Annotated in this window: 53 protein-coding genes, 1 tRNA gene and 1 pseudogene (1 of these 55 only partly in view); 31 read left to right on the forward strand and 24 right to left on the reverse strand. The window is 62.1% G+C overall.

Going from position 1 to position 56,697, the window contains the following annotated elements:
• The 4 genes and pseudogenes from CWS72_RS27780 to CWS72_RS11710 form a co-directional block, all read left to right on the forward strand.
• Positions 1–183, forward strand: a pseudogene (locus CWS72_RS27780) (methyl-accepting chemotaxis protein); the annotation flags it as partial.
• Positions 184–624: 441 nt separating this feature from the next.
• On the forward strand, positions 625–1,251 hold the full coding sequence (locus CWS72_RS11700; protein WP_101250798.1) for a hypothetical protein: 627 nt from the start codon (positions 625–627) through the stop codon (positions 1,249–1,251).
• Between the two features lie 87 nt (positions 1,252–1,338).
• Positions 1,339–1,563 carry an antitoxin MazE family protein gene (locus tag CWS72_RS11705; RefSeq protein WP_101250917.1) on the forward strand — a complete coding sequence of 75 codons (225 nt, stop codon included), beginning with the start codon at positions 1,339–1,341 and terminating at the stop codon, positions 1,561–1,563.
• On the forward strand, positions 1,560–1,931 hold the full coding sequence (locus CWS72_RS11710) for a type II toxin-antitoxin system PemK/MazF family toxin (protein ID WP_101250799.1): 372 nt from the start codon (positions 1,560–1,562) through the stop codon (positions 1,929–1,931). Before CWS72_RS11705 ends, CWS72_RS11710 begins: the two co-directional genes overlap by 4 nt.
• Positions 1,932–1,950: 19 nt before the next feature.
• Here the strand turns inward: CWS72_RS11710 and CWS72_RS11715 are convergent, their stop codons facing one another.
• The 7 genes from CWS72_RS11715 to CWS72_RS11745 all read right to left on the reverse strand — a co-directional run bounded on the left by CWS72_RS11715 (position 1,951) and on the right by CWS72_RS11745 (position 9,815).
• Positions 1,951–2,481 carry a DHCW motif cupin fold protein gene (locus CWS72_RS11715; RefSeq protein ID WP_241911695.1) on the reverse strand — a complete coding sequence of 177 codons (531 nt, stop codon included), beginning with the start codon at positions 2,479–2,481 and terminating at the stop codon, positions 1,951–1,953.
• 29 nt (positions 2,482–2,510) lie between these two features.
• Complete coding sequence (locus CWS72_RS11720) at positions 2,511–2,750, reverse strand: hypothetical protein (RefSeq protein WP_101250801.1); 240 nt, start codon at positions 2,748–2,750, stop codon at positions 2,511–2,513.
• A gap of 105 nt (positions 2,751–2,855) precedes the next feature.
• Positions 2,856–4,055, reverse strand: coding sequence for a helix-turn-helix domain-containing protein (locus tag CWS72_RS11725; protein WP_158240612.1), 1,200 nt, complete (start codon positions 4,053–4,055; stop codon positions 2,856–2,858).
• A gap of 61 nt (positions 4,056–4,116) precedes the next feature.
• Positions 4,117–4,485 carry a hypothetical protein gene (locus CWS72_RS11730; RefSeq protein WP_101250803.1) on the reverse strand — a complete coding sequence of 123 codons (369 nt, stop codon included), beginning with the start codon at positions 4,483–4,485 and terminating at the stop codon, positions 4,117–4,119.
• Positions 4,486–4,802: 317 nt separating this feature from the next.
• Positions 4,803–5,336 (reverse strand): TIGR00645 family protein, encoded by a 534-nt coding sequence (locus CWS72_RS11735; protein ID WP_241911696.1) that lies wholly within the window; start codon positions 5,334–5,336, stop codon positions 4,803–4,805.
• Complete coding sequence (locus CWS72_RS11740) at positions 5,333–9,043, reverse strand: HAD-IC family P-type ATPase (RefSeq protein WP_158240613.1); 3,711 nt, start codon at positions 9,041–9,043, stop codon at positions 5,333–5,335. Before CWS72_RS11740 ends, CWS72_RS11735 begins: the two co-directional genes overlap by 4 nt.
• Before the next feature lie 295 nt (positions 9,044–9,338).
• Positions 9,339–9,815, reverse strand: coding sequence for an Lrp/AsnC family transcriptional regulator (locus CWS72_RS11745; protein ID WP_101250804.1), 477 nt, complete (start codon positions 9,813–9,815; stop codon positions 9,339–9,341).
• 148 nt (positions 9,816–9,963) lie between these two features.
• Between CWS72_RS11745 and CWS72_RS11750 the strand changes: the two genes are divergently transcribed.
• Positions 9,964–11,337, forward strand: coding sequence for a pyridoxal-phosphate dependent enzyme (locus CWS72_RS11750; protein WP_101250805.1), 1,374 nt, complete (start codon positions 9,964–9,966; stop codon positions 11,335–11,337).
• Positions 11,338–11,339: 2 nt separating this feature from the next.
• Complete coding sequence (locus tag CWS72_RS11755; RefSeq protein ID WP_101250806.1) at positions 11,340–12,512, forward strand: trans-sulfuration enzyme family protein; 1,173 nt, start codon at positions 11,340–11,342, stop codon at positions 12,510–12,512.
• Between the two features lie 54 nt (positions 12,513–12,566).
• Here the strand turns inward: CWS72_RS11755 and CWS72_RS11760 are convergent, their stop codons facing one another.
• From CWS72_RS11760 to CWS72_RS11770, 3 genes are all read right to left on the reverse strand, one after another.
• Complete coding sequence (locus CWS72_RS11760) at positions 12,567–13,106, reverse strand: carboxymuconolactone decarboxylase family protein (RefSeq protein ID WP_101250807.1); 540 nt, start codon at positions 13,104–13,106, stop codon at positions 12,567–12,569.
• A gap of 70 nt (positions 13,107–13,176) precedes the next feature.
• On the reverse strand, positions 13,177–14,481 hold the full coding sequence (locus CWS72_RS11765) for an O-acetylhomoserine aminocarboxypropyltransferase/cysteine synthase family protein (protein ID WP_101250808.1): 1,305 nt from the start codon (positions 14,479–14,481) through the stop codon (positions 13,177–13,179).
• A gap of 157 nt (positions 14,482–14,638) precedes the next feature.
• Positions 14,639–15,973, reverse strand: coding sequence for an aminotransferase family protein (locus CWS72_RS11770; RefSeq protein ID WP_199175653.1), 1,335 nt, complete (start codon positions 15,971–15,973; stop codon positions 14,639–14,641).
• Positions 15,974–16,868: 895 nt separating this feature from the next.
• On the opposite strand from CWS72_RS11770, the gene CWS72_RS11780 reads away from it, so the two are divergent.
• The 6 genes from CWS72_RS11780 (at position 16,869) to CWS72_RS11805 (ending at position 26,199) form a co-directional block, all read left to right on the forward strand.
• Positions 16,869–19,100 (forward strand): TonB-dependent receptor, encoded by a 2,232-nt coding sequence (locus CWS72_RS11780; RefSeq protein ID WP_158240614.1) that lies wholly within the window; start codon positions 16,869–16,871, stop codon positions 19,098–19,100.
• Between the two features lie 68 nt (positions 19,101–19,168).
• Positions 19,169–21,826 (forward strand): ABC transporter substrate-binding protein, encoded by a 2,658-nt coding sequence (locus tag CWS72_RS11785; RefSeq protein WP_101250812.1) that lies wholly within the window; start codon positions 19,169–19,171, stop codon positions 21,824–21,826.
• On the forward strand, positions 21,823–22,638 hold the full coding sequence (locus CWS72_RS11790; RefSeq protein WP_101250813.1) for an ABC transporter permease: 816 nt from the start codon (positions 21,823–21,825) through the stop codon (positions 22,636–22,638). The genes CWS72_RS11785 and CWS72_RS11790 overlap by 4 nt, the downstream gene beginning before the upstream one ends.
• Positions 22,639–22,642: 4 nt before the next feature.
• On the forward strand, positions 22,643–24,283 hold the full coding sequence (locus tag CWS72_RS11795) for a dipeptide ABC transporter ATP-binding protein (RefSeq protein ID WP_101250814.1): 1,641 nt from the start codon (positions 22,643–22,645) through the stop codon (positions 24,281–24,283).
• Entirely contained in the window at positions 24,280–25,167 is an 888-nt protein-coding gene (locus tag CWS72_RS11800) for an alpha/beta fold hydrolase (RefSeq protein ID WP_158240615.1), read from the forward strand. Before CWS72_RS11795 ends, CWS72_RS11800 begins: the two co-directional genes overlap by 4 nt.
• A 21-nt stretch (positions 25,168–25,188) precedes the next feature.
• Positions 25,189–26,199, forward strand: a complete 1,011-nt coding sequence (locus tag CWS72_RS11805; RefSeq protein ID WP_101250816.1) for a P1 family peptidase — start codon at positions 25,189–25,191, stop codon at positions 26,197–26,199.
• A gap of 185 nt (positions 26,200–26,384) precedes the next feature.
• On the opposite strand, the gene CWS72_RS11810 is transcribed toward CWS72_RS11805, so the two are convergent.
• Both CWS72_RS11810 and CWS72_RS11815 read right to left on the reverse strand, forming a co-directional pair.
• The gene (locus tag CWS72_RS11810) at positions 26,385–27,491 is read right to left on the reverse strand and encodes a catalase family protein (protein ID WP_241911697.1); all 1,107 of its coding nucleotides are present in this window, start codon (positions 27,489–27,491) and stop codon (positions 26,385–26,387) included.
• A gap of 337 nt (positions 27,492–27,828) precedes the next feature.
• Positions 27,829–28,308 (reverse strand): cupin domain-containing protein, encoded by a 480-nt coding sequence (locus tag CWS72_RS11815; RefSeq protein WP_101250818.1) that lies wholly within the window; start codon positions 28,306–28,308, stop codon positions 27,829–27,831.
• Between the two features lie 199 nt (positions 28,309–28,507).
• Here CWS72_RS11815 and CWS72_RS11820 point away from each other — a divergent pair, with 199 nt between their 5' ends.
• Complete coding sequence (locus CWS72_RS11820) at positions 28,508–28,744, forward strand: hypothetical protein (protein WP_146002722.1); 237 nt, start codon at positions 28,508–28,510, stop codon at positions 28,742–28,744.
• A gap of 580 nt (positions 28,745–29,324) precedes the next feature.
• On the opposite strand, the gene CWS72_RS11830 is transcribed toward CWS72_RS11820, so the two are convergent.
• A tRNA-Ser gene (locus tag CWS72_RS11830) sits at positions 29,325–29,414 on the reverse strand.
• Between the two features lie 195 nt (positions 29,415–29,609).
• Here CWS72_RS11830 and rplU point away from each other — a divergent pair.
• From rplU to CWS72_RS28610, 11 genes are all read left to right on the forward strand, one after another.
• Positions 29,610–29,912 (forward strand): 50S ribosomal protein L21, encoded by a 303-nt coding sequence (gene rplU / locus CWS72_RS11835; protein WP_101250821.1) that lies wholly within the window; start codon positions 29,610–29,612, stop codon positions 29,910–29,912.
• Between the two features lie 31 nt (positions 29,913–29,943).
• Positions 29,944–30,201 carry a 50S ribosomal protein L27 gene (gene rpmA, locus CWS72_RS11840; RefSeq protein ID WP_101250822.1) on the forward strand — a complete coding sequence of 86 codons (258 nt, stop codon included), beginning with the start codon at positions 29,944–29,946 and terminating at the stop codon, positions 30,199–30,201.
• 159 nt (positions 30,202–30,360) lie between these two features.
• The gene (gene obgE / locus CWS72_RS11845; protein ID WP_101250823.1) at positions 30,361–31,503 is read left to right on the forward strand and encodes a GTPase ObgE; all 1,143 of its coding nucleotides are present in this window, start codon (positions 30,361–30,363) and stop codon (positions 31,501–31,503) included.
• Complete coding sequence (gene proB / locus CWS72_RS11850) at positions 31,500–32,639, forward strand: glutamate 5-kinase (protein ID WP_101250824.1); 1,140 nt, start codon at positions 31,500–31,502, stop codon at positions 32,637–32,639. Before obgE ends, proB begins: the two co-directional genes overlap by 4 nt.
• A complete protein-coding gene (locus tag CWS72_RS11855) occupies positions 32,608–33,885 on the forward strand; it encodes a glutamate-5-semialdehyde dehydrogenase (RefSeq protein ID WP_101250825.1) in 1,278 nt (425 codons plus the stop codon). Before proB ends, CWS72_RS11855 begins: the two co-directional genes overlap by 32 nt.
• A gap of 20 nt (positions 33,886–33,905) precedes the next feature.
• Positions 33,906–34,535, forward strand: coding sequence for a nicotinate-nucleotide adenylyltransferase (locus CWS72_RS11860; RefSeq protein WP_101250826.1), 630 nt, complete (start codon positions 33,906–33,908; stop codon positions 34,533–34,535).
• Positions 34,536–34,572: 37 nt separating this feature from the next.
• Positions 34,573–34,968, forward strand: coding sequence for a ribosome silencing factor (gene rsfS / locus CWS72_RS11865; protein ID WP_101250827.1), 396 nt, complete (start codon positions 34,573–34,575; stop codon positions 34,966–34,968).
• 20 nt (positions 34,969–34,988) lie between these two features.
• Complete coding sequence (rlmH, locus tag CWS72_RS11870) at positions 34,989–35,456, forward strand: 23S rRNA (pseudouridine(1915)-N(3))-methyltransferase RlmH (protein WP_101250828.1); 468 nt, start codon at positions 34,989–34,991, stop codon at positions 35,454–35,456.
• Between the two features lie 64 nt (positions 35,457–35,520).
• Complete coding sequence (locus CWS72_RS11875) at positions 35,521–36,039, forward strand: hypothetical protein (protein WP_241911698.1); 519 nt, start codon at positions 35,521–35,523, stop codon at positions 36,037–36,039.
• Between the two features lie 190 nt (positions 36,040–36,229).
• Entirely contained in the window at positions 36,230–36,415 is a 186-nt protein-coding gene (locus CWS72_RS28205) for a hypothetical protein (protein ID WP_146002723.1), read from the forward strand.
• 114 nt (positions 36,416–36,529) lie between these two features.
• Complete coding sequence (locus CWS72_RS28610; RefSeq protein WP_101250830.1) at positions 36,530–37,165, forward strand: cold-shock protein; 636 nt, start codon at positions 36,530–36,532, stop codon at positions 37,163–37,165.
• 224 nt (positions 37,166–37,389) lie between these two features.
• Here CWS72_RS28610 and CWS72_RS11890 read toward each other — a convergent pair whose 3' ends face one another.
• Positions 37,390–38,292: a LysR family transcriptional regulator gene (locus CWS72_RS11890; RefSeq protein ID WP_158240616.1), complete on the reverse strand. Its 903-nt coding sequence runs from the start codon at positions 38,290–38,292 to the stop codon at positions 37,390–37,392.
• 279 nt (positions 38,293–38,571) lie between these two features.
• Here CWS72_RS11890 and CWS72_RS11895 point away from each other — a divergent pair, with 279 nt between their 5' ends.
• The 5 genes from CWS72_RS11895 (at position 38,572) to CWS72_RS11915 (ending at position 43,604) form a co-directional block, all read left to right on the forward strand.
• Positions 38,572–39,750 carry an MFS transporter gene (locus CWS72_RS11895; protein ID WP_158240617.1) on the forward strand — a complete coding sequence of 393 codons (1,179 nt, stop codon included), beginning with the start codon at positions 38,572–38,574 and terminating at the stop codon, positions 39,748–39,750.
• Positions 39,751–40,091: 341 nt separating this feature from the next.
• Positions 40,092–41,018, forward strand: coding sequence for a cytochrome c3 family protein (locus tag CWS72_RS11900; RefSeq protein WP_158240618.1), 927 nt, complete (start codon positions 40,092–40,094; stop codon positions 41,016–41,018).
• Positions 41,018–41,632, forward strand: coding sequence for a cytochrome b/b6 domain-containing protein (locus tag CWS72_RS11905; protein WP_101250834.1), 615 nt, complete (start codon positions 41,018–41,020; stop codon positions 41,630–41,632). The genes CWS72_RS11900 and CWS72_RS11905 overlap by 1 nt, the downstream gene beginning before the upstream one ends.
• 309 nt (positions 41,633–41,941) lie before the next feature.
• Entirely contained in the window at positions 41,942–42,862 is a 921-nt protein-coding gene (locus tag CWS72_RS11910; RefSeq protein ID WP_101250835.1) for a hydrogen peroxide-inducible genes activator, read from the forward strand.
• A 130-nt stretch (positions 42,863–42,992) separates the two neighbouring features.
• Positions 42,993–43,604, forward strand: coding sequence for a c-type cytochrome (locus tag CWS72_RS11915; protein WP_158240619.1), 612 nt, complete (start codon positions 42,993–42,995; stop codon positions 43,602–43,604).
• 188 nt (positions 43,605–43,792) lie between these two features.
• On the opposite strand, the gene CWS72_RS11920 is transcribed toward CWS72_RS11915, so the two are convergent.
• Genes CWS72_RS11920 through CWS72_RS11950 form a run of 7 tightly spaced genes read right to left on the reverse strand, consistent with a single transcriptional unit; the run spans position 43,793 to position 50,239 of the window.
• Complete coding sequence (locus CWS72_RS11920) at positions 43,793–45,307, reverse strand: class I adenylate-forming enzyme family protein (RefSeq protein WP_101250837.1); 1,515 nt, start codon at positions 45,305–45,307, stop codon at positions 43,793–43,795.
• Positions 45,304–46,098: a VOC family protein gene (locus tag CWS72_RS11925; protein ID WP_101250838.1), complete on the reverse strand. Its 795-nt coding sequence runs from the start codon at positions 46,096–46,098 to the stop codon at positions 45,304–45,306. Before CWS72_RS11925 ends, CWS72_RS11920 begins: the two co-directional genes overlap by 4 nt.
• A gap of 5 nt (positions 46,099–46,103) precedes the next feature.
• The gene (locus CWS72_RS11930; RefSeq protein WP_101250839.1) at positions 46,104–46,547 is read right to left on the reverse strand and encodes a PaaI family thioesterase; all 444 of its coding nucleotides are present in this window, start codon (positions 46,545–46,547) and stop codon (positions 46,104–46,106) included.
• Between the two features lie 17 nt (positions 46,548–46,564).
• Positions 46,565–47,587, reverse strand: coding sequence for a zinc-binding dehydrogenase (locus CWS72_RS11935; RefSeq protein ID WP_241911699.1), 1,023 nt, complete (start codon positions 47,585–47,587; stop codon positions 46,565–46,567).
• Between the two features lie 38 nt (positions 47,588–47,625).
• Positions 47,626–48,609, reverse strand: a complete 984-nt coding sequence (locus tag CWS72_RS11940) for an ABC transporter substrate-binding protein (protein WP_199175654.1) — start codon at positions 48,607–48,609, stop codon at positions 47,626–47,628.
• Between the two features lie 11 nt (positions 48,610–48,620).
• Positions 48,621–49,415 carry an ABC transporter permease gene (locus CWS72_RS11945; RefSeq protein ID WP_101250841.1) on the reverse strand — a complete coding sequence of 265 codons (795 nt, stop codon included), beginning with the start codon at positions 49,413–49,415 and terminating at the stop codon, positions 48,621–48,623.
• 11 nt (positions 49,416–49,426) lie between these two features.
• Complete coding sequence (locus CWS72_RS11950) at positions 49,427–50,239, reverse strand: ABC transporter ATP-binding protein (RefSeq protein WP_199175655.1); 813 nt, start codon at positions 50,237–50,239, stop codon at positions 49,427–49,429.
• A 1,055-nt stretch (positions 50,240–51,294) separates the two neighbouring features.
• On the opposite strand from CWS72_RS11950, the gene CWS72_RS11960 reads away from it, so the two are divergent.
• Positions 51,295–52,248, forward strand: a complete 954-nt coding sequence (locus CWS72_RS11960; RefSeq protein WP_101250843.1) for a DmsE family decaheme c-type cytochrome — start codon at positions 51,295–51,297, stop codon at positions 52,246–52,248.
• Positions 52,249–52,277: 29 nt separating this feature from the next.
• Positions 52,278–54,512, forward strand: coding sequence for an MtrB/PioB family decaheme-associated outer membrane protein (locus CWS72_RS11965; RefSeq protein ID WP_158240620.1), 2,235 nt, complete (start codon positions 52,278–52,280; stop codon positions 54,510–54,512).
• A gap of 89 nt (positions 54,513–54,601) precedes the next feature.
• Here the strand turns inward: CWS72_RS11965 and CWS72_RS11970 are convergent, their stop codons facing one another.
• The 3 genes in view from CWS72_RS11970 to CWS72_RS11980 are tightly spaced (each overlapping or abutting the next) and all read right to left on the reverse strand, a layout consistent with a single transcriptional unit that may run on beyond the window.
• Positions 54,602–55,294 (reverse strand): class I SAM-dependent methyltransferase, encoded by a 693-nt coding sequence (locus tag CWS72_RS11970; protein WP_101250845.1) that lies wholly within the window; start codon positions 55,292–55,294, stop codon positions 54,602–54,604.
• The gene (locus CWS72_RS11975) at positions 55,291–55,737 is read right to left on the reverse strand and encodes a GtrA family protein (protein ID WP_158240621.1); all 447 of its coding nucleotides are present in this window, start codon (positions 55,735–55,737) and stop codon (positions 55,291–55,293) included. The genes CWS72_RS11970 and CWS72_RS11975 overlap by 4 nt, the downstream gene beginning before the upstream one ends.
• Positions 55,734–56,697 carry the 3' portion of a glycosyltransferase family protein gene (locus tag CWS72_RS11980; protein ID WP_101250847.1) on the reverse strand. The gene runs 140 nt beyond the window's last position, so only the last 964 of its 1,104 coding nucleotides appear in the window; its start codon lies beyond the right edge, outside the window — the gene reads right to left on this strand; it ends in the stop codon at positions 55,734–55,736. The genes CWS72_RS11975 and CWS72_RS11980 overlap by 4 nt, the downstream gene beginning before the upstream one ends.

Consider the following 56,697-nt stretch of genomic DNA (forward strand, 5'->3'; position numbering starts at 1 on the left):
GTGCAGCAGGCTGCGGAGGGCACGCAGCAGGTGACGCAGAACATCGGCGGTGTCTCGGACGCGGCGACCGAGACCGGCCATTCGGCGCATGGCGTGCTGACCGCGGCGACCGGCCTGGCCCGCGAATCCGATTCGCTTCGTCGGGTCGTCGATGACTTTTTGAAATCCGTCCGGGCCGCCTGATAATACTTTCGGGTGAAGCTGAGCGGCCGTTCATCGCGCAAAAACATATGCGCTTAAGTCATATCTGTCATGCGCATGCGTTTGTGATGGGCGTCACTGCTCGGAAAGGCTGAATTTGCGTCTCTGCCGAGAGGATCCCCAACAGAGGATCCTCCATCGGTCGTATTTCGAAGGCCAAGGGGCGTCGCGGGTGGTTCCTACTACTATAGTATGTAAGGCTTTGCTCCGCCGGCCATAAAGGGTTCCTCTCTCCCGCCAACGTCAATAAGACACCCTTTATTTTTTTATAAAAAATGTAAAATACGATATATTTTTTTTAATAAATATATCAAAAACGGTATCAGGGAGTAGCCCACGCTAAGCATCCACAGCAAAACTGCCGTTGACTCTCAAAGATCGTGTCAGCATGTTCTTTATATCGTTTGTGTGGGGGTTGGCGCGATGGTTGGTAAGGCCATGATCGATCGAGCGACGTTCGATAGACTGTTCGGCAATACCCTGAACGCTGTTCGCAGTAACGAGTTCGGACGCATCTTCAAGGATGTGGTGGGGTCGCAGCGGGGGGCTCGTGCCGTTTCCGTGTTTGCCACAGGGATGGGCCCGGGGCTCAACGAGATGAGCATCGATACCGGCTATACCGTCGAAAGAGGTGGCGAGTTGCGCTTCTCGCAAGGCGAGGGCTGCCTGGAATTGTCCATTTATTTCAGTCCGGAGAACGAGCAGGTCGGCATCATCGAACTGGCGACCCGGGGGGGCGTCGACGTGCCGCTCAAGGATGTCGACAAGCATGTGGCGATCGTCGCCCAGGCCTTCGATATGGTGCTGCGCGACGAATTGCCGCCGGCCCGTCTGGTGCCGCCGCCCACGGTAGCCTTCCCGGTCTGGGCGATAGCCTCCGATCGCACCTTGCCGCCGCTGTCCTGGCCGTTGGAACTCGCCGCGTCCCAGTCATCCTCGACCTGCAACAGATCCAGTTCGGTCCCGATGGGCGACCATGCGCAGAACGCCGAGGTGAACGAACTCTGGTTGCAACTGAGCGCGCTTGCCGATCAGCAGAATCCCGGCTGAGGCGCCTTCCTTAATTTTTAAGAAAATATCCGGTCGCACCGACGTGTTCCTGATAGGTTGCTTCCAACCAATGAGGAGAAAATCGTCGTGGCCTCGGTATCCCAATCCAAGACATCCCGCCTGAAGGTTCGCGAGCATCGCGACCGTTTGCGGGCAGAGGGGTGGCCTCCCATCCGGACCTGGATGGCGGATGTGCGCGCACCCTCTTTCCGCGCGGCGGCGCATCGGCAATCGCTCGCCGTTGCCGCCAGCGCCCGGGCAAGCGAGGATCAGGCGTTTATCGACGCCGTCTCCGATGGGGGCGACGAATGAGGCGGGGCGATGTCTGGACCGTCGAGGGGGCCGGGGACCGTGCCGGCGATCCGCCGCGCCCCGTGGTTATCGTGCAGGATAGCTGCTTCGATGGCGCCGCTTCCATGACCGTCTGCGCCTTCACCACCGACGAGACGGAGGCTCCGCTGTTCCGTCCATCCGTGGAGCCGAACGAGCGCAATGGATTACGCGCGACCAGCCGTCTGATGGCGGACAAGATCACCACTGTTTCCAGAGCCAGGTTCGGCGAGCAGATCGGCCATCTGGACGACGAGGACATTCAACGGCTCAATCAGGCCATGCTCTCTTTTTTCGGTCTGGCGGTGTCGCCGAGAGCGAAGCGGGAAACAGAACCGATGGGTCTGTGAGGCGGGCAGGACGGGTCGATCAGGCCGCCGGCGGGCGGCCTTCGACGACGAAGAACTTCGCTCCATTGCGAGAGGAGCATCGGTGGGCGGCATCGCCGAAATCCGAGACCGAGAAACTAGAACCCGGGGTCATCTCGAAGCGACGACCATCCTTGAGCTCCACCGTGATATCGCCTTCGATCAGGTAAAGGACATGGCCGACATCGCAAAATCCGTCGGCCAGATATCCGGGCGAATATTCCGAGACCCGGACACGGGTGTCGCCGAAATCCAGGGCACGCCATTCGGTATAGCCATTCTCCCCCTGAAACCGGGTGGCGGGAAGGTTTTTCCAGTCGGTGAGCGTGAAAGGCGTGGCGGGAATGGTCATTTCTTTGTCTGCGATCCTGTTGGGGGAGCCAGTGACGAGGTTTTGACAATATGCCCCGGTGTCCGGCCGGTTTCGAACTAATTTTCCATAGCCTGGGCATCCTTCGGCAGCCACCCCCGAGGTTTCATCCAATATCAGCGGCGTCCAGCAAGCCGCGGCAGAAACCTGCCGGTCGTCCACGGATTTTCTCACCGTGGCGGCAATCCGCCTCACTCCCTCCCTTCCGTCTTCACCCAGCCCAGTTTCTGGTATTTTTCGACGCAGACGTCGCGATCGTGCCATCGCCGGACGATGTCACCGGGCGCGTAGCACTGGGCAATCTCGTTCGTCTGCGGGTTCTTCATCAGGATTGGCGGAGCGCAGGAGGTCAACAGTGCGGATATCGTCGCAAGCAGCGAGGCCGCGATGAGGAAGCGTGCCGCCGGCACCGTCCGAGGGGGCAATGGCATGGGAAAGTCCTTTCGTCTTCGCTCGGCCACGATGCGCGGCCCGATGCCGCGCCTGATGGCATGCCGACGGAGAATGGGCGAAAGGGCGGAGAGGATCGTCCGATCCTATAGGCTCGGACGGTCCTCGCCGGGGACAGCGCCTCGGACTTTTTTGCGGAAGTCGCTCGGGGTAAGACCGGAATGCTTTTTGAAGGCGGCGTTGAATGTCGATTTGGAGTTAAATCCGACGGAAAAGGCGATATCGAGAAGGCCATCGGTGTCCTTATCGGCAGCCGAGAGCAACTTCTTCGCCTCTTCGACGCGATAGCGATTAACGAAATCGAAGTAGCTGAGGCCAAGATATTGATTGATGGCCTGACTGACCGCGTTGGGGCGTGCGCCGATCGACTGGGCAAGACTGGCCAAAGATAAGCTGCTATCGCGAAAGAGCCGGTTTCTGGCGAATACCGCTTCGATCTTGACGATGATCCGTTCGGCGTCTTCCGCCGTTTGGGCGGATTTCCGGTATTTCCTGAGAGGGGCGACAATATCGGTGACCATCATCTCCGGCGTGCGCTGGAAAAACCATCCGTGATGGAGACTGATCCAAGCCATGCCATAGAGGATCAGGACGTAGCCGATGGCGAAGGCGGCATTCATCAGCGGGAGCCGCCCGACGATGAGCTGGATGCCGTCATCCAGCACATAGAGCAGCCAAAGCCCGGACAGTACCCGTAGCAACAGGCGTACCCAGGACAAACGAATCCGATCCTCCGCCCTGCCTTGTCGGGTCAAACGAACCGCCCAATAAAGATAAAGCCCCCCTTGCGCCGCGGTGATGAGATAGGCTCCCAAAGTGGACGCGACCGCGAACAGCAGTCTCGGCAGGGCGGCGGAAGTCATATTTGCGGACGACAGTTCGTGGGGGAATGGAAAGGCCAGCGCCAGAAGCAGAAAGCTCGCCAGCACCGCAAAGCAGATGCCGTGGCGCCAATGGCGGCGCGTGAGACGCCATTCCCCGGGAGCGACCTGCGCTTCCACATGCAGATAGACGAGCGGTCCGATCAGGCACGGAAAAACGTTGCCGATGTATTCGAAGCCCGGAGCGGACGACGGATAGAATCGCTCTGCGCCAAGGAAATCGTCGATCAGGCAAAGCTCAAGAACCAATGTCGCGGCGGCGATCATCATATTGGCGGGAGATCGACCGGCTGGCCGGCTGAGCAGAAAAAGAAGAAGGAAAAGGCATTGCGCTCCGCCGGCAAGATCGCCGGCCGCCGACAGAGTGTTCAAGAAATCGGTGTGCAAAACGATCCCTTCCGCCATCTCCATCCACCCGCTGGGGTCGCCATTGACGCCTCCATTTCGTAACAAGGGTGTCGATGCTTTACCCCACGATCTGGCAGGGAATGTCCTGATCCTCGGACAGCGTGTAGACCGCGCACATCCGATGATAGCCGTCGGCGATGTGGACCTTCAGCGCGGTGTAATCGCTCACCAGGAGGATCGGGGAGAGGGATTTCCCAGCCTGTATCTTGCTGAGGTTTTTGGCGACGTGACTGTTGTCCTTTCCCAGCAGAGGCAACTGCGAGGCCCGAAAAATGTCCTTGGCTTTGAAGGTGGTCATCGGCGCCGCCCGAAGCCGGTCGACAAAGTCGAGCACTTTGGCGTGGGGCAGGATCAGGTCGAGGTAGGACGTGGTGGCATCGTAATCGTGCGCTTCGGGGCGAGGCAGCCAGAGGATTTGAGAGGTCATGGTTGTGGCGGCTCCTTATCCCTGTGGACGAGGAAATGAGCTTAAACGATACATTTTCAATGTACCGCACAATTCACGCAATCTTGAGATTGTCAAATTTTATTTGATTGAATCAATATTTTATCAAATAATTCGGCGAGTGTCGGAACGCTTCGGCCAAGCGTCGGCTGCCGCCTTGGGTGGCATCCAGACGGTCATGGCGGCCTGACCGACCTCGGGGCCGGGGTGATCCGCCGCTGCAGCTGCAACCGCCTAGTCGATGTCGCGTTCCCCTTGTCACGCGGGCGGCCGAGATCTTCAGCAGGCCCCATGCGTCTCTAACCACGAGGTTTGGCCGTCAGCCGATCCATGACCGCCAAAAGCAGGCCCGAGAAGACAAAAGTTATGTGCAGACCGATGCCCCAGCCCAGGTCACGGTCAGACGTGACCGCCAGGTTCATGAAATTTTCCAGCAGGCGGATCGCGGAGATCGCGATGATCGATGCCATTAATTTCAACTTCAACTCGGAAAAATTGACCTCTCCCATCCAACTGGGTTTGTCATCGATCCCTTCCGCATCGAGCTTCGAGACGAAATTCTCGTAGCCCGCGAACATCACGATGACAAGAAGCCCGCCCATCAAAGCAAGATCGATCAGACCCAGAATGCCGACAATGATGTTGTCGCCGGTCGTGCCAAGCGCGTGACTTACCAACTCGAATGTCCGCTGGCCAAACTTAACGAGCAATACGAGCAGCCCCACGGACATGCCCGCATAAATCGGCGCCAGAAGCCACCGACTGGCGAACACGATGTGCTGAATAACCCGTTCCGCCAAATTATGGGTCATGGGTTTCTGCAAACTTGTCATAAGGGCATCCCGCGAGGCTTCACCGATTGCGGCGCAACTCTTCTTGCGGCCAGATGCCGCCAGATGATCCCGATCACGTCGTTCACCACGATGCAGACCAGAGCCGCACCGGCAGCCTCCGCCAATCGGGGCAGCCCGAGAGACGCGAAGCCGAACAGTCCCCGCAACCAGGGCACCGATACCGAGAGAACCAGTGCGGCGATGGTCGTGATGACGACGCAGATCAGTGCACGATTCGGTCGTGTCAGTACGCGGAACGCGCTGGCTTTCATCGACCGGTTGGTCAGCACCAAGCCCAAATTGCCGATGACGAGCGTCACGAAAGCCATGCACCTTGCGACCTCCTCGCCGTGCGCATCACCAATCCCGAGCTGGAAAATCCCGAGCGCCGCGACCATGACGACCGCGCCTTGCAGCAAGCCATGCAGCATGAGGGCTGTATCGAACAACGGCGCGTCGGGCTTGCGCGGCGGACGAGCCATGATGCCCTCTTCCTCCGGCTCGGCTTCGAACACGATCGAGGAGACGGGATCGATCACGAGTTCCAGGAACACCACATGGATCGGCCCGAGCACCATCGGCCATCCGAACAGGACAGGGAGCAGCGACATGCCGGCGATCGGCACATGCACCGCCAGGATGTAGCCGATGGCCTTGCGCAGATTGTCGGCGATGCGGCGGCCGAGTCTCACGGCAGTCACGAGACTCGCGAAATTGTCGTCGAGCAGCACCAGCGATGCCGCTTCCCGCGCGACATCGGTGCCGCGTCCCCCCATGGCGACGCCGATATGCGCGGCCTTGAGCGACGGCGCGTCATTCACGCCATCTCCGGTCATGGCGACGACCTCCCCCGACGTGGCGAATGCCTGAACCAGGCGCAGCTTCTGTTCCGGCATGATGCGGGCAAACACGTTGGTGTGTGCGAGCCGGGCCTGAAACTGGGCTTCGTCCAGGCCGGCCATTTCCGTGCCGGTCAGCGCTTCATCGCCGACGATGCCGGCCTGTCTGGCGATAGCCAGCGCCGTCGCCGGGTGATCGCCCGTGATCATGACGACCCGAATGCCGCCACTGGTGCAGGCTTCGACGGCGGCGGGCACCTCCGGACGCAGCGGATCGGCGAGACCGACCAAACCCAGGAAACGGAAGTCGAAATCATGCTGCGTTTGGGGCCAGGTGTCGGTCGCGCACGCGGCCTGCGCAACCGCCAGAACCCGCAGGCCTTGTGCCGCCAGGGTGGCCACGTCGCGGCGAACGGCCTCTATCCGTTCGGCTGGAAGATGGCATAGATCCGCTACCGATTCGGGCGCCCCCTTGGTGGCCACCACGAAACCGGCCCCGTTTTTGGCTTGCCAGACCTGCGACATCGCGAGCAGGGGCGGCTGCAGCGGGTAGCCGTGCGCCAGCGTCCAATCCGAATGGATATGATCGGTCTGTTTCAGAAACCGTTCGCCAAGATCGGAAAACGCCCGCTCCATCGGATCGAACGGGTCCGGGCGGCTCGCCAGGATCGAATACTCGACCAGAGAGTGAAAGCGTTCCGGCAGTTCCGAACCAATCTCCGGGGCAACCGCCCACCGCTCCCCGTCGGACATGAGCGCCGCGACGGTCATCCGGTTCAAAGTCAGGGTCCCGGTCTTGTCGGTGCACAGCACCGTCACCGCGCCAAGCGCCTCAATCGCGGCGGAGCGCCGGGTCAGGACCTTGTTCTGCGACATCCGCCAGGCGCCGAGCACCAGGAAGACCGTTAGAACGAGTGGAAACTCCTCCGGCAGCGTCGCCATCGCCAAGGTGATGCCGGCAAGGATGCCTTTGACCCACTCGCCGTGCAGGAGGCCGTAAACCAGGGCGAGCGCGACTGACGATCCGATTCCGATAACGGCAAATATCTTCACCAGCTTGCGGGTCTGGATCTGCAACGGCGTTGCTGTGCTCTCGACCGCGCCGAGTGACTTGCCGATGCGGCCGATCTCGGTGCGCGCGCCGGTGGCGAACACCCGTGCGAGACCGGTGCCGCGCACGATCAGACTGCCGGACCAAACGTTGGCGCTACCATCTCCCCCCGGTCGCGCGTCCCCGGTATCGCTTTCACCAAGTGCCTTTCGAACCGGGACGGACTCGCCGGTCAACAGCGACTCATCGGCATCGAGGTTCGTAACCTCCAGCAGCCGCGCATCGGCAGGAACCCGGTCGCCCTCCACGAGGGCCACGATGTCGCCGTCGACGACGTCACCTCCCGGAATACGCTGGCGCGTGCCGTCGCGGATGACGAATGCGCTGGGGCTGGTCAGATCCTTCAGGGCCGCCAGCGCCCGCTCCGTCCGACTTTCCTGAACGACGACAAGGACGACGTTCAGAACCGCGAAGGCGAGCAGAATCAGGGCTTCGGCAAGGTCGCCCACGAACAGATAGAGGACGCCGGCACCCAACAGCAGTTGCAGCATTGGCTCGCGCACGGCTTCCAGAACAATACGGAACGGACTGCGCTGACGTTCCTGGGGAAGCTCGTTACGGCCATCCTGCTGAAGCCTTGCCGTTGCTTCGGCAGCGGTCAGGCCCAGGTCCTGAGCGGCTTCCGTTCGATGAAGCCCGGCTTCTATGGAAGCTGGTGCGGGGCTCCCGGACAGGGCGGTGTCCGCGGCGACCTCTGGTGCCTCACCAAGCCCCTGCTGCACATACAAAACCTCAACCGCGGCCATAAGGAAAAGGGTGAGCGGGGCGGCAAGCAGGATCCCTAACGGCCCGAACAACACGCCGAACGCGACCATCGAAAGAATGGCGAGAACCGGCGGAAACGAGGTCGCCTCCGCCTGCACCATCGGCGTGATGAAATTGCCTTCGACGAAGTGGACGCCGATATACAGGCAGATAACCGAGGCGGCGTAGATCGATCCCTGCGTGAGGGCCACCAAAGTCGCGGGCACGGCGGCCAAAATAGCGCCAACAAATGGGATGAAACAGAGCAGCCCGCCCATGAGCCCGAGAGCAAAGGCTCCTTCGATACCAATCATCCACAGGCCGATGCCGGTCAGCACACCGATCGTGATCATGACCACAAGCTGACCGACCAGCCAGCGCTGCAGCACCAGTCCGGTCACGCTGAACAAGTTCTCGGCGATCGGCCGTTGTGGGGGCGGTACGAGGCGCAGGCACAGGTGACGGTAGCGGTCAGGCTGGACGGCAAGATAGATTGCCACGAACAACGCGACGACGGCGTATCCGAAAGCGCGGGTGATCAGGCCGCCCGCGGCGGTGATCATCGACGTCGCCCAGCCGGTCGCACCAACCACGTTTGCTCCACGTACCTGGTCGAGCATTTGTCGTCCGTAAGGACGCTCGGTCATCCAGGCCATGAACAGCTTGAACCCGGTGGGCGTGGCCTCGATCACGGCGTCCAGTTGGACAGTGATCGTCGAACCGAAGACCCACAGAGCGGACGCGAAGAGGCAAAGCCCAAGAAGGAAAACGCCGGCCAGCGCAAAGCTCCTGCGGATGCCCGTGTGCCGCGCCACCAGCTTCGCCGCCGCGCACAGCCCGATGGCGAGAAGAATCGCTCCGAACAGCAAAATCAGAATATCGCTCAACTGCCACACAGCGCCGGCAAGCGCGGCGATGAGGAGGATGACGATCAGTCGTCCCGCAAATGTGCCGAGTGTCATAATGCCGGTGCTGGGTTGGCCGGACGTCTGGCGCGGTTTGATTATCTGCATGGAAAATGCTCCAGCCAGCGAAAGGCAACCCGAAGCGGGCTCCAACCGCCTGACATGCTGCCGCCTCTAAGCGATGGATATTAGTCGACATGCAATGGAGGTCTCAGTATCGGAAAATACTTAAGGGCCAGGGACTTTGTCCCAGGCGCTTATACCAAGTCTCGATGAGGATGACTCATCGAGACTTGGTTTGGCCCATTGAGGGCTCGGTGATCGGTTCCGATCATCGAAAATTGGTATTAGCCGTCTGCGAGCGTGGCGTTTCGGGCGGCTTTCGGTGGCTAACCCCGCGCCTCTATTTTTCAAGATGGTCCAGGGGAAACGGGGCGCGGTCTTTCACCGTGCGGATGACGAAGCTGCTGCGCACATCCTTGATTTCGGGGAATTTCAGCAGCTTTCCCACCAGGAAACGCTCGTAAGCCTGAAGGTCCGGCACCACCACTTCCAGCAGATAGTCGGTCTCGCCCGAGACGAGGTGACCGGCAATGACCTCGGGAAGAGCCTTGAAAGCCTCCTGAATCGCCGAAGTCTGCTCCTCGCGGTGCACCGCGATCCTTACCCCGACCATTACCGTCAGCCCGAGACCGATGTTCGAGGGCGCCAATTCAGCCCTGTATCCCTGAATATATCCCGCCTTCTCCAGAGCCTTGACCCGTCGCAGGCAAGGAGTCGGGGAGAGCCCGATGCGGTCGGCCAGATCGGCATTGCTGATTCGGCCGTCCTTTTGCAGTTCGGCCAGAATTCGGCGGTCGAAGTCGTCCAGATGGCTCATGAGCACGATATCCTCATTTCCAGTAGCTTTATAGATTATCATGTCAATTTCACATGAAATCGTCAATGAGTTCGCAATGACATGCTACGCATGCTCGTGCGACTGTATAAATGTGCTTAATTTTACAATATTTGGAGCAGAATCGGCCATGATCCGGAATACTCGCCCCGCCGTGCTCGGATTGATCGGCAACACGCCGCTGATCGAGATCACCCGCCTCGACACCGGCCCCTGCCGGCTGTTCTTGAAGCTGGAATCCCAGAACCCCGGTGGTTCCATCAAAGACCGCGTCGGATTGTGGATGATCGAGGCCGCCGAACGGCAGGGCAAGCTGGCGCCAGGCGCCACCATCGTCGAGGCCACCGCCGGCAACACCGGCCTGGGCCTGGCCCTGGTGGCTCGCGCCAAGGGATATCGATTGGTGCTGGTGGTGCCCGACAAGATGGCCGCCGAGAAGGTGCTGCAGTTAAAGGCCCTGGGGGCCACGGTGCATGTCACCCGCTCGGACGTCGGCAAGGGGCATCCGGAATATTACCAGGATTACGCGGCCCGCATCGCGGCGGGAACGCCGGGCGCCTATTTCGTCGACCAGTTCAACAATCCTTCCAATCCCGCCGCCCATGAAGAATCGACGGGGCCGGAAATCTGGGCGCAGACGGCTCACGCGGTGGACGCCATCGTCTGCGGCGTCGGCTCGGGTGGAACCCTGACCGGCTTGACCCACTTCTTCCGCCGAGCCAGTCCCTCCACCGAATTCGTGCTGGCCGATCCCAAGGGATCGATCCTGGCCGACTACATCCGCACCGGCACTTACGGCGAGGCAGGCTCCTGGGCGGTGGAAGGCATCGGCGAGGATTTCGTGCCGCCGATCGCCGATCTGACCGGCGTCAAACACGCATACGAGATTCCCGACGCCGAGAGTTTCGCCGCCGCCCGTGAACTGCTGCGCTCGGAGGGGATCCACGGCGGCTCCTCCACCGGCACCCTGCTGGCCGCCGCCTTGCGCTATTGCCGCGAACAGACCGAGCCGAAGCGGGTGGTGACCTTCGTCTGCGACACCGGCACCCGCTATCTGTCCAAGGTCTACAACGACAATTGGATGCGCGACCAGGGACTGCTCCCCCGTGAGAGCTTCGGCGACCTGCGCGATCTCATCGGCCGGCGTTTCGAGGACGGATCGGTGGTCAGCGCCGCCTCCACCGATCCTTTGCAGACGGTGTTCGTGCGTATGCGCTATGCCGAGGTATCCCAGCTGCCGGTCATCGATAACGGTCGCGTCGTCGGTCTGATCGACGAGACGGACCTGTTGAATCGCGTGCGCGAAAATCCGGCCAGCTTTGCCGAGCCCGCCGCCGACGCCATGAGCCGCACCCTGGAAATCCTGTCGCCCAAGGCCGGGATCAATCGCCTTCAGGACGTATTGGACCGCGGACTGGTGGCCATCATCGCCGAGGGTGACGCCTTCTACGGCCTGATCACCCGCTTCGACCTGCTCAATCATCTGCGTAAGAAGGTTGCCTGATCATGACCATCGAAGACAAACCGGACCAGCTGGGGTTCGGCACCCGGACCATCCATGGCGGGCAGCATCCCGATCCATCCACCGGCGCCATCATGCCGCCGATTTACGCCAACTCCACCTATGCCCAGGAAAGCCCCGGTGTGCATAAGGGGCTGGATTACGGCCGCTCTCACAACCCCACCCGCTGGGCGCTGGAGCGGTGCCTGGCCGATTTGGAGGGCGGCAGCAAAGCCTTCGCCTTCGCGTCCGGCCTGGCCGCGATCGCCACCGTTCTCGAACTGCTGGAGCCGGGTGCCCACGTTATCGCCGGCGACGACCTCTACGGCGGCACCTACCGCCTGCTGGAGAAGGTGCGCCGCCAGACCGCCGGGTTGAGCATCAGCTATGTGGATGCCACCGATCCCGACGCGCTGACCGCGGCGATTCGGCCGGAAACCCGTATGCTTCTGGTGGAGACCCCCTCCAATCCGCTGCTGAGGCTCGCGGATTTACGGAGGTTGGCCGCCATCTGCCGGGGGCGGGGCATCATCGCCGTGGCCGACAACACCTTCGCCACCCCCTGGGTGCAGCGGCCGCTGGAGTTGGGCTTCGACATCGTCGCCCACTCCACCACCAAATATCTGAATGGCCATTCCGACGTGATCGGCGGTGCCGCCATCGTCGGCGAGCGTGCCGATCTGGCCGAACGGCTGGGGTTTCTGCAGAACGCCGTCGGCGCCATCGCCGGTCCGTTCGATGCCTTCCTGACCCTGCGCGGCATCAAGACGCTGGACGTGCGCATGCTCCGTCATTGCGACAATGCCGGTCAGTTGGCCGTCTGGCTGGAACACCATCCCAAGGTTCGCCGCGTGATCTATCCCGGCCTGGCGTCCCATCCCCAGCATGAACTGGCGCGGCGCCAGATGCGAGGCTTCGGCGGCATGATTTCCGTCGAACTCGACACCGATCTCGCCGGCACGCGGCGGTTCCTGGAGGCGTGCCGCATCTTCACTTTGGCGGAAAGTCTGGGCGGAGTGGAGAGCCTGATCGAGCATCCGGCCCTGATGACCCATGCCACCATCCCGCCTGAACAGCGGGCGCGTATCGGGATCGGCGATTCCCTGGTGCGGCTTTCGGTCGGCATCGAGGAATTGAAGGACCTGCAAGCCGATCTGGAACAGGCGCTGTCAGCCTGAGGCGTCGGGGGGCCGGCCGGCCATCGCCGGCCGGCCCACGGCCCGGAGCCGGATTCAGACGAAATAGTTCTCCGGCTGGATGCGGAATGAATCGAGCTCCTGGTCGACATCGATCCTTAGAGCGCTATTGAAGACGTTGTTGACGATCATCAGTGCCCCGAACACCGTCAAATCGACAATCTGCTCGGCGGTGAAGGCTTTCTCGAGACGGGCGTACAGCGTGTCGGGAATACGGTTCGCATCCTTGGCGAGCTGGAAGCCGAAGTCCCATAGAAGTTGCTCCTGATCGTTCAAGGTCAGGTGCTCGGGGTCATCGCCCCAGCCGACGATCTCGCGGCGCATGAAGGTGGTGCAGAGTTCGCAGGCATTGGCGCGGGAAATGGCGAAGGAGAATAGCACCGCCCCGCGTTTGCCGATGACCGGCACGACCTTGTCGAACAACGCATACCATTCCAGGACCGCCTTCAAGGCGACGGGAGAATGCAATAGCACCGCTTTCATGTTGGTCAAGGGATGCGTCTTCACCAAATCGTCGTGAAACGCGCGGATTTCAGGTGTTGCCGTGGCGAGGTCGAAAAAAGGAATGCGTGACATGAGGAACTCTCCTTGTTTCAGGAAAAACGAAGGGGGCCGCGATGATCGGTTCCGATCACCGCGATTGGTATTAGCCCGCGCTGCGAGAAAAGGCCTGGTCGAGATCCCAAAGAAGATCGTCGATATTCTCCGTGCCGATGGAAAGGCGAATTTGCTCTGGACGAACACCCGCTAAAATTTGCTCTTCCTTGGTCAATTGACTGTGCGTGATGGTGGCCGGATGGACGACCAGGGACCGCGAATCACCCACGTTGGCAAGGAACGAAAACAGTTCCAGCGACTCGATGAATTTCTTCGCTCGCTCCAGGCCGCCCCTGATGCCGAACGACAGAATCGCCCCCGGTCCCCTCGGCAGGTATTTGCGGGCCAATGCATGGGAGGGATTGTCGGCGAGGCCGGGATAACTGACCCATTCGACCTCGGCATGGCTTGCCAGATGTTCGGCGATGCGTTGGGTGGACGCGACCTCGCGCTCCAGGCGCAACGACAGCGTCTCCAGGCCCTGAAGTAAGAGGAAGGCGTTGAACGGGCTAAGACAAGCGCCAAGATCCCGCAGGTAGTGCAACCGCGCCTTCATGACGAAGACAATGTTTCCCGCCCCCGGTACGTCCCTCCATTTGTCCCAATGGATGAACCCGCCATAGGCCGGGTCCGGGGTGGTGAAATCGGGGAACTTACCGTTCGACCAATCGAAATTCCCGCCGTCGACGATCAGGCCGCCGATGCTCGTGCCGTGTCCCCCGATGTATTTGGTCGCCGAATGCACCACGACATTGGCGCCATAGTCGAAGGGGCGGAACAGATATGGCGTCGCAAAGGTGTTATCGATGATCAGCGGAATGCCGTTTTGTTCGGCGACGCGGGCCACGGCCTCGAAATCGACGATGTTGATGTCGGGGTTGCCGATCGTTTCGACAAAGATCGCGCGGGTGCGCTCGGTGATGGCGGCGGCGAAATTTTCCGGGTTGGCCGAATCGACCAAAGTGGTGCGGACGCCATGCCTGGGCAGGGTATTCGCGAACAAGCTGAAGGATCCGCCGTAAAGCGTCTTCGCCGCGACAACCTCTTCGCCGGCGTGGGTGATGTTCAGGATGGCATAGGCGGTCGCGGCCGATCCCGATCCTAACGCCAAAGCCCCGGTGCCACCCTCAAGCGCGGCGATGCGGCGTTCAAGAACGTCGTTGGTCGGATTGCCCACCCGGGAATATTCGAACCCGAAATCCTCGACCGCGGCGATCGCCTCGGCCGAAGCGAAATCTTTAAAGACAAATGATGCCGTCTGATAGATGGGCACGGCCTGGGCGCCAGTGGTGGGGTCGGGTGTTTGCCCGGCGTGCAATTGCAGTGTGTCGAATCCAAACGGTCTGGCGCTCATGACAAGGTCTCGCGGTTCGGGGAGGGGCGGCGAACGAACGGTTTTTCGATGCCGATGCGGTTGGAATGACGGCCGTCGTCCGCAGCGGCATCGGACTCAATGGGCGGAGCATGCGACATTGGAAACTCCTTGTCGTTTCACGGTGATTTCAAGCCGATCAGCGTGGCAGAACCGCTTCAATCGACGTGACGACGATGTCGGCGATCTGATCGATGACCTGCTCAGGGGTGACAAGCGGTGGTGCCAGGCAAATGATGTCCGGCAATACACGCGTATAAAGCCCTCGCTTCAGCAGTTCCCGACGGACCCGCTCGCCGATGGCGTCGCTGGCGGCGAATCGTTCCTTGGATGGGCGGTCCGCCACCAGTTCCAGGCCGACCAGAAGCCCCTGGCCACGGATGTCGCCCACATTGGGGTGGTCGGCCAAAGCGTTTCGAAGATGCTGTAACAATCGGGCGCCCTGCCGGGCGGCCCGTTCAACCAACCCCTCCTCGTCAAGGACGCGGATGGTTTCAAGGGCGACGGCGCAAGCCACCGGATGGGCGGAATTGGTGTAGCCGTGCCACCAGCGACGTTCGGGCGGGGCTCCATCCAGGACGGACTTGATACGCTCCGAGACCCCCATGCCACCCAGAGGAATGTAGCCGCTGGTGATTCCCTTGGCGAACTGCATGATATCCGGACGCACTCCCCAATGATCGAGACCAAACCAGCGTCCGGTCCGGCCGAACCCGGTGATCACTTCATCGGCGATCAACAGGACGTCGTAGCGGTCGCAAATGGCCCGGATGCGAGGGAAATAGTCGTCCGTTGGCACGATGATGCCGCCGCCTCCCCCCTGGATCGGCTCGGCGATAAACGCAGCCACATTGTGCGGGCCGATTCGCACAATCGCTTCTTCCAGCAAATCCGCGGCGGCTTCCCCGATGCTGCGCCGGTCGCCAGGCGCGCTTGTGAAGCGATAGGGGTAAGGGGACGCGATGTGGTGAAATCCAGGAAGACGCGGGCCGAAGACTTCGCTGAATTCGGCAACTCCCGTCGCGCTGGCGGCTCCGAGAGTCGAACCGTGATAGGACAGTTCTCGGGCAATGACGGTGGTTTTGGCGGATTTTCCCAGGGCCCGCCAATAATAGCGGGCGGTCCGAATCGAGCTGTCGGTGGCTTCGCCGCCGCCGCTGGTGAAATAAAAGGCGTGGATCGACGGCGGCACCAGACCCGCGAGGCGATCGGCCAAAGCGATGGCGGGTGGGTGGGTGGCCCCGGCGTAGGCCGTTGAGAAGGCTAGACGGGACAACTGCCGTGTGGCGGCGTCGACCAGTTCGCGCCGGCCGTGCCCCAGGCTGACGTTCCACATTCCGCTCAATCCGTCGATCACGCGCCGACCGTCGATGTCCGTCAGAAAGACGCCATCTCCGTGCACCCAGACGAATGGATCGGCGCTGTCGCTCGGGTGGTGCTGCGGGTGCAATAGATGGCGCCGGTCGGACGTCACGAGGTCCGCCTTGTCGAGAGAGGAAAGAGCGTGGGAAAAGCATTCTGATGGCGATTGACTCATGACGTTCTTTGTCCGTTCGAGAGCTGCCGACTCTCCTGGGGTTCTGTTCTTGCCCCGTTCCGGAGTTTAGACGCGCATCAGCGACGCCGACATCAGCAGAGCGGGACCCGAAAAATGGAACCGTGCATTGGGGGAAGGGGGACGAGCCGAATGCCGCAAAAACTGCCGCAGACCGCAGCGTTTCCGCTTACGCGAGAAGCGGTCTACACGGATCAGCTGATCCGGATACGGCGGGAAGAAACAGCCCGAATCCATCGAATCCGGTGCTGTGTTCCCAAATTATAACCGCGTGGCGAAAGGCAACGTCTTTCATGGCTGGGATCGTGCTCATCCCCCGCCGTATTGTCAATCGTTTTGGTGGCCTATGTTAAAAATAACCATAAAAAAAAGTTGTTTATGAGAATTCATAGTCAGTAGATAGATTGAATTGACATTGCTGCCAAAGGTGTGGTTTCGTCGTCGCCAGAGAGGGAAGCGAGACCTATGGCTGAGCATGAAATTGCCCGTTGGGAAGAGGTGTCCGGTTTCGCCGGCTTCCGCCTATTCCTGCCTGCGGTCGCCGGAGCCGCCGACCCTTGTACCGGGGTGATGGCCTAAGCCATCACCTCTGTTCCGCCTCGCCGGAACGACAATCACTCGAACAGGTGAATCTTTCCATCGTCGTCTCGCCTTATTGGGCCGCGAGCGCTGTGGGTTGTCCTATGGGCACTCGCATGGCGGAGGCGGAACGAGGTGGGCCGGGCAATCGATCTCCATGGGGGACGCAATCATTATGGCTATCAGATGTATTTCCGGGACTTCCTTGTGCTTTGTATCCGTGTTGCTGGGAGGCGTGTCCTCGCCCGCCTTGGCGCAGAGTGCCGACACCCCGCCGGTGCCATCGCCAACGGCTCAAACCGCCGTCTCGGATGGACAGAAAAGCAATAAGCCGGCTGTTGCCGGGCAATCCGATCAAGGTCTTGAGGAAGTTGTCATTACCGCCCAGCATCGGGAGCAGTCGGCTCAGGATGTCGGCATATCGTTGACCACCTTGTCGCACGAGGATCTGGAACAACACGACGTAAAGAGCGTCAACGATCTGGCCAAATTAGCCCCCAGCTTTCAAGCCGAGCCGGCCTTCGGTAGCGGCGTGCCGCAGTTCCGCATCCGTGGCATGGGGTTCAACGACTACGCGTCGAACAACTCGCCAACCGTCGGCATCTACGTCGATCAGGTCGCCTATCCCATTCCGATCATGACCCAGGGACTGCTCTTCGACATCGATCGCGTCGAGATTTTGCGCGGTCCGCAAGGCACCCTCTATGGACGGAACACCACCGGGGGGGCGGTCAACATTCTTACCGCCGATCCGACCGACAAATTCTCCTTCGGCGTGACATCCGAATACAACAGCCTGAACGACTTCAAATCCGAAGCCTACGCATCGGGCCCGGTCAGCGACCGCTTCCGCATCCGGTTGTCCGGCGGCACCGAACAGGGGGGGGCCTGGCAGAAGGACCGCGTCACCGGTCAGTCCCTGGGCGACAAGGATACCGGCGCCTTGCGCGTCAAGACCGACTGGGACGTCAACGACGACCTCAACATCAAAATCAATGCCCATTATGGCCGCGACGCGTCCGAGAACGTTGGCGCCTACCTGATCAAGTCTTACACGACGCCGAGCGGACGGGTCATTCCCGCCGACACCGATCGGACCAAGACCGGCTGGGGTATCTCCTCGTCTTTCGCCTCCGTCACCGGCCTGTCGCAATCGACCAAGCCGTCCCGTGACAACGATACCTATGGAACCAATGTCACACTGGAACAATCTTTCGGTGCCATAAAATTCACCAATATTGCGTCATATGAGGGATTGCAACGTCGAGAACTCGATGATTGGGACGCAACATTGGTAAACTCTGCCAATATATTTTATAAAAGCGAAGCTAATGTTTTCTCAGACGAGGCTCGTCTCAGTTCGAACCAGCCAGGGCCATTGCAATGGGTGACGGGACTTTATTATTCTCGTGAACACCTGAAGGACAAATTTTATGATGACTTCATGGACAATTACGGGTTCGTGAGCGAGACGGCCTACAAACAGAATACCCAGACCATTAGCGAGTTTGCTCAGGTTGATTATGCCCTTACCGATCAGATTAAACTGATCGGCGGGGTGCGCAACGAGCGTGAAGACCGAAAACTGACGGATTTCTCCACTAAATATGCGACGTTGAACATCACGTCCTTTGCCATCCCGTCGGAAAGCACGGGAATGAGCAAGGTCAGTGGCAAGGCTGGGCTTGAATACCGGGTGATTCAGCCTGTGTTGCTTTACGCCACGGTGAGCCGCGGCGTCAAATCGGGCGGGTTCACCGCCTACAACACCCTTGCTCCGGAACAGCTCACGCCCTTCAAGCCGGAAAAGGTGCTGAACTACGAAACCGGCTTCAAGTCCGATCTCATTGGCCGCAAGCTCCGTCTCAACGGCGCGGTCTATTATGAAGATTATAAAGATGAGCAGGTCCAGTCGGCGGTGTGGAACAGCACCTACGGAACCATCGGGAAGATCGTCAACGCGCCCAAATCCGAGCTTTATGGCGGTGAATTGGAACTGGATGCCGAACCGACCCCGAATTTGCACATTGGCAACGGCATCGGCTATTCGCGAGGCCACTACGATCAATTCACCGATCTTGATGCGCCGGCATCGACGAATGCCGGACATGCGATCTATGTCGATAAATCGGGCCGCGACTTGGGCTTCCCGAAACTGACCTATAACGGCTCCGTGTCCTACACCGTCCATTCTCCCGAATACGACATCACGCCCCAGCTTGATTACAGCTATCGCGGCCAGCAGCGGTCCAACTTCGGCAATGCTTACGACATTGCGCCCTACTGGATTTTTGATGCCGGGGTAACCGTGCGGCCAACCGATGGCAATTGGGCGGTGACGCTCTATGGAAAGAATATCTTTGATAAGAAATACGACGTTACCCGGAACTACTTCGTACCCCAATCGTCGATCGGAGTTCTTGGAGAACCCGCCTCCTTTGGCGTCCGTGTAAAATACACCTATTGATCACAAGATGGAGACAAGTCGCCACGGCCGCTTGTCTCCATCTTTTCGTTCATTTGGAAAATGATGCGATGTCCCAAGCCCACGCGGTCATACCTGTCCGCGCCGATCGAACCCGGTCGGCGCCCCTCTCTCGCCGGGCGGGATGCCTCCGGCAGCCCTTCGGCGCCGCTCGCATCGGCTCGCGGCTCCTGCGCATTCCGCTCTTCATCGCCGGTTTTCTTGTAGCTTTGCTGGCGCTGGCCGATGGAGCCCGCGCGGCCGACCAGCTGATCATCGGCAGCCAACTGGAACCGACCGGCCTCGATCCCACGATCACCGCTTCCTCGGCGACGGCGCAAGTGCTGTTTCCCGCGGTTTACGAGGGACTGGTGCGTCTGGAGGCGGATGGCGTCGTCAAACCGTTACTGGCGACGTCGTGGGACGTTTCGCCGGACGGCAAGACCTATACCTTCCATTTGCGACAAGGGGTCCGCTTCCATGACGGCGCGCCATTCAATGCCGAGGCGGTGCGCTTTTCGCTGGAACGGATCATTGCCGCCGATTCCATTAATCCGCAAAAAACCGAATTGACCGCCCTCGATCATGTCGAGACCCCTGACGCCGAGACCGCGATCCTGCGACTTAATCGGCCTTATAGCCGCTTGCTTCAGGTGTTGGGGTGGGGGCCGATGGTGATGATGTCGCCCGCTTCGGCAGCAGGCAACGCATTGGCGCCGGTCGGCACGGGACCGTTCCGGTTCTTCGATTGGAAGCGCGGCGACTCCATCGTCCTGGTGCGAAACCCCACCTATTGGGGGCGTCCCGCTCGGTTGGAGCGGGCCGTCTATAAGTTCATCGCGGACCCCAATGCGGCGTTGGCGGCGTTGAAAGCCGGTGACGTCAATGCCTTCGACGCATATCCCGCCCCCGAAAATATCGCCGCCCTGCAAGCCGATCCGCGCTTCAAGGTGGATACCGGATTGAGCCAGGCCAAGACCATCATGGCGCTCAACAATGCCCGGCCGCCGTTTGATAATTTGCAGGTGCGCCAAGCCTTGTCCTATGCGGTGGATCGTCGGGCGGTGATCGACGGCGCGATGTTCGGCTATGGCGAACCGATTGGCAGCCATTTTCCGCCGCAGGAACCGGGCTATGTGGATTTAACCGGGCGTTATCCACACGATCCGGCGAAAGCGAGGGCTTTGCTGGCCAGCGCCGGCTATCCGCACGGCTTTACGGTTTCCCTTAAGCTTCCCCCCCTCCCTTATGCGCGGCGCAGTGGCGAGATCGTCGCTGCCCAGTTGGCCGAAGTGGGCGTGCATGTCGATCTGATCAATCTTGAATGGATGTCCTGGCTTGAGCAAGTATACATCCATCATGATTTCGATATGTCCATCGTCGCGCATATCGAACCCATGGATTATAACATCTATGGCCGAGATAATTACTATTTTGGGTATAACAGTCCTGATCTCCAGTCCTTGCTTCATCGCCTCGATGCGGCAACGGAAGCTGACGACCGAAGATCCCTGCTCAAGGATATTCAGATCAAGATCGCCGAGGACGCCGTAAACGTATTCCTGTTCGATCTGCCGGTATTCGTGGTGCGCGATGCTCGCGTCAGCGCTCTGTCGCATCTGACGCCGGTGCAGCTTGTCGATTTGGCCGGTACCTCGATCGAGGCCGGCGATGGAACGGCCGACGGGGCCACCGGCAACGCGGCCTGGCGAGGTGTGCTCGCCTGCATTTCGGTGCTGGCCATCGCCCTGCTGTCGGGAGCGTTGTGGCGCGCCGGTCCCACCTACCTGCTCGGCCGTTTGGGATTGCTGGCCGTAGTCCTGGTGGCGGCCAGCCTGCTTATCTTCGTTGTTCTGCAGATCGCTCCCGGCGATCCGGCCCGTTACATGCTCGGGATGGACGCCATGCCCGATTCGGTGGCCGCGCTTCGCCACCGCATGGGATTGGAGGGCGGCGCCGTCCCGCGCTATCTGCGTTGGCTGGGCGGTTTGCTACGGGGAGATTTCGGCGTCAGTTATACTTATGGGGTGCCGGTCGCCGATTTGATCGGCGAGAGGCTGCGGGTTTCCCTGCCGCTGGCGATTTACGCACTCCTGTTATCCTCCGGATTGGCGTTCCTGATCGGCTTGTATTCGGCGCTGCGACGCGGAAGCTGGATCGATGGCACCTTGAGTGCCGTTTCCCAATTGGGGCTGGCGATCCCGGAATTCTGGCTGGGTCTGGTTCTGGTCCTGGTGTTCGCCCAGCATCTCCATTGGACCTCGGCGGGTGGATTTCCCGGCTGGCAAGGCGGCTTTCTGCCGGCGGTACGTGGATTGACGCTGCCGGCCATAGCGCTGGCATTGCCCCAGGCGGCGATCCTGGGGCGCGTCCTGCGGGGCGAATTGATCGACGCCCTGGGTGAGGATTATGTCCGCGCGGCCCGTGCCAAAGGCATGAGCGAGCGCCGGGCGCTCTTCCGTCATGCCCTGCCGAACGTTCTGGTGCCGGTCTTTACGTTGTTGGGGATGCAGGCCGCGTTTCTGCTGGCCGGCAGCATCATCGTCGAGAATGTCTTTTCCCTGCCGGGTCTGGGACGTCTGGTGTTCCAAGCCGTCACGCAACGCGACCTGATCGTCGTGCAGGCGGTGGTTTTGGTGCTGGTGGCGGCCGTCGTGTCGGTCACGGCGCTCGCCGACCTGGCTTGTGCCACTCTGGATCCGCGTTGGCGCGGGAGGCGGGAACGATGAAGGCCCCTGTTCGTATTATCCTGGGAAGCGCGGTGATCGGAACCGTGATCGCGGCGGCCCTGCTCTCCTTGTTCTGGACACCTTATGACCCCACGGCGATGAACATCGCCGAGCGTCTGCAGCCGCCCTCCAGCGTTCATTTGTTCGGCTCCGATCCCTATGGTCGGGACATCTTTTCCATGATCCTGGCGGGGGCGCGCGGCGCTTTGGGAGTTGCCTTGGCCGCGGCCCTGATCGGCATCGGGCTGGGCGTGCCTCTGGGGCTGTGGGCGGCGGCGGGGCGGAGCTGGGTGGACGAAATCCTGATGCGAGCCTGCGATGTCGTTTTTTCCTTCCCGGCCGTCGTGGTGGCGGTGCTGATCGCCGCCAGTTTCGGCCCCGGCGCACGGAATGCGGTGATCGCCATCGGTATTTTCAATATTCCCGTGTTCGCGCGGCTGACCCGCAATGCGGCGCGCGGCCAATGGAATCGCGACTATGTGTGGTTCGCGCGATCGGCGGGACGGAGCGCGCTGGGCATCTCCCTCACTCATATCCTGCCCAATATTCTCGGACTGTTGGGAACCCAGGCGACCATCCAGCTTTCCATCGCCGTTTTGGCCGATGCGGGCCTGTCCTATGTGGGGCTGGGCACGCAGCCCCCGATGCCGAGCTGGGGGCGCATGCTGGAAGAATCTCAAACAATGATTGGGTTTGCCCCTTGGCTGTCGTTGTTTCCCGGGCTGGCGGTGGTTCTGACGGTGCTGGGGTTGTCTTTGTTGGGCGACGGTCTGGGGGCCTTGCGGCGCCTGCACCGCTCGCCGGGGGAATGAAAACATGGCGCTGTTGGACGTCGAATCGCTGAGCCTTTCCATCGGTCGCAAACCGGTCCTCAGATCCCTGTCGTTTTCGCTGGAGACCGGACGGATATTGGGATTGGCGGGGATGTCGGGATCGGGAAAGTCGCAAACCCTGCTCTCGATCATGCGGCTGGTGGATGGGGCAGCACGGCTTTCGGGATCGATCCGGCTGGACGGCGTGGCGTTGGAGGCGTGCAGCGAGGCCGAGTTATGCGCCATCCGAGGCCGGGATATCGGCATGGTATTTCAAGAGCCCCTGACCGCGCTCGATCCGATCATGACGGTCGGCGAGCAGATCATCGAGACCGTGCGACTGCACACTCGATTGCCGCGCGCTCAAGTCCGCGAGGTGGCCCTCCAGGCTCTGGAACTGGTGGAACTGCCCGCATCCTACCTGTCATCGAAACGCTATCCCCATGAACTGTCGGGGGGCCAACGGCAACGGCTGGCCATTGCCATGGCCATCGCCCTGAAACCGAAACTGTTGATCGCCGACGAACCGACCGCGTCCCTCGACGCGGCCACCCAGATGGCGATCCTCGCTCTGCTGCGCCGCCTGGTGCGAAACGAAGGAATGGGATTGCTCCTGGTCAGTCACGATCTGACGGCACTCGCCTCGATCGCCGACGACATGGCGATCCTGCACGACGGAGAGATCATCGAACAGGGGGAAACACTGTCCCTGTTGGACCATCCGCGCCATCCCTATGCCCAATCGCTGGTCTCGGCCGCCGCCTTGCCGCCGTTTCACCGGAAAGGGGAAATCGACAAGGCGGCCCCGCCGATTTTGGAAGCCAGAGAGATCCGGTGCACATATCCGAAACCTCGCTCGGCCTTCTGGAAGAAGCGCCAATCGAGGCTTGCGGTCGACGGCGTCGGTCTGACCCTGCGATCCGGCGAAATTCTGGGAATCGTCGGTGAATCGGGAAGTGGGAAGTCGACGTTGGTGCGCCGGTTGCTGGCTCTGGTTCCGCCTCAGGGCGGCGAGGTGCTCATCGGCGGGGAAGTGTTTCCCAGCCGCGACCGAGCGGAAACCCGGCGCCTCCGAGGCCGAATTCAGGTGGTGTTTCAAGATCCCTACGGGAGCTTCGATCCGCGGTGGCGAATTGAGGATGTGGTGTCGGAGTCCCTGGGATTACGTGGCGTACCGGTGTCTCGCGCCGAACGTCGCCGGTTGGTCGAGGCGGCGCTGACGGCGGTCGGGCTGGATGCCGCCCACGCCGATCGTCTGGCGCATCAATTTTCCGGTGGTCAGCGGCAGCGCATCGCCATAGCCCGCGCACTGATCGTCAAACCGGACGTCATCGCGCTGGATGAGGCGACGTCGGCTCTCGATCCGTCGAACAAGGCGCAGATTCTTGCTTTGCTGACGAGACTCGTGCGCCAGGGCGGAACCTCCTTGTTGTTCGTTTCGCATGACATGGCCGCCGTCCGTTCGGTGGCCGACCGCGTCATGGTGATGAAGGACGGCCGGGTGGTCGAAACCGGTGCGACCGCCGACGTATTCGACCATCCCCATCATCCCTATACGACGGCGCTGTTGGCCTCCTCACCACCGCTCGAGCGGGTGCTGTCGGCCCGCCGCGCCGCAGTTCGACAAGAAGAGACATGCCCATGACCTCCGACGATTCTTCCATCCCGGACAACGATAAGCTGTTCATCCGCACGCAGTCCCCCGCCGACGGCCAACGTGACCGAATGCTGAGCTACGTGCTCGCCAATGACGGGGGCGCGCACGGCTTGACCCTGTTCTTTTGCCACGGCGGTGGCGGCAATAAGAATCAATGGCGCCGTCAGTGGAGCCATTTCGCCGCGCAGGGGGCTCGGCTGGTCGCCTGGGATTGCCTGGGGCACGGATGCAGCGCCCAACCCCGCCGACCGAATGCTTATGACGGCGCTCTCACGATCGGCGACTATCTGGAAGTCGTCCGTCGCTTCGGGTCCCGACGAAACATTCTCGTCGCCCATTCCTATGGTTGCCTGTTGACCCTGGCTGTCTTGCTGGCGTTACGCGAGGCGGACGAGCTGAATCGCATCGCGGGTGTTTTGCTGTTGGCTCCGCCTTCGCCTCTTCGTCCCTTGGCTTTGGGGCCGATGGCATATTTGCCCGCCTTCGTCCTCGAATGGCTTCGGCCGCGCCTGACGACGGCTTTCCGCCATTTGGCATGGCACCCGGACACCGATCCCGATCTCGTCGCATTCGAAGAGCGGGCCACGCGGGGAAATGCCATGCGGACGGTCAAAGCGGTCTTTTCCGGGGCGGTTCGTCTCGACCCGGCAAGCCTTGGCGCGCTATCCTTGCCCATCGATATCGCGGTCGGCGCCGAAGACCGCCTGACGCCTCCCAATCAGGCGCAAGACTTGGCGGCTCTCCTGCCAGGAGCGCGGTTGCATGTCGTGGACCAGGCGGCTCATCAGGTCATGCTGGAACGTCCGGAGGCCATCAATGCGCTGCTCGAAACCCTTCTCGCATCCGCGAGTGTAACGGCCGGCGGGCGTTGATCTCGTTCTGAAAGGTGAGTGATGCTTGATTCCTCCGGTCCCCGTCCCGGACCGCTCAATTCGATTACCGATATTCCCGGTCTCTCCGTCGGCCATGCCACCGACGAGCAAACGCCGACAGGCGTGACCGTGCTGTTGTGCGATGGGGCCTGGGCGGCGGGAGTGGACGTGCGCGGCGGTGGGCCGGGAACGCGCGAGATTGACGTGCTGTCTTCCGAAAACCTGGTCGGCCGCGTTCATGCCGTGGTGCTGTCGGGAGGATCGGTCTTCGGTCTGGCCGCCGCCGATGGCGTGACCTACGCTTTGTCGCGGAGCCGGGTGGGGCTGCGCCTGGGAGGAAGCTCCGTGCCGGCGATTCCCATCGTGCCGGCGGCGGTGTTGCATGATTTGAACGATCTCAGCCGGACCGATTGGGGAGACGAGCCGCCGTACCGGCGTTTGGGCCGGGAGGCGGTCGCGGCGGCCGGGGAGCTGTTTGCCCAGGGAGCGGTCGGGGCTGGTCGGGCGGCCCGGGCGGGCGTGGGGACCGGCGGGATCGGCTCGGCTTCGCTGGCGCTGGAAGACGGCGTCACGGTCGGTGCCTTGGTTGCCGCCAATCCCATGGGGTCGGTCTTCATGCCCGATGGACGGACGTTTTGGGCATGGCCGTTCGAAATCGATAACGAGTTCGGGGGACGTCGTCCCACGACACCAATGAATACGACCGAGCCGGTGCCGGATCTCTCGCGTTTGCGCGCTCTGGGCCGTGTGACGGTCGGCGGCAATACCACCCTGGCGATTGTCGCCGCGTCGGCCGATTTGACCTCCGCCGAATGCAAACGGCTGGCGATGATGGCCCAGGATGGGCTGGCCCGCGCCATTCGCCCCGTTCACACGCCCTTCGACGGCGACACCGTGTTCGCCGTTGCCCATGGCCGAGCCCTCTCCGCCGAGTCCAACGACCGTGCGGCGCAATTGACCCGTTTGGGTTCGGCCGCCGCGGACTGCCTGGCCCGTGCCATCGCCCGAGCGGTGTATCAGACGGAACCGTGACGCCGCCATGCAAGCCGACCCGGATCGGGCCATCCCGGCGGAGACGGTCTTTGGCAAAATACGGGCGCTTCACGCACGGCACGTGAAAGGGTCCGACGTTGACCTATAATACCAAGTCTCGATGAGTCATTCTCATCGAGACTTGGTATAAGGGCCTGTTGATAAATTATTGAATCAACAGGCCCTTAGTTTACGATCGACTCTAATGAAGCGGGCTCATGGACGGGACAGCGGTTCCGGGTCGAGCGAAAGTCTGCGGACATCTCATAGACTGCCTTCCGCATGCGCATGATCGAGCCGAGGGGACGGTGAGCGGCTAACCCGTGCCAGGGACTGAAGGCCATTCCGTCGTCTACTGCCACATGGCGCTCTTCGCTCCAAGCAATCTGTGGGCCTGCAACCAAGCGGGCCACAGTTACGAAAGGAGTCTTGTCCTCGGGCCATAGCTTCGAAGAGTCCTCGATTGGGGTGTCTTTCAGATTGGTGGCTAATTGAATACGCACGTCCCATTCGCCTCCGGCGTCGGAAAAAGCGGCTATGACAGCTTCTCGTAGTCCGTTGGGTTTTTGGTGCAGATCAACCTTGGCCCCGATCAAGGTGGTGAGATTAGCCGAGACCGGGATGACGGCGATCTTGGCAACATAGGGACCGTAGAGAAATGGTACCTGTCCAAAAAAACTTTCACCCAGGATATTTGTCTCGGGATGACCGCCCAGACTGATAATTGTGCCACTTTTGCCGCCCAGAGCTTCGATCCCACGTTCGGCTGCCTGGAAGACCGTCGATAATGCAACTTTCAAGCCTTCACCTTTGTCTGTGGTGAGGGCCAAAAGCTTTAAGCTGTCCAAGAAGGCCTTCCCATTCGGTCCGCTGAAGGTCTTGCCGTTCACGAAAAGGAAGTCTTGTGTGCGAGCACTTTCAGAGCCGGGTAGGCGGGGGCCATCGACGTCCAATACTTTTAAGGCCAAGCCGCGCGGGGTGGATACGTTATCGTCGAGAAGATCGCCTGGCGTGGTCGAAAAGCGCATCACCGCCGGATGGCGGAGAGGCTTGGCGAACAAGCCCTGAGCGAGGATGTCAGGTAGGCCTTCTTCCACGATGAGTTCGGCCTTCAGGAGGCCATGGCTTTTGGCATGAACCGCCCGGAGGGCGTGGCCGCCATCTTTGTAAGTGGTCTCGGCGATTTTGCGCAAAGTTTCGACCAATTCACGACCGGTCTCGGCCTCCTCTTCCTCCGGGATTTCCATGGTAGGATCGTAGCGCAGTGGCGAGTCGAGCGGATCAAACGGCACGGCAACCTCCTTGGTGTGCGGGTGAGGTAGCCGCAACGGCACACTGCATGGCATCGTCGGTGTCGACGTCAGCGGCAACCCACCTGCTACGGCCAAATTCACGGTGACTCTACTGGGTTCGGTTTCCCTGGAAGCAGCTTCGGAAACTACTCAAACGGATTTTGAGTAGGGGCGCTTCTAGAGCGCGTTGCGTTTACCCAATTCCTCGCGCGGTGAACAGAAATAGCGGTGGACATCGGCAACGTCGAAAGTGTGGCGATAGACTTGAGGGGGATCCGGCCCGAGGAAAAGGGCTTTGCCCCGCACTTCCCGGATCCGTTCTTGCAGATCAATTGGATCACCCGTGTTTGTCGGGCGCCTGTTTTGGCTGCACTGACCAGGCCGCCGGCTCGTCGTCTTTGTCGGCTTCGGCCGCCGCCGCCGTCGCCTGCACCTTGTCGGGCGTGTGATGGGCGGGCGCGTAGATGGCATAGACCTGCATTGGCGTCGCGCCGATATTGGTGATGTTGTGCCAGGTCCCCGCCGGAACGAGGACGCACCAGCCGTCGGAAACCTCCTTTTCGAAAGTCAATTTGTCCTTCGCGGCTCCCATCTGCACTCGGCCGCTGCCGGCGTCGAGGCGCAGGAACTGATCGGTCTCTGGGTGCGCTTCAAGGCCAATGTCTCCGCCAACGGGGATCGACATCAGCGTCACTTGCAGGTAGCGCCCGCTCCAGGCGACGGAACGGTAATTTGTGTTTGCCTTCGTCGCGCGTTCAATGTCGAACGATTGCGGCTGTGGCCCAATGTCTTTAATTCTGTCAGCAGTGCTGCCCATGACTCATCTCCTCAAGGTAGCGGGCGATGCACTGTCTCGCATTCCCCTTGGTAATTTGGTGCTCATCGCGATGACAATGTCGCGCCATCCTTTGACAGCGGGAAGGTTCGGAAAATACCCAGTCAATGCATGCATTCGCCTCATTGGTGGAAATTGCTGATTCGGGAGTATCATAGCGGGTCAGAACTCGGAGGGCGAAATGAGCGGATGGTCTTGCCGAGAAGCAATCGCTATGGAACGCCGACATATTCTTGAAGGCGAGATCAAGATTTCTCGGCAAAAAATGATCGTTTCGGAATTGATCTTGAAAAAGCACGACAGGCTCGTGCCCATGGCAATGGACGTGCTGTATATGCTTTGTGACAGCCTGGAAATGTCGAGGACGCGCCTTCTGGATTTAGAGAGCCACGTTGGCGAACCGTCATACAGAAATTGAGCGCAACCAAATCCAAATTGTCTTTGGATAACCTAACCGCGTCGGCCTGCCGCCTGTTCGCCGAGCGGATCGCCAAGGTTGGCGGCGGAGGATTCATCGTCACTTCCGACAGGCGCGGCGAATCTCTGAATGCTCCGGTTCCCGAAAGGATATTTGGCCCTCACCCACATCGTGTAGATACGAGCGATCTGATCCCTTGAAATTGAATCGGTGAGCGGCCCTGTGAGGGCGGCGGCAACTCGCTATCCGTTCCCCATGACAAGAGCCAACGGCGCACGCCCTCATAAGGAACGGTGCGGCCCGCGTCGGCGTCGGCCAAACCTTCCTTAACGGCCGCGATTTCTGCGGCGCTGTCGTCGTCGGGCAAGGGGCGTACGGTGTTGCTCATGAGAAGAGTATTAGGGACGCAGCGGCGAAATTGCCAGCCTGCGATAGTGACGCTTATAATGGGGGGCTGATTTGGCCGCGCCCGTACGCCGAAGTGCGCGACAAGCCGGAGTCCGATTGTGGGTTGGGTTGTGGGTTAGCCATTCCTGCTCTGCAAGGAATGGCTAACTTTCAATCGCTTACTGGAATAAACTGGCGGAGGGGGTGGGATTCGAACCCACGGTACCTGTGAAGGTACAACGGTTTTCGAGACCGCCCCGATCGACCGCTCCGGCACCCCTCCGCTCGGGAAGCGCGGAATGTAGTATAAGCCTTTCGGCGGCGCAACCGCTTTGACGCTGATGGGCGGTGGAATATGTCGACTCGGGACGGTTGAGATTCTTGGTTGACAGAAGGCGCGCGGTCGGTATATTTCCCGCCTCTCGCCGCGAGCCTTTTAGGCCCGCTGGGTTCCGTTTGTGTGAATGGTAGTAAGGTCATGTTCGCAGTCATCAAGACCGGCGGCAAGCAATATAAGGTTGCCCCGAACGACGTCATCCGCGTCGAAAAGCTGCCCGGCCAGGCAGGTGACACCGTTACGCTCGATCAGGTTCTGCTGGTCGACGACAAGATTGGCGCGCCCCTCGTGGCCGGTGCCAGTGTCACTGCCACGCTGCTCGAGCAGACCCGCGGCGACAAGGTCATCATCTTCAAGAAGAAGCGTCGCCAGAATTACCGGCGCAAGAAGGGTCATCGGCAGGAGCTGACCGTGCTCCGCATCACCGGCATCGCCGGCGCCTGATCTTTCGTCAGTCATTAAAGGAGTTTGATCCATGGCTCATAAAAAGGCTGGCGGTAGTTCCCGCAACGGCCGTGACTCCGCAGGCCGTAGGCTCGGCGTCAAGAAGTTCGGCGGCGAAGTCGTGATTCCCGGCAACATCATCGTTCGCCAGCGCGGCACCGTCTATCATCCGGGCGCCAATGTCGGCATCGGCACTGATCATACCCTGTTCGCCTTGGTCGAAGGCCAGGTGGAGTTCGCCAAGAAGGCGCTGGGTCGGACGTTCGTGTCGGTGAAGCCGGCCGCCTGAGCGGCCCTTCCCCGTCACTTTCGCTGACAGAGAAAAAGGGGAATGGTTCGCCATTCCCCTTTTTTGCTTGAGGGGCCGTCGACAAGTTCTGCTACGGGCGCTTCTCCGTCGTCGACGGAAAAGCGCTGGCGTCATATTCATGTGTCGGACGGTGCTCAGATGAAATTTCTCGACCAGGCCAAGATCTTTGTCCAAAGCGGTGACGGCGGAGCCGGCGCCTGCGCCTTTCGGCGCGAGAAATATATCGAGTTCGGCGGGCCGGACGGCGGTGACGGCGGCCGTGGCGGCGACGTCATCATCGAATGCGTGGCCAACCTCAACACCCTGATCGATTTCCGCTATCAGCAGCATTTCAAAGCCGAGAGGGGCCGCCACGGCCAGGGTCGCAACAAGACCGGCGGCAAGGGCGACGACATCGTCATGCGGGTGCCCGTCGGGACCCAAATTCTCTCCGAGGATCGCCAGGATGTGGTGGCCGATCTGACCGAGGCCGGCCAGCGCATCGTGCTTTTGAAGGGTGGCGACGGCGGTTTCGGCAACGCGCACTACAAAACCTCGACCAACCAGGCGCCGCGCCGCGCCGATCCGGGCTGGCCGGGCAAGGAGATGTGGCTGTGGCTGCGCCTGAAGCTGATTGCCGATTGCGGCCTGATCGGCCTGCCCAACGCCGGAAAGTCGACCTTCCTGGCCGCGGTGACCAAGGCCCGGCCGAAGATCGCCGATTATCCCTTCACCACCTTGCATCCCAACCTGGGCGTCGCCCTGGTCGGATCCGAGGAGTTCATCCTGGCCGACATTCCCGGCCTGATCGAGGGCGCCCACGAAGGCGCCGGTCTGGGGGACCGCTTTCTCGGCCATATCGAACGCTGCCGCGTCCTTCTGCATCTGATCGACGGCACCGAGGAGGACGTCGCCCAGTCCTATCGGGTGGTGCGCGGCGAGCTCGATCAGTACGGCGGTGGTCTCGAGGGCAAGCCCGAGGTGGTGGCGCTGAACAAATGCGACGCCCTGACGCCCGAGGAGATCGAGGTCAAGCTGGCGGCCCTTAAGGCCGCCGCCGCCGAAGCGCGGGTTTTCCCGCTGTCGGGCGCCGCCGGCATCGGACTCAAGGATGTGCTGTTCGCCCTGCTCGCACGCATCAAGGAAAGCCGTGAAGCCATCGGGACGGGGCCCCTCGCCGCCGCCGTCACCCTCGGCGCCGCCAAGGCGGTGCCCTGGCGTCCCGCCCTCGACCAGGACGAGGATGACGACGATTGGGACGAGGTGCCCGGGGACGGCCAGACGGGAGACGACGAGGAATGATCCCTTTGCTCGCGGCGCAGCGGCTGGTCCTGAAGATCGGCTCTTCCCTGCTCGTCGGCGAGGACGGCGAGATCAATAAAATTTGGCTGAACGCTTTTTGCGACGATATCGCGGCCTGCCGCGCCCGCAACCAGGAGGTCATCGTGGTGACCTCGGGCGCCGTGGCTCTCGGGCGCCGTCATCTGGGCCTGGGCACCGGTCCCTTGCGTCTCAATGAAAAGCAGGCGGCGGCGGCGACGGGACAGATTCGCCTGGCGCATGCCTATCAGGAGACCCTGGCCGATCACGGCTTGAGCGTCGCGCAATTGCTGCTGACCCTGGACGACACCGAAAACCGGCGGCGTTATCTGAATGCCCGCAATACCCTGGAGACGCTGTTGCGTCTGGGGGCGGTGCCGGTGATCAATGAAAACGACACCGTGGCCACCCAGGAGATCCGCTTCGGCGACAATGACCGGCTGGCCGCCCGCGTCGCGCAGATGATCAGCGCCGACACCCTGGTGCTGTTCTCAGACATCGATGGTCTCTACACCGCCAACCCCCGCCAGGACCCCTCCGCCCGCTTCATCGCCGACGTGGCCGAACTGACGCCCGAGATCGAGGCGATGGCCGGCGATCCCGGCAGCGCGCTCGGTTCCGGCGGGATGGTCACCAAACTGCAGGCGGCGCGGATCGCGCTGGCCGCCGGTTGCCGCATGGCCATCGCGCCCGGCAAGGGACTGCATCCTTTGAAAACGATGGCCGAGGGCGGTCGCTGCACCTGGTTCCATTCGGCCGACGAGCCGCTGCGGGCCCGCAAGCAATGGATCGCCGGATCGGTCAAGCCGCAGGGGACGCTCAAGGTCGACGCGGGAGCCAAGCGAGCCCTGGCCAAGGGGGGAAGCCTACTGCCCGCCGGCGTGGTGGCGGTCGACGGCGACTTTCAGAAGGGCGACGCGGTCGCCGTGGTCGACCGCGACGAGCGGCCGGTGGGCGTCGGTCTGACCGCCTATTCGGCCGACGACGCGCGGCGCATCATCGGGCGCAAGAGTGGCGACTTCGAAGGTGTGTTGGGATACCGTGGGCCCGACGAGATCATTCATCGTGACGACTTGGTGATCGAACATGAACAAGAGTGCCGTTCTTCCCGCCGTTGATCAGGTGATGGCCGAGCTGGGCGAGCGGGCGCGCCGGGCGGCCCGTCTGCTCGCCCAGGCTCCCGCCGAGCGCAAGAACGCCGCCCTCATGGCCGGCGCTGCGGCCCTGCGCCGGTCTGGGGGCAAGATCGCCGAGGCCAATGCCGCCGATGTGGCGGCGGGCACGGCGAAGGGGCTGACCGCCGCCTTGCTCGACCGGCTCACCCTGGACGACAAACGTATCGAGGCGATGGCCAAGGGCCTTGAGGAGATCGCGGGCCTTCCCGATCCGGTCGGTCAGGAAATGGCGCGCTGGCAGCGGCCCAATGGCCTCGACATCGCGCGTGTCCGGGTGCCGATCGGCGTCATCGGCATCATTTACGAAAGCCGGCCCAACGTCACCGCCGATGCCGGGGCTCTGTGCCTCAAATCCGGGAATGCCGCCATCCTGCGCGGCGGTTCGGAAAGCTTCCGCTCGTCGAAGGCGATCCTGGCCTGCCTGCAGGAAGGGCTGGCCGAGGCGGGGCTGCCGGAGGATTGCATCCAGATGGTGCCGACCTCCGATCGTGCCGCCGTCGGCGCCATGCTGAAGATGAGCGGCGTGATCGACGTCATCGTGCCGCGCGGCGGGCGCTCGCTGATCGAGCGGGTCATCGCCGAGAGCCGCATCCCGCTGTTCCAGCATCTGGAGGGCATCTGCCATACCTATGTGGACGGCGCCGCCGATCTCGTCATGGCGCGCAAGGTGCTGCTCAATGCCAAGATGCGGCGGACCGGCGTTTGCGGCGCCACCGAGACCTTGCTGGTCGACGCCAAGGTGGCGAAGACCCATCTGCCGGTGCTGGTCAAGGATCTGCTCGACGCCGGTTGCGCGGTCCGCGGCGATGCCGCGACGCAGGCGGTCGATTCCCGGGTGAGCCCGGCCAGCGAGGAGGATTGGTCGACCGAATATCTCGACGCCATCATCTCGGCCAAGGTGGTCGATGGGGTGGAAGGCGCCATCGATCACATCGAACGCTTTGGTTCGCATCATACCGAAAGCATCATCACCGATGACCCCTCGGCGGCGGCGGCCTTCTTCGCCGGAGTCGACAGCGCCATCGTGCTGCATAACGCCTCGACCCAGTTCGCCGATGGCGGAGAGTTCGGCATGGGCGCGGAGATCGGCATTTCCACCGGAAAACTGCATGCGCGCGGCCCGGTCGGCGTGGAGCAACTGACCAGCTTCAAATATGTGGTCAGAGGCTCCGGGCAGGTCCGACCCTGAGCGTTCAACTTTTCCTGGACATCCGTCGCGGCGTCCGGCGGACGCCATTCGCCCCCAATCCCTGGGGCGGTCGCGGGCGCAAGCGGATCGGCCTTTTGGGCGGTTCCTTCAATCCTGCGCATGACGGGCACCGTCATATCAGCCTGCAGGCCCTGCATAGTCTGGGGCTCGACGAGGTATGGTGGATGGTCACCCCGCAAAATCCCCTGAAGCAGACCGCCGGCATGGCGCCCTTCGCCGTGCGCCTCGCGGAGGCCGAGCGGGTCTCCAACCATCCGGCGATCCGCGTCACCGGTATCGAGGCGCGTCTGGGCACGCGATATACCGCCGATACCCTGGCCGTTCTCACGCGCCGTTTCCCGGCGACCCGGTTCGTCTGGCTGATGGGGGCGGATAATCTGGCCCAGATCTGCCATTGGGATCGCTGGACCTCGATCTTTCGGCGTGTCGCCGTTGCGGTTTTCGATCGCAGTCCATATTCTTATCGTTCGCTGGCGGGAAAAGCCGCGCGACGTTACGCCCGCCACCGGCTGCCCGTGCGTCGAAGCGTGCTGCTGCCGCGTGTGGCTCCGCCCGCCTGGGCATTTCTGCATCTGAAACGCCATCCCGCTTCGGCGACCGCGATCCGGCAGCGTCAGGCCGGCCAGTGACGATCGATTTTTGAAAGAGGAGTGAGCCATTTCCGTGATGGATTTTCGTCCGCTCGACCCGGACAAACTGGTCGAACTCGTCGTCGCCTCGCTCGACGACGACAAAGCCGAGGAGACCGTGGTGATCGATTTGCGGGGGCGCTCGTCGTTGGGCGACCATCTGGTGATCGCCACGGGACGTTCGCAGCGGCAGGTCGGCGCCATGGCCGACCATCTGATGGAAAAGCTGAAACATCAGGGGCTGCCCGTTTCGGTCGAGGGCATGACCCAGGGGGACTGGGTGCTGATCGACGGCGGTGATATCGTCATCCATCTGTTCCGTCCCGAAGTGCGCAGCTTTTACAATCTTGAAGGCATGTGGGGCGTGCGTCCCGCCGAAAAGACGGCCGGGGCGGCCGGCGGTTCGGAAAGGGCCGGGGCCTTCTCGGCATGACGGAACGGAACGACTGACAGATGCAGCTTTTGCTGGCGGCGGTCGGGAAAGTCCGGCCGGGACCGGAACGCGACCTTTTCGAGCATTACCGCCGCCGCATGACCTGGTCCCTGACCGTGAAGGAAGTCGAGGAAAAGCGTCCTCTGCCGGTTGCCGAGCGTATCTTGCGGGAAGGCGATCTCCTGCTGGCGCAGGTGCCGTCGGGCGCCATCCTGGTGACCCTCGACGAAAGAGGTAGGCAATTGGAAAGCCCCGCCTTCGCCGAACGGCTGGGGGCGTGGCGGGATGACGGACGCAGCCATTTGATCTTTGCGATCGGTGGTGCTGACGGGCATAGTGATAATCTACGTAAGCGCGCCGATATGCTTCTGTCGTTCGGCGCGATGACGTGGCCCCACATGCTGGTCAGGGGAATGTTGGCGGAACAACTTTATCGTGCGGAATGCATTCTCGCCAATCATCCCTACCATCGGGGGCGCAGCGATTGATGAGTGACGGCGACGTGACCATGTGTAGTGGAACGCGGGATGTCCGAGGGGACGGGCGGACGGAATGGGCAATGTGAACGTCGGGGATGCGGAGCAGGACGAGGAAGCGGGTTTCCGTGCCTTCAGCACCAAGGTCGAAGGGACGAATATCAATCCGCAGACTTTGCTTGCGACCGACTATCTCAATCATTTCAATGAAATCGTCATGATGCTCGAGATGATTCCGGATATGCCGGAGTGTTTCGAGGATGCACAGGCCTGGCAGCCGAAGAGCTATCAGGACCATTTTCGCGACAGCCAGTTTCGCGACAGGGATCTGGCGGTGGAGGCCTATGACCATGTGCCGGAGCGTTTCCGTAAGCCGTTCGAGGATGTCATCGGGCAGATGAATGTGCTGATCGCCATGACGGTCGAGCGCGTGGGCCCGTTGATCGAGGCGGGCGGAGACGGCGGCGAATTGCGCATGGTTTGTTCCGATGCCTCGCGCGGCGTGCAAAAGTTGATGGATATCGCCAGCGCCATAATCCACGGTAGTGAAAGCCGGTTCGATCAACGGGAAATCGATGGCCTTCTCGGCCGTTAACACTATTTCCTTTTGGTTGATGCTGTTGTTCTTTTTGGCCGCGGGCGGGAATCCGCCGGAAAAGTCGACCACACCCCGGTAATAGATCCTTGGTCAAGATCCCCCAAAGATCTTGGGTGCTTGGCGCCGAGACTGAAGAGTTTTTCCCGCCGAACGTGATATGGTGAGATCTGCCACCGATAGTTCAATCTTGATCTTGCGTTTGCTCTGGGCAATACCGACATTGGCCATTGGTGAGAAGAAGAAGCGGATGTCAAAGTCCGATTTTAATGCTATGATTTGTCGTTTCGCTGCCATGCGGCGCTTTTTGCGATTGGCTGGTGGGGCGGCGGCCAAGAAGGTGAGTAAGGAAGAGGCTGATTTTGTATTGACTTGAAAGAGGACACCCGGCGGTGGCACCGGGAAGGCTGGAGGGCGCCACGGTAGACGCGAGTCGCCAAGCCTCTGGATTGTTTAGATTAGAGACAACAGAACGGAAAGAGCACTACACATGTCATGGCAGCGTGATAGGTCTGAGCATCGTCGGCGTGGCGGTGGTCAGCGCCGCGACGAATTTGGCGATTTCGGTGGTGGATTCGAGCCGCCGCCCGCCCCCTCCTCGCGTCCCAGGGCCGATTTCAACCGTCCGACGGTCGATCAGGCCAATATCTCGGCAACGGTGAAGTGGTTCAATGCCACCAAGGGCTTCGGCTTCGTGTCGCCCACGGATGGCTCGCCGGACGCCTTCCTGCACATCTCGGCTTTGGAGAGGGCCGGGGTCGGTGAAGTGGGCGAAGGCACCACCGTCGTTTGCGATCTGGGTCCGGGCCAACGCGGGCCGCAGGTGGTGACCGTGCATTCGGTGGACGTTTCCACCGCCGTGCCGCGTCGCCCCTCCGCTCCGCGCGAAGGCGGTTTCGCGCCGCGCGGCGAGCCGGGGCCGACGGTCGAGGGACGGGTCAAGTTCTTCAGTGCCGACAAGGGCTTCGGTTTCATCGCCGTCGATGACGGCGGGAAGGACGTGTTCGTCCATATCCGGGCTCTCGAAAAGTCCGGATTGCGGAGCCTGGAGCCCGACCAACGGGTTCGCCTGACCATTACCCAGGGTCAGAAGGGGCCGCAGGCCGAGACCGTGGCCATCATCTGAGGGGTTTCGCCCCTTAGGGCTTGGGGCGAAATTATCGCTCCAAGCCCTTAAGCCCGAGCGGCGCCTGAGCTTGGCCGAAGCCGGAGGCGCAGGAATCATATAAACCCTTAGGCTCTGGAGCGATTGTTTCGTTCCAGAGCCTAGGTGACGACGTGAAAGGGGACGGCCCGGCGGGGCTGTCCCTTTTTTTCGTCCCTGAGTGATGAAAGCCCAAACTCCTCCCTTCATTTGTTCTCGTCCGGACGGTAGGCCGCCACGGCGCCGAGAAAATGGCGGATGACGGCGCGTGCGTCGCCTTTGCGGTGGGCGACGGACAGCACCATGGTGGCGTCCGTCTCGACCAGCGGGACGAAGCGGGCGCCGTCGACGTGGATGCGGCGCATCGCCTCGGGCACGATGGACACTCCCAGGCCGGTCGCCGTCAGGCCGACGATGGTCGACATCTGGTGGGCTTCCAGGGCAACGCGCGGACGAAAGCCGGCGACGGCGCACAGGTTCATCACCTTGTCGTAAAGGCCGGTGCCGATATGGCGGGGATGCATGATGAACGGCAGTCCGGCCAGGGCGGCCACCGAGACCGACGGACCGTCCGCCAGCGGATGATCCGCCGGCAGAACCGCGAACAATGGTTCCTGAAGCACCATTTGCAGGATGACGCCTTCCGCTTCGCCGGGCTCGCCGGGACGGACGAAGCCGATGTCCAGGTTTCCCTCCACCAGGGCCTGCAATTGGTCGCTGGTCGACATTTCGCGCAAAGTCATCTCCAGATCGGGCCAACGCTTGCGGAATTGGCTGATGATGTGCGGCATGGCGTTGCTGAAGGGAGCCGATCCGGTGAAGCCGATGTCGAGGCGGCCCAGTTCGCCGCGAGCCGCCCGCAAGGCCGTCTGCCGGGCCCGCTCGGCTTGCGCCAGGGTGGCCCGCGCCTCGGGAAGGAACAGCCGTCCGGCATCGGTAAGCGCGACATGACGGCGGCTGCGTTCGAACAGGCGGACGCCGAGAACCGCTTCGAGGGATTGAATCTGCAAGCTGAGTTGCGGCTGGGCGATGCCCAGCCGCACGGCGGCCCTGCCGAAATGCAGATCCTCGGAGAGTGCGATGAACGCCTTGAGATGTTTGAATTCCATAAGACCCGGATCCACTCGCCCGGCGAACGAGAGCGGTTTGCGATCGTATTGAATCATCGTTTTTTCCGTCACCCCCGGACTTGATCCGGGGGTCCATGGATTGCCGGGTCAAGCCCGGCAATGACGAAAGGGTAAGTGACCCAACCTGGTCGCAAATCGCTCGAGGTCCGCCTCATCGAGATTGCCGCTTATATTAAATTCATATCACAGATAGATAACATATAAATTGATGGAATGACTGAAGGCGGCAATGCTGGGCGACGTTCAAGGAGTGCCGTTATGATCTTCGATCGTGCGCGGGCGGCGGTGACCATCGCCGGCATCTGCGCGTTTCTGGACCTTTATGCGCCACAGGCCGTGTTGCCGCAGCTTGCGGAAAGTTTTCACGTCTCGCCGGCCGGGGCCGGCACCACCGTGGGCGTTTGCACATTGGCCGTCGCCGTCGCCGCCCCCTTCGTCGGCATGCTGGCCGATCGCATCGGGCGCAAGCGCACCATCGTGACGGCGGCGTTCCTGCTGCAGATCCCGACCATCCTGTTGATTTTCGCGCATGGCCTGACCGAGATCCTGATTTGGCGCTTCATGCAGGGTTTGTTCCTTCCCGCCATCTTTTCGCCGATGGTCGCCTATGTGAACGAGGAATGGTCGCCGGCCGAGGCGGCCGATGTCATGGGTCTCTATATCGCCGGGTCCGCCTTGGGCGGTTTCGCCGGGCGGTTCGTGACAGCGCTTCTTGCCGATCATTTCGGCTGGCGCGCCGGATTCGCCGTGCTCACCTTGATCACGCTGGCCTGCGCCGTGGCCATCTGGGCGTGGCTGCCGGCCGGCCGCCATCGGGCCAAGGCCGCCGTGAAGGCGGTGGGCGGGCTCGAGGGATTGGTTATGCATGTGCGCAACCCGGCTTTACTGGCCACGTTCGGAATCGGCTTCGCCGTGCTGTTTTCCCAGGTTGCGACCTTTACCTATGTGAACTTCCACCTGGCGGACGCGCCCTACTCTCTGGGGCCGTCGCAACTCGGCATGATCTTTCTGGTCTATCCGATCGGCGCGGCGATCACGCCGGCGAGCGGTTTCCTGATTCGTCGGTTCGGTCGGCGCCAGGCGACCAGCCTGGCGGTGGCGACCGCCTGTGCCGGTCTGCTGGCCACTTTGCAATCCGGCCTGCCGATGATCATTTTTGGTCTGGCGCTTTTCGTCACCGGAACCTTCACCATGATGTCGGCCGCCATGGGCTTCGTCGGCCAGGCGGCGGCCCAGGCCAAGGCGACGGCGGTGGGCTGCTATGTCTGCAGTTATTACGTCGGCGGCAGTGTCGGTGCCGTCCTGCCGGGGCTTCTCGTCTGGCACGTCGCGGGCTGGCGGGGGTGCGTGGCCCTCATCGTCGTGACGATGTTGGGAGCCCTGGGGCTGGCCTGGCACGCCTGGCGCCGTGAACGGAGTTTCTGCGCGGCGGAATGAAGCGTTTCTTTAGAAATAGAATATTTCCGTTTGGGTGGGCGGCGTTGCGCGCTCAATATACGCAACAGTTAAAAAATGACCGGGCCGGGCGCGTCATGGTTGGCTGGTTCGGTGAATGGAAGCTCGTCTGCTCCATATTTGGGCGAATCTGTGACAGTTCTGCCACTCGGATTGTTTAATCCCTACTGGTCTTACGCATTTCCTGTGGACTGGTGCTACCATTCCTGACGGAATTCGGGCAGATAGCCACGGTCCGGAGCCGCCGATATCGTGTCGGGGGGCTTCGACCGTAATTTGCCAAGTTGATTGGGGGGTCTATGAGACTCACAAAACTGACTGCCATGACGGCAGTATTCGTGGCCCTGGTGGGGTTTTCCTCCCAGGTTCGTGCGGACGATGCTGATGCCGCCGCCGCCCAGAAAGTCCAGCAGGAAAAGACGGAATGCTTGAGCTGCCATAGCGCTCAGGGTCTCAAGACTCCGCCGCGGGCGGACATGGACCTGAAGAAGCTCGGCGGTATGCTGATCGATGCGGACAAGCTGTCCAAATCCGTGCATGCCGACGTCTCGTGCAAGGAATGCCATGGCCAGGCCGTCGCTTCCTACCCGCATGGCGAAAGCGCCCATGCCGATTTGCCGGCCTGCGCGGACTGTCACAAGAAGCAGGTGCGCGAGATCGCTCCCGAATTCAAGGACAGCGTGCATGTGAAAGCCAATCTGCCGGACTTCACCTGCGCGTCCTGTCATGATCCGCATGCCTGGCAGAAGGTTTCCAAGCTTTCCTCGCCCAAGGCCGTCGTCCGGCAGGACAACGCGGATTGCCGGGGCTGCCATGACAGCGACGAGAAGTTCGCCCGCTTCACCCCCAACAAGCGGCGCGATCTGGCCGATATTCACGGCTGGCTGCCCAGCGCCGAACTCCATTGGAAGGCGGTTCGTTGCGTCGATTGCCACACGGCCGAGAAGGCCACCGGCGTTTCGCATGCCATCCTGCCCAAGGACAAGGCCGAACGACGCTGCGTCGAATGCCATAGCGCCAATTCGTCTCTGCGGACGCGCCTCTACCGGCAGAAGGTCGAGGAATCGCATATCAATCCCGTCGGTTTCATCAACGCTTACATCCTGAACGAAGCTTATGTTCTGGGCGTCACCCGCAATCAGTGGCTCGACTGGGCGAGCTTCGTGCTTCTGGCTCTGGTCGTCGCCGGTCTCGGCGGGCATGGCTTGCTGCGGTTCGTCTCGAACAGGCTGCGGAAAGGAGGAAAATAATGTCCCATCGTGAATATCTCTTCCCGCTGTGGATCCGTCTGTGGCATTTCGCCAATGCGGCGCTGTTCCTGCTGCTGTTGATTTCGGGTCTTTCCCTGCATTTCGCCAATCCCGGCGCGGCACTGCTCGACTTCAACCTGGCGCAGCGCATCCACAACGTTTGCGGCGTCCTGCTTTGCCTGAACTATGTGGTGTTCGTCATCGGCAACATCGTCACCGGCAACTGGTGGCAGTTCGTGCCGAAGCCGCATGGCTATCTTCAGCGGGCTCTGCTGCAGGTGCGCTTCTATGTCTGGGATATCTTCCATGGGAAGGAAACGCCGTTCCCGTCGACCCGCGAGAACAACTTCAATCCCCTCCAGCAGGTCATGTATTGGATCATCATGTATCTGGCGATGCCGGCCCTGCTGATCACCGGACTGCTTTTCCTGTGGCCCGAGTTCGCGCCGGATCGGCTGTTCGGCGTCGATGGGCTGGTGACGGTGGCGATGGCCCATTACATCATCGCCTACTGCATCATCCTGTTCGTGATTTCGCACATTTACCTGGCCTCTTGCGGCAAGAAGATCTCGACCCACTACAAGTCGATCATCACCGGCTGGCACGAGGACTGACGAATCTTTGGGCCCGTTCCGCGATAACCGCGCCGACGTGGTGGTCGCGGGCCCTAGCCCGAGCGGCGCCTGAGCCTGGCCGAAGCCGGAGGCGCAGGCATCATATAAACCCTTAGGCTCTGGAGCGATTGTTTCGTCCCAGAGCCTAAGGGCCCGGTGCGGTGATCCCGCTCTGGGCCCCGAACGGAAAAACCCGGCGTCCTCCACAATGGACGCCGGTTTTTTTATGTGCCGCCGCCATGAATGACTTCCCCCGACTCCATCGATTTATGTTAATTTAAGATAAAAATAAATCGATGGAGTCGATCTATGGCCGCCCTGCCCACCCTTCGCCAATTGCGTTACCTGGTTGCGCTGGATGATCACCGCCATTTCGGCCATGCCGCCGAGGCCTGTGCGGCTACTCAGTCCACCTTGAGCGCCGGATTGCAGGAACTCGAAGCCCTGCTGGGCGCCAGTCTGGTCGAGCGGACGAAGCGCCGCGTCCTGATGACGCCCCTGGGCGAGGAGGTCGTGGTCCGCGCCCGCCAACTGCTGCGTGACGCCGAGGAAATCAGCGCCCTGGTCCGTTCGGCTGCCGAACCGCTGTCGGGGCCCCTGCGGCTGGGTGTCATTCCCACCGTCGGGCCTTATCTGCTGCCCAAGGTGATGCCCCATCTGCGCAATCAGCATCCCAACCTGCGGCTCTATCTGCGCGAGGATCTGACGGCCCGTCTGCTGGAACGCCTGGCGAGCGGCGATCTGGATCTGGTCCTGCTGGCGCTTCCCTATCGCGCCGATGAATTCGAATTCGAGACCCTGTTCGACGATCCCTTCCTGGTCGCCTGTCCGCCGAAGCATCCCTTGGCGCAGGAGCGTTCCGATGCCGTCACCCTGGCCGCCGAGGAAGATCTGCTGCTGCTCGAAGAGGGGCATTGCCTGCGTGAGCACGCCCTGGCCGCCTGCCATCTTTCGATGCCGCCGGGCAAGCCGGGCGGCGTGCAGGAACGGATGCTGGCCACCAGCTTGACGACCCTGGTCCAGATGGTCGCCTGCGGCCTGGGGGTCACCCTTCTGCCGCGCATGGCGCTCGACAGCGGCATCCTGGCCGGAACCGACCTGGTCAGCCGTTCGCTGGGCCGTGACGCGCCGGCCCGCACCATCGGCCTGGCCTGGCGGGCATCGAGCCCCCGCAAGGCCGAGTTCCGACTGCTGGGCGAGGCGTTCAAAAAATTCTATGAGGAACATTGAGGGGCGCGAAGCCTAGGGGTGCGGAGGCACCCCGCCCGGCGATTGAGGGCTCGGTGATCGGTTCCGATCGCCGAGATTTGGTATAAGCTGGCCTCCCTCATCGGTAACGATGATCCCCAGGGAGGAAAACATGATGATGAAGCTTAACGCTTTATTCCTGCCGGTCGCCGTGTGTGGCCTGTTGCTCGCCGGTGCCGCGATGGCGGCTGATCCGGCGGCCTCCTGTGCCGGCTGCCATGGACCGGATGGAAACAGTACCGATTCCAGTATGCCGTCCATCGCCGGTGCCTCGGTCGCCTATCTGTCCGGCACCCTGAACGAATACAAATCGAAGCAGCGTCCCTGCTCCGAGGTTGCCGTGCTGGCCGGCGAGAAGAAGGGCACGAAGACCGACATGTGCAAGCTGGTCGCCGATTTGAGCGCCGCCGACATCGATGCTTTGGCGAAAACCTTTTCCGCCAAGAAATTCGTCCGTTTCAAGCAGGAGATCGATCCGGCCCTGGCTGCCAAGGGCAAGACCGTGCACGACGCCCAGTGCGAGAAATGTCACAGCGAGGGCGGCAGCGTGGCCGAAGACGATGCCGGCATCCTCGCCGGTCAGCCGCTTGCCTATCTGAAGACCCAACTCGCCGACTACAAGAGCGGAAAGCGTCCGGCACCGTCAAAGATGCAGCCGAAGATCTCGCCGTTGCAGCCGGCCGATCTCGACGCCTTGGCGGCCTATTACGCGAGCCTCAAATAGAGGTTGCGTCTTACCATTTATAATCGTCATGCCCGTGCTTGACACGGGCATCCACGTGCCCGCTTCGAATGACGCCGGCCGATCCATGCAACCATGGATTGCCAGATCAAGTCCGGCAATGACGGTGATGGCAACGAGTTTGAAACGTGAAATTTGGAGCACCGCTTGTCATGGTCGGCATTGGCCACTTATGACGAGCGGTCCTCCAGACGCCGCAGAGCCTCGGCGGCCAGGGCGCGGCGGTCGATTTTCTGGGTCGCCGCCAGGGGCAGCGCCTCGATGAACCAGATGCGGCGGGGATGCTGATAGGCGGCCAGATGCCGCAATGAAAAGCCCTTGAGTGTGGCCTCGTCGGGCACCGCCACGCCTTGGCGCGGAACGACGAAGGCGACCGGCTTGGTGCCCTTGATGTCGTCGGGAACCGGCACGACGCAAGCCTGCTGGACGGCGGGATGACGTTCCAGCGCATGTTCCACCTCGCCGGGATAGATGTTTTCGCCGCCGCTGACGAACATGTCGTCGCGCCGCCGGACGAAGCTGTAGAAGCCGTCGGCGTCGCGCCGGAATACGTCGCCGGTCACGTAATAGCCGTCGGCGGTGAAGGGAGCGAGATCGTCGCGCCGATGATACCCCAGCATCAGGCCGGGGCTTTTCAACTCCAGGACGCCTTCGGCGCCGTCACGGCCCTGCTCGTCGATCAGGCGCAGCGCGACGGCGGGATGGGGATAGCCGACCGACTGCGGCGGTGTCGGCAGCCCCTTGGGATGGGGGCCGAACACCACGGGACTGCCTTCGGTCGTGCCATAGGCATTGATGACGCGGGCGTTGGGCAACAGGCGCCGCGTCTGTTCCAACAGGCTGGGGCTGACCGGGGCCGAGCCCATGCGCACGACCCGCACCGAGCCGAGATCGGCTTTGGCCAAGGCATCCCGTTCGCGTAGCATCATGGCGATCATCGGCGGTACGGCGGTCAGCCAGGTGCAGCGATAGCGATCGATGGCGCCGATATAGGCGGTGGCGTTGAATTGCGGCAGCAGAACCGCCGAGGCATGGCTGGCCAGGGTCAGCAGCACCAGGGCCAGGGCGTTCATATGATAGAGAGGGGCGGCGATCAGCACCCGCTCGTCGGCGAGAGGCGTGGCGATCCGCCGGATATCGACGACCCAGCGATGGCTGGCATGGCTGAGAAGCACGCCCTTGGGCCGTCCCGACGAGCCCGAGGTGTAGAGAAGCAGCGCCACGTCGTCCGGCCCCGGCTGAAAGGACACGAAGGGAGCCTCCGCCCGTCCCGCGTCGGCGGGCGGCGTTCCGAGGAGCCGGCTGGGCAAATCCGCCGGGACCTGGGAACGCCGCTCGCCATCGCAAAACACCAGCCGGGCCTCGCTGTCGCGCAAGACGTAATCGACCTGCGCCGCGGGCAGCTTGAAATTGACCGGCACGGCGGTCAGCCCCGCCCGCATGATGCCGAGCAGGGCGATGACGTAATCGACCGAATTGGCGCCGAACAGGGCGATCCGCTCGCCCTGTCGGAAGCCCTCGGCCAGCAGCGCGCGGGCAAAGGCGTCGGCGCGCTCGTCGATATCGCCGAAGCGATACTCCGTCGCCTGTTGGCTCCCATCCAGGCCGATGAATGCGATGTCTTGCGGATCGGCCGTCCGATCGATGACGTCGCCAAGGTTTGCCGAGGGCGCGGTGGCGCTCATGGAACGAACTCCAGCAGGGCTTGAAATTGCGGCAGAGCCACGCTCACGCCGCTTTCCCGCCGGATCAGGGGCAGTCCCAGGTCCGCCGCCCGTCCGGCCAGCCCGGCGAGGTCGTCGCAGTGGAAGCGGATCGCTCCGAAAAAGTCGGCGCGGCGCGGCGCATGGTCGGCGAGCGTGCCGTAACGGCCCGCGAAATCGTCCGGTTTCAGCAGATCGAGAGGAAACCCGCCCGACAGCGGGCGCAACCGCGCAAGGTCGGCTTGAGTCTTCTCCAGTGTTTCCGTGACGATGACGAGGCCGGCGATGTCACGCGTCCCGTTGGGATGGCGGATCCATTCGGGGCGCCAGACCAACTCGGGGGTGTGATGCTGGCAGACATAGACGCGGCCGGCGGCGATCTGGCCCGGCAGCAGGCGGACGGTGGAGAAACGGGCGAGGCGCTCGGCCCCGTCGGCTTCGACGGGGCGCGAGAAATGCTGCACCGGTTGCAGGCCGAAGCCGGCCTCGGACAGGGCGGCATGGGATGCCAGGGCATCCCGGCTGGCGAAAACCAGGCCGTCGATGCCCTGGGGACTGTCCAGGATCTCCTGGCGCAGTTTTCCGCCGTCCGCCGGCAGGCCGATCAGTTCCAGATAGTTTCGTTGGAAAACCGCCAGATGATTGATCGAGCCCAGGGAATGGTGCCCTCGGGGGGTGAGGGTGAAGCCCAGGCCGGCGAACAGCCTTTGCGCGGCGTCGGTTTCGAAGCGGCAATTGATGACCAGATGATCGAGAGGGCTTTCGGTGGGCATGGGACTTAAGCTCCCGCCGGCGGCTTTGGCGCCGGCATGGCATAGACGCCGCGGCCGCTGGCCACCAATTGACCCTCGGCATCGAAGATTTGGGCCTCCGACACCGAGAACTGCCGGCCGAATTTGACGACCTTGCCGACGGCGCGCAGGTCGCCCCGGGCCGCCCGGTGGTAGTCGACGCGCAGATCGATGGTCGGTACCCCCCGCCCGGTGCGCGAGACCAATGCCCAGTCGGCGGTCAGGTCGACCAGGGCGGCCAGGATGCCGCCGTGGATGTAGCCGCCCTCGGGATTGACCACCCAGTCGTCGCGGAATTTCGCCGCCAGGACGATTTCCCCGTCGGCCACCCTTTCCACGGAAAGACCCAGCCAGCGGTGGTAGGGGCCGCGCAACAGCCGGGCCTCGACCTCCTCGGCCGTCGGCAGGGCGGAATTCTGGGGATCGCTCATCGGGGAATCCTTCCGTCTCAGGGGGTGACGACGATCTTGCCGAGCACGGCCCGGTCGCGGATCAGGGCCAGGCCTTCGGCGGCCTGTTCCAGCGGCAGCACCCGGTCGATGACCGGTTCCAGGCGCCCTTCGGCGACCAGCGTCAGGAGGGCTTTCAGATTGTCCTCGTAGAAGCTGTTGGAGCCCTTGATGGTCAGCTCGAAGCTCCAGACATAGCGCAGATCCTCGCGCGGGTCGTGCCCGGCGGTGGCTCCGCAGACCAGCAGGGTGCCGCCGCGCTTCAGGCTTTTGATCGACGGCAGCCAGGTGTCGCCCCCGGTGAAATTGACCACGACGTCGACGCCGCCTTCGTAGGAGCGGCGTTGCGGCTTGCCATAGTGGCCGATCACCCATTTCGAAAAATCGGTGTCGCGGTAGTTGACGGTATGGTCGGCGCCCAGCTCCCGCAGTTTTTGAGCCTTCTCGTCGCTGCCGGCGGCGGCGATCACCTCGGCGCCCAGCAGCTTGGCCAGCAGCAGCGTGGCCGTCCCGACGCCGCCGCTCGCCCCCAGCACGAGGACTTTGTCGCCCGCCTTGACGGTCCCATGGGTGATCAGCATGCGGTGCGCCGTGCCATAGGCCACGGGCAGCGCCGCCGCCTGTTCGAACGTGACGGCGTCGGGCAGCGCGATCAGTTGCTGGGCGTCGACACGGGCGTATTGGGCCATGCCGCCGTCGGTCATCTCGCCCATCAGGCCGACGCCGGGTTTCAGGGGATTGACCAGCACGCGGTCGCCGGGCTTCCAGCCGATGACGCCCTCGCCCACTTCGCTGACGGTGCCGGCGAGATCGAGGCCGATGACCACGGGCAGCGGGACCTTGATGCCGGGCATGCCCTGGACGGTGAAGACGTCGTGGTAATTGAACGAGGAGGCGCCGACGCGCACCACGACATGACCGGCATCGGCGCGCGGCACCAGTTTGTCGGAGACGACGCGCAGGCGGTCGAGAGTGCCGTGAGCGTCGAGGGTCAGGGCTTTCATGGTCTGGGGCTGGTTCAAGGGAGAGTGTCCTTGCTGATGGAAGAGGAGACGGGGGACTATTTGAGGGCGTTGGCCTGGCGGAAGGGGGCGGTGGCGAACAGGGCGTCGTCCAGCGTGCCCTTGACCAGCCCGGATTCGGTGAACACCGCATGCTGCTGGCGCAAGGTGGCGATGTCGGCCTCGGCGAAGGCGACGCGGTTCATGTCGTTCCACAGGCTGACGTAAACACGGGCGTCCTCGGGCGAAAGATTGGCCTTCCTGTGCAGGATTTCCGCCACCTCGTCGCGATGGGCGTCGCCCCAGGCCAGGGTGTCGCGCAATCCGGCGATGACGCGGGCGACCACCTCGGGATGGCTGTCGACCAGCTCGGCACGGACCGCTCCGACGCCGATATAGGGAATGGATTGGGAATGGGTCAGGGTCTTCCATTCCTCGGCGAAGCTGCCGAGGCGGCGGACCTTCAGCTCGTCGGCCAACTGGGCGACCGTCACCGACCGCAAGGCGGCGCCGTCGACCTGCTTTTGCGCCAGGAATTGCGCCAGCCGCGATTCATTGCCGCCGACCAGCGAAAATTCGGTGGGTTTGATCTGGTAGTTGCCGGCCAGGATCGCCCCGGCGATCACCGCCACCGACGAGCCGGCGGGCGACATGCCGATCTTCTTGTTCTTGAATTCGGCGATCGATTGGATGGGCGAATCGGCCGGGACGACGAATTGCACGTCGGCCGGCTGGGTGGCGGCGAAGATGCGGATCGGCACGCCGTTGGCGGCCGTGCTGAACACGCCGGCCAGGGGGGCGCCGAAAGCCAGGTCGATCGATCCGGTGGCGAGCGCCGCCAGAGGGGCGTTGACGTCGGGGAAATGCAGGAATTCCGCCTCGATCCCATGATCGGCCAGAAAGCCTTTCGCCTCCAGCACGGCGCCGAATCCCAGGCTGACGCCGCTGGTCCAATAGCCGATGCGGACCTTGTCGGCGGCCTGGGCGGCGAAGGTGGAGAAAAGGGTGGCGGCCATGGCGGCCGCGACGAAAAATTTGCGCACGACGGTCATCCTCAATTGGTCTGCAGGGACGCGGGGCGGGAGGAAAGGGAGAAGGCCTTCCAGCGGAACAGGCGGCGTTCGAGCGGCTTCAGCACGCCTCCTTCGAGGACCAGCATGAGGCCGACCAGAAGCACCGTCCAGGCGAACACCTGATCGGTCTGCACAAGGTCGGCGGCCTGGCGCAGGCGGTAGCCGATGCCGTTGGAGGCGCCGATGGTCTCGGCCACCAGGGAGACGCGCCAGCCGAAACCGAAGGCCAGACGCGCGCCGGAAAAGAAATAGGGCAGGATGGTCGGGCCGTAGATCTTCAGCAAAATCTGCGGCGGCGACATATGAAAGCTGCGGGCAAGGTCGACATATTGCGCCTCGACCGTCTGCGCGCCCTGCCAGACGTTGGTCAGGATCAGCGGCATGGCGGTCATGAACACCACGAACACCGTCGTCGTGTCGGAAATGCCGAACCAGATGATCGCGAAAATCGCCCAGATGGCCGAGGAGACGGTGTTGAAGAGGGCCAGCATCGGCTCGAAGAAGCGGGCCAGGAGGCGGCTGGCTCCCAGGGCCAGGCCGAGCACCGTGCCGACGACGGTGGCGATGCCGAATCCCAGCAGAACCCGGCGGCAGGTGGTCAGGATATCGAGCGCGAAGGTTTCGCTGTCCCAGAGGGAGACCAGCGCCTGGGCGACCTTCTGCGGTCCGGGCAGGACGAATGACGGCAGGCGTGACGCGCCGATCCACCAAAGCAGAAGGATCACTCCGGCCAGTAAGGCGCGTTGCGCGACGAGTGTGACGAGATGTTTGGGCATGACGGTGCTTTTTATGTCCTGACGCGCAACTGGCGGATCCGCTCGGCGACCTCGGGTTCGGTCGGGATGCGCGGTCGCGGAAGATCCTCCATCTCGAGGGCTTCGACGATGCGTCCGGGATGGGGGGCCAGGCGGATGATGCGATCGGCAAGCACCACGGCCTCTTCCATGTCGTGGGTGACGAAGATCACGGTCATGCCGCTGTCGGCCTGGATGCGCAGGACTTCGTCATGCATCTGCGAGCGGGTCTGCGGGTCGAGCCTGGAAAAGGGTTCGTCCATCAACAATACGGCCGGCTGGACCACCAGGCTGCGGGCCAGGGCGGCCCGGCTGCGCATGCCGCCCGACAGCTCATGCGGCCAAGCGGTGGCGACACCATCCAACCCGACCAGTCGCAAGGCGTCGGCGGTGCGGCGACGGCGTTCACCTCTCGGCACGGCCGAACCCTCCAGGCCGAATGACACATTGTCCCGGACGGTGCGCCAGGGCAGCAGCCGGTCTTCCTGGAACATGTAGGCGACACGGCGCCAGTCGTCGAAGCCGGTCGTCCTGGCGCCGCCGATGGAAATGTGTCCGGCATCGGGGGGCAGCAGGCCCGACAGGATATTGAGCAGCGTGCTTTTGCCGCAGCCGGAGGGGCCGATCAGCGCCACGATCTCGCCGGGCCGGACCTCCAGGTCGATTCCTCCCAAAATCGTCTGTTGGCCGAAATGTTTGGCGATCCCCGACACCGCAAGGGCCGGAGCCATGCCGATGCCGGGCATGCCGAGAACAGCGTGTCCCGGATTGTATGGCGAAGAGCGATAAGACACGGCGAGATTCATGGCTGATCCCTCATTGGCCGAGTGGGGCGAAGCGGGCCGCCTCGGGATGCGTCACGACTGGCCGCATTATTAGCGGGTCTTTTGATGTAAAACATAACCTAAGAACTATATACTATTGTGTAATTAATAATATTACATATTTATAGTGTATATAATGTGACCGGCCTCCGCCATTCCTGAAGCTCGTTCCGGCGTAACGGAACGTCACCGAAATGCCACAACCTGAAATAAATCAGTGCCTGGTATTATAAACTTTTTGGTTTCTGGCCCTTTTCGTTCGTCCAGGATGTCAGGAAACTTCTCATAACTAGATGGGAAGCTTATCCGTTCGATCAACGGATAAAACTTTCGATCCATCATAATGACGGCAGGGTGTTGGGGCTAATCCCACAATATAAATACGGGAAGACGCGTCCATATGGTGGTCGGCAATTTCGGTCACTAGCGACAGTGTAAATATCCATCCATTGCGGATGGACGCTGATCTGCCAATAGAAACACTCGTTACCGCCTTAATCGCCGGACGAAGCGCAGCTCAAGGAATGGTCGAGCAACCAAGATCTGCTTCGCGAGATGGGAAGACCGTCCACGGGCAATCCCGCGACGAGACATGCGGCGTAACAAACTGTTGCAGTTATGTCACAAAATACCACAAAAGCGTTACTGGTATTATGTCTCTCCTGGCCTCTGGTCCTACCAATCCTCGCCAAGATGGCGCAAAACGCAAAATGCGTACCCAAGCCCTTACAGCGTTCGGGGGGATGGCACGCATAACAGGCTTGTGCAAGCAGGCCGGATAAGAAGAGGAATGGGAATGGAGACGAAGATTCCGGAATTCGACCGTCCGCTCGCCGCCGCCGCTTGGGGGGCGCCGGTCGACGGTGCTGGCAGGACTTCTCATTTCCGTTCTGCCCACGATGCCGGTTTTTCGTCCGAATCCTTCCTTTCGGTCGGCCGAATGACTCCCTGTCCGTCGCGGACGGGGATTGGCGATCTATCGCTGTCGAAAAACGGCAACTCTCATTTTCCGACGACCCAGAACAGGGGGTTTTGACATGATCTTCAAAAAATTAGTGATCGGATTGGCCTCGGGCCTGGCGATCACGCTTGGCGCGACCATTGCGCAAGCGGCCGACGACAGTCCCGCTCCGACCGCGCCGCTCTACGCCGCGAAGGGCGACCAGACCTGCTTGAAATGCCATGACGACGAAAAAGTCTCGGTCATCCTGAAGACGCCCCATGGCGTCAAGACCGATGTGCGGACGCCGGCGGCCAACCATGGCTGCGAAAGCTGCCACGGTGCCAGCCCCGAGCATATCGCCAGCAAGGGCAAGGACAAGGCGCCGACCGCCGTGCGCTTCTCCGGCCCGAACGCTTCGCCGGTGGCCGAGCGCAACGCCGTCTGCCTGACCTGCCACGAAAACGGCAATCGCATGAATTGGCAGGGCAGCCAGCATGCCGCCAACGACGTGGCCTGCTCAAGCTGCCATACCGTGCATGCGAAGAAGGACCCGATCCTGGTCAAGACCACGCAGCCGGACAAGTGCTTCACCTGTCACAGCCAGCAGCGCGCCGAAAGCTTCCAGCGGTCCCACCATCCGGTGCGGGAAGGCAAGGTTTCCTGCGCCGATTGCCACAATGTCCATGGTTCGCCCGGTCCGAAGCTGGTCAAGGAATTCACCATCAACGAGACCTGCTACAACTGCCATGCCGAGAAGCGCGGCCCGATGCTGTTCGAGCATGAGCCCGTCCGCGAGAACTGCGACAACTGCCACACCCCGCACGGCTCGTCCCAGGCTGCCATGCTGACCGAACGCCAGCCCTATCTGTGCTCCGGTTGCCATAGCGATTCCACCAGCGCGAGCAGCGGCTCCTTCTTCGGTGGTCACGGCTCTCTGCCGGGTGGCACGGCTGGTGTTAGCAACATCATGAACAATCGGAGCTGCCTCAACTGCCATTCGCAGATCCATGGCTCCAACAGTTCGCGTGGCGAAGGCTTCCTCCGCTAATGCAGGCATCGGATCAACGAGGTGAAATTATGAGAAAACAAATCAGCCTTCGCGCCGTGGCGCTGGCAGGTGTCTGCCTGATGCCTCTGGCCGCGGCCGCGCAGACCTTCGATTTGGCTGGAACCTCCGCGGGTTCCAGCGATCAGCCGAAGGAGTACAACAACGAAATCGATATCGGCGCCCGCTACCAGAGCGGTACCTCGCCGTTGTTCGGTCGCTATAACGGCCACGACTCCAAGGGATTCAGCTCTCTCGGGGGTATCCATCTCGAGGGGAACCTGGATGTCGGGTCACCCCAACCCCTGGCTTACGAATTGACCGGGACCAACTTGGATTTTGGCACCAGTCATCGCGGGCCCAACAATGCTCTTGCCCCGGAATCGGAGATAAATGCTTCCGTCGGCCAGCAGGGCACCTGGAAGGCGAGCGCTTATTACGACGCCATCACCTACACCGGCCAGACCTTCTACACCCCTTATCCGCAGAGCGGGGCGGTGGCGCCGGGAGTGGTGACCAACACCGCCTTTTCTACCAATGTCGCGACCTTGGCGACGCAGTCCTCGCGGCTCCGTAACTCGCTCGTCCAGGAAACGGCGGGAACCAGGCGCGACATCGGCGGCGTCGATGGCAAATACATCTTCGGCGACTGGCTCGTGACCAGCGGCTACCGTCACGAACACAAAGAGGGCACGGTCCTGCAGACCGTCCGCTCCAGTCTGGGCGGAACGGCCTTCGGCGAGCCGGTCGATTACGATACCGACCATTACAGCGTACAGGGGCAGTTCGCCACCCGGAAGCTGCAGGCGCAGCTCGGCTACGACTATTCCAAGTTCTCCGACAACAACAGCTATTTCCTGGCCCCTTATATCGGTGCCTCGGGGAACTTCGTTTCGCAGTACTCACTGCCGCCCAGCAACGATGCCCACTACGTGACCGGTCGTCTTGGCTATAACCTGACGCCGACGACCCGCCTGAACACGAACTTCCGTTATGGCATCGAGATGTCGGAAGCCTCGCCGGGAACCGGTACCGGCAACAACGGCGCCATCACCGACTCCACCGCCCTGGCTCAGTATCTGAGCAATCCGACGGTTCCTCTGATGGCCAGAACCTACGACGCCAACACGTCGGTGGTTTCCCGTCCCATCACCGCGCTCGATCTGAAGGCCTCCTACGCCATCAGCGGGCGCGAGACGTCCAACAGCCCGACACAGTTCTACGGCTATAACTTGGGCGACAGCGCGACCGCTTCGACCCGTTATACCATCGTGGGTCAAAGCTGGACGAAACAGAAGATTGGTTTCGAGGCCGGCTATCGTATTCTGCCCAGCACCAAGCTGACTCTGGGTTATACCTTCGATTTGGTCGACCGCGACGCGGGCGATGCCAACTACAACAATACCGGGACCCACCAGATCGGCTATTGGGTTGGCCACAGCGACGAGAACACCTTGTCGGCGAAGCTCTCGAACAGCTCGATTCCCAATGTCAACACGTCGCTTACCTATGAGCATGGCGTGCGTTCGGGTCGGTTCGAATTCCTGAGCGCCAGCAGCGCCGATGCGGGGGCGTTCTATCAGGCTCCCCGGACGGCGGACCGGATCAAGGGCCGGGCGGACTATGCTCCGAACGAGCAGTGGACGGCCGGTCTTAACGGCAAATTCGAGACCAACCGCTACCATTATCAGGCCGACGTCAATGCGACCCAGCGGGACGCCAACGCCACCATCGGCCCGGACCTGACCTTCAGCCCGGTCAAGGCCGTGACCACCCATCTGTTCTATAACTATGAGCAGATCTACTATGTGAACAGGGGCAACAACGTCAACGTTCCCGATGGCTATAGTTCCGCCACCACCGATTCGATTCACACCGTCGGCTTGGGTGGGGATTGGCATGTTACCGACCGGTTGAAGGTCGGTGTCGATTACACCTTCAGCTATGGTGACGTCGGCTACAACATGTACAGCGGCATCTACTCCGGTGCGACGACCAATTCCTGGTATCAGGGTAACGTGAGCCTGCCTAGCGTCAGTTCATCGATGCATAGCGTGAAGTTGCAGGGCGAATACCAGTTGCTCGACAACATCACCCTGGTCGCCGCATATGGATTCGAACTCTATAAGGACAATGATTGGTCCTATAACTGGAATCCCGTGCTTTTGAACAACGCGGGAACCTCAATCAGCACCCTCAGTTCGGGTGAGTCTGCCAATAGCTATCGTGTCCACAGCCTGTACACCGCTGTGCGGTTCAAGTTCTAAAAGCCGAAGTCCATCCGGAATCTCCCGCGGGAGGTTCCGGATGTCACCTTCTTTCGAGGCCGGATGCTTAAACATGCTCCGGCCTTTTTTTATTGGGGAATGGCCAGATCGCTGACGAAGATGCCAAATCGCATGCGCCGGTGGCGATAGACGTTCGCCGGCGGCAGGGCCGCCTTTGCCAACAGTTCGTTGATTTCCGCCATGGAATGGTAGCGGGGCGCGTAGCCGGTCCGCCGGCCGTAGGAAAGCTGAACATAGGTTCGGTGGATCATCTGCTCGACGGATCGGGGCCGCCGTTCGGCCACGGCGTGGAAATAGCTGCCCTGCCGGCCGAGCTTGAAGACGTGGACGATGTCGTCCGGCGACAGCCAGTCGAACAGGCCGAGCGAGAAGACCAGGGCGTCTCCCTGCGGGCCGATTTTGCTGACGTCGGCCACGTCGAAAGCCATCCGCCCGATCTGGGGCTGGCCGGACAGGCGGGCCCTGGCCCGGTCGATCGCCGCGTCCGAAATATCGAATCCCTGGTAGCTGGCGGCGCCCGCCGCCATCAGGCGCGCCGCCAACAGGCCCGATCCGCAGCCGAGTTCGACGACCCGGCGGCCGGCCAGATGGGGGCCGAGCAGCGTGACGGCGGTTTCCAGTCGGAACCGCAGCGATGTCGAAATGCCGCCGGCGATGCGTTCCACCAGACTGGGGGCGGCGTCGGCATAGCGGCTGTCCTCCCAGCCGAGGATTTTCGCATTCCAGAAACTTCTGGGGTCGATGGGCGCGCGCGCGGTCATCGGGAGATCTCGGAGGTCAGCCGGTCCCGCTTGCGCTGAAGGAATCGGCTGAAGCCCTGGCGGCGATGGAACACATAGGCGTTCATCACCAGGAAATTCATCAGGAAGCAGCAGATATCGGTGGCGAGCTTGCCGGGATAGGGGCCAATCCCCAGTCCATCGACCAGCAGGCTGAACAGGCCGACCGCCAGGGCGTAGGAACCGGCATAAAGGACGAGGAATCGCCGGCCCTCCCGGGTGACCGCCGTCCGGCGTTTCGTGCTCCAGGTCCAATGGCGGTTGACCAGGAACGAGACCAGGCCGCCGATCACCCGGGCCGTCATCAGGGCCGGCAGATGGGCGAGCCCCACCAGCGAGACCAGGGCCGAGAACACCAGCCAGTCGCTTCCCGCCGACATCAGGGCGACCCAACTGTAGCGCAGAAACTTGCCGAGCACCGTCATCGCCGCCTCGCGGCCAGCTCGAGGATGAGCGCCGCCGCTTCCGCCGCGCCGTCGCGGACCGGCGGCAGGGCGCGATAGGCGGCCCGGAAATCCTCGATGCGCCCCAGTGCCGTCTCCATCGCCTCTTCCAGGCGGTCCTCCGAGCCGATCGTGCCGACGCCCAGATGGCCGATGGTCCGGCCGTTGATCCATTGCTCGGCATGGCGCGGCACCGGCACCACCACCATCGGTTTGCCCAGCACCAGGGCCTCGCTCACCGCGCTGAAGCCGCCGTTGACCACCAGGAGGTCGGCCTGGCGGATCAGGGACAAAGAATCGCGCAGCTTGCCGTGATAGGTGACCCCGGCATCCCGCTCCGGCTTGTTTCCCAGGCCGGCGCCGTCCGGCGCCGGCCGGCCGATGATGTCGATTGCCAGCCCCTCGTGCCGCCGGCTCAGGGAGACGGGGCTGCCGAACACCGATCCCGAAAGCATGATCGCCACCCGCGAGGGGGGGCCGTCCCGCCGTTCGGCCCGGCATTGGCGGCGAACGATGGGGCCGACCGCCCGCAGCCGGTCGCCTTCCGCGGCGTCGGCGGGATCGAGCCGGGGGCTGATGACCAGATCCACGCCAAACCGATGATGCAGATAGTCAGCCAATTCGATGCACAGGAACTGCGGCAGCACTCCGGGAGGCCAGTCCCGGAAGCGCGCCATTCCCCGCACCACCATGTCGGCGTTGTTGAGGGCCGCCAGCGGAACTCCGGCCCGGCGGACCGGACCCAGGGCATAGACCGAATCGGTCACCACGGCTTGCGGCCTGAACCTGGCGAGCACCTCGGACAGCGTCGTCCCGGTTTCCCGCAGGGTGGCCCGCATCCGCCCGATCTGCGCCAGAGTCCGCGCGATGCTGATCCGTCCCCCGGACGATCCGTAGCGAAGCGAGCCGATGGGCGTGATCCGCGCCACGGCGGGATCGTTT

The sequence above is a fragment of the Telmatospirillum siberiense genome (assembly GCF_002845745.1).
Taxonomy (GTDB): domain Bacteria; phylum Pseudomonadota; class Alphaproteobacteria; order Rhodospirillales; family Magnetospirillaceae; genus Telmatospirillum; species Telmatospirillum siberiense.

Excerpts from the sequence above, each read along its gene's own strand:
- CWS72_RS11800 (WP_158240615.1), top strand. The coding sequence starts at position 24,280 with ATGACCTCCGACGATTCTTCCATCCCGGACAACGATAAGCTGTTCATC.
- CWS72_RS11915 (WP_158240619.1), top strand. The coding sequence starts at position 42,993 with ATGATGATGAAGCTTAACGCTTTATTCCTGCCGGTCGCCGTGTGTGGC.
- CWS72_RS11750 (WP_101250805.1), top strand. The coding sequence starts at position 9,964 with ATGATCCGGAATACTCGCCCCGCCGTGCTCGGATTGATCGGCAACACG.
- CWS72_RS11965 (WP_158240620.1), top strand. The coding sequence starts at position 52,278 with ATGAGAAAACAAATCAGCCTTCGCGCCGTGGCGCTGGCAGGTGTCTGC.
- CWS72_RS11950 (WP_199175655.1), bottom strand. The coding sequence starts at position 50,239 with ATGAATCTCGCCGTGTCTTATCGCTCTTCGCCATACAATCCGGGACAC.
- CWS72_RS11700 (WP_101250798.1), top strand. The coding sequence starts at position 625 with ATGGTTGGTAAGGCCATGATCGATCGAGCGACGTTCGATAGACTGTTC.
- CWS72_RS11875 (WP_241911698.1), top strand. The coding sequence starts at position 35,521 with ATGGGCAATGTGAACGTCGGGGATGCGGAGCAGGACGAGGAAGCGGGT.
- CWS72_RS11900 (WP_158240618.1), top strand. The coding sequence starts at position 40,092 with ATGACGGCAGTATTCGTGGCCCTGGTGGGGTTTTCCTCCCAGGTTCGT.
- CWS72_RS11910 (WP_101250835.1), top strand. The coding sequence starts at position 41,942 with ATGGCCGCCCTGCCCACCCTTCGCCAATTGCGTTACCTGGTTGCGCTG.
- CWS72_RS11725 (WP_158240612.1), bottom strand. The coding sequence starts at position 4,055 with ATGGCGGAAGGGATCGTTTTGCACACCGATTTCTTGAACACTCTGTCG.
- rpmA (WP_101250822.1), top strand. The coding sequence starts at position 29,944 with ATGGCTCATAAAAAGGCTGGCGGTAGTTCCCGCAACGGCCGTGACTCC.
- CWS72_RS11925 (WP_101250838.1), bottom strand. The coding sequence starts at position 46,098 with ATGCCCACCGAAAGCCCTCTCGATCATCTGGTCATCAATTGCCGCTTC.
- CWS72_RS11970 (WP_101250845.1), bottom strand. The coding sequence starts at position 55,294 with ATGACCGCGCGCGCGCCCATCGACCCCAGAAGTTTCTGGAATGCGAAA.
- CWS72_RS11785 (WP_101250812.1), top strand. The coding sequence starts at position 19,169 with ATGTCCCAAGCCCACGCGGTCATACCTGTCCGCGCCGATCGAACCCGG.
- obgE (WP_101250823.1), top strand. The coding sequence starts at position 30,361 with ATGAAATTTCTCGACCAGGCCAAGATCTTTGTCCAAAGCGGTGACGGC.
- CWS72_RS11740 (WP_158240613.1), bottom strand. The coding sequence starts at position 9,043 with ATGCAGATAATCAAACCGCGCCAGACGTCCGGCCAACCCAGCACCGGC.
- CWS72_RS11745 (WP_101250804.1), bottom strand. The coding sequence starts at position 9,815 with ATGAGCCATCTGGACGACTTCGACCGCCGAATTCTGGCCGAACTGCAA.
- CWS72_RS11710 (WP_101250799.1), top strand. The coding sequence starts at position 1,560 with ATGAGGCGGGGCGATGTCTGGACCGTCGAGGGGGCCGGGGACCGTGCC.
- CWS72_RS11730 (WP_101250803.1), bottom strand. The coding sequence starts at position 4,485 with ATGACCTCTCAAATCCTCTGGCTGCCTCGCCCCGAAGCGCACGATTAC.
- CWS72_RS11895 (WP_158240617.1), top strand. The coding sequence starts at position 38,572 with ATGATCTTCGATCGTGCGCGGGCGGCGGTGACCATCGCCGGCATCTGC.
- CWS72_RS11960 (WP_101250843.1), top strand. The coding sequence starts at position 51,295 with ATGATCTTCAAAAAATTAGTGATCGGATTGGCCTCGGGCCTGGCGATC.
- CWS72_RS11945 (WP_101250841.1), bottom strand. The coding sequence starts at position 49,415 with ATGCCCAAACATCTCGTCACACTCGTCGCGCAACGCGCCTTACTGGCC.
- CWS72_RS11790 (WP_101250813.1), top strand. The coding sequence starts at position 21,823 with ATGAAGGCCCCTGTTCGTATTATCCTGGGAAGCGCGGTGATCGGAACC.
- CWS72_RS11720 (WP_101250801.1), bottom strand. The coding sequence starts at position 2,750 with ATGCCATTGCCCCCTCGGACGGTGCCGGCGGCACGCTTCCTCATCGCG.
- proB (WP_101250824.1), top strand. The coding sequence starts at position 31,500 with ATGATCCCTTTGCTCGCGGCGCAGCGGCTGGTCCTGAAGATCGGCTCT.
- CWS72_RS11805 (WP_101250816.1), top strand. The coding sequence starts at position 25,189 with ATGCTTGATTCCTCCGGTCCCCGTCCCGGACCGCTCAATTCGATTACC.
- CWS72_RS28610 (WP_101250830.1), top strand. The coding sequence starts at position 36,530 with ATGTCATGGCAGCGTGATAGGTCTGAGCATCGTCGGCGTGGCGGTGGT.
- CWS72_RS11765 (WP_101250808.1), bottom strand. The coding sequence starts at position 14,481 with ATGAGCGCCAGACCGTTTGGATTCGACACACTGCAATTGCACGCCGGG.
- CWS72_RS11975 (WP_158240621.1), bottom strand. The coding sequence starts at position 55,737 with ATGACGGTGCTCGGCAAGTTTCTGCGCTACAGTTGGGTCGCCCTGATG.
- CWS72_RS11815 (WP_101250818.1), bottom strand. The coding sequence starts at position 28,308 with ATGGGCAGCACTGCTGACAGAATTAAAGACATTGGGCCACAGCCGCAA.
- CWS72_RS11820 (WP_146002722.1), top strand. The coding sequence starts at position 28,508 with ATGAGCGGATGGTCTTGCCGAGAAGCAATCGCTATGGAACGCCGACAT.
- CWS72_RS11735 (WP_241911696.1), bottom strand. The coding sequence starts at position 5,336 with ATGACAAGTTTGCAGAAACCCATGACCCATAATTTGGCGGAACGGGTT.
- CWS72_RS11855 (WP_101250825.1), top strand. The coding sequence starts at position 32,608 with ATGAACAAGAGTGCCGTTCTTCCCGCCGTTGATCAGGTGATGGCCGAG.
- CWS72_RS11760 (WP_101250807.1), bottom strand. The coding sequence starts at position 13,106 with ATGTCACGCATTCCTTTTTTCGACCTCGCCACGGCAACACCTGAAATC.
- rsfS (WP_101250827.1), top strand. The coding sequence starts at position 34,573 with ATGGATTTTCGTCCGCTCGACCCGGACAAACTGGTCGAACTCGTCGTC.
- CWS72_RS11755 (WP_101250806.1), top strand. The coding sequence starts at position 11,340 with ATGACCATCGAAGACAAACCGGACCAGCTGGGGTTCGGCACCCGGACC.
- CWS72_RS11905 (WP_101250834.1), top strand. The coding sequence starts at position 41,018 with ATGTCCCATCGTGAATATCTCTTCCCGCTGTGGATCCGTCTGTGGCAT.
- rlmH (WP_101250828.1), top strand. The coding sequence starts at position 34,989 with ATGCAGCTTTTGCTGGCGGCGGTCGGGAAAGTCCGGCCGGGACCGGAA.
- CWS72_RS11930 (WP_101250839.1), bottom strand. The coding sequence starts at position 46,547 with ATGAGCGATCCCCAGAATTCCGCCCTGCCGACGGCCGAGGAGGTCGAG.
- rplU (WP_101250821.1), top strand. The coding sequence starts at position 29,610 with ATGTTCGCAGTCATCAAGACCGGCGGCAAGCAATATAAGGTTGCCCCG.
- CWS72_RS11920 (WP_101250837.1), bottom strand. The coding sequence starts at position 45,307 with ATGAGCGCCACCGCGCCCTCGGCAAACCTTGGCGACGTCATCGATCGG.
- CWS72_RS11795 (WP_101250814.1), top strand. The coding sequence starts at position 22,643 with ATGGCGCTGTTGGACGTCGAATCGCTGAGCCTTTCCATCGGTCGCAAA.
- CWS72_RS11890 (WP_158240616.1), bottom strand. The coding sequence starts at position 38,292 with ATGGAATTCAAACATCTCAAGGCGTTCATCGCACTCTCCGAGGATCTG.